Source organism: Bacteroidota bacterium (genome assembly GCA_020402865.1).
Lineage (GTDB): Bacteria > Bacteroidota > Bacteroidia > Palsa-965 > Palsa-965.
The window spans coordinates 1-57671 of sequence record JADBYT010000018.1; the positions used below are offsets into that span (position 1 = coordinate 1).

At 48.0% G+C, this 57671-nt stretch carries 43 protein-coding genes (1 of these 43 running past the window's edge); 27 read left to right on the plus strand and 16 right to left on the minus strand.

The window, feature by feature from the left end; genetic code table 11:
• Positions 1 to 56 precede the first annotated feature (56 nt).
• From IM638_13020 to IM638_13070, 11 genes are all read left to right on the plus strand, one after another.
• Positions 57 to 284 (plus strand): Fe-Mn family superoxide dismutase, encoded by a 228-nt coding sequence (locus IM638_13020; protein ID MCA6363954.1) that lies wholly within the window; start codon positions 57 to 59, stop codon positions 282 to 284.
• 14 nt (positions 285 to 298) lie between these two features.
• Positions 299 to 556 (plus strand): hypothetical protein, encoded by a 258-nt coding sequence (locus tag IM638_13025; GenBank protein MCA6363955.1) that lies wholly within the window; start codon positions 299 to 301, stop codon positions 554 to 556.
• A gap of 26 nt (positions 557 to 582) precedes the next feature.
• Positions 583 to 1101, plus strand: a complete 519-nt coding sequence (locus IM638_13030) for a hypothetical protein (protein MCA6363956.1) — start codon at positions 583 to 585, stop codon at positions 1099 to 1101.
• A gap of 8 nt (positions 1102 to 1109) precedes the next feature.
• On the plus strand, positions 1110 to 1682 hold the full coding sequence (locus tag IM638_13035; protein ID MCA6363957.1) for a pentapeptide repeat-containing protein: 573 nt from the start codon (positions 1110 to 1112) through the stop codon (positions 1680 to 1682).
• Positions 1683 to 1799: 117 nt separating this feature from the next.
• Positions 1800 to 1994 carry a twin-arginine translocase TatA/TatE family subunit gene (locus IM638_13040; protein MCA6363958.1) on the plus strand — a complete coding sequence of 65 codons (195 nt, stop codon included), beginning with the start codon at positions 1800 to 1802 and terminating at the stop codon, positions 1992 to 1994.
• A 68-nt stretch (positions 1995 to 2062) separates the two neighbouring features.
• The gene (gene gatA, locus IM638_13045; protein ID MCA6363959.1) at positions 2063 to 3487 is read left to right on the plus strand and encodes an Asp-tRNA(Asn)/Glu-tRNA(Gln) amidotransferase subunit GatA; all 1425 of its coding nucleotides are present in this window, start codon (positions 2063 to 2065) and stop codon (positions 3485 to 3487) included.
• Between the two features lie 359 nt (positions 3488 to 3846).
• Complete coding sequence (locus tag IM638_13050) at positions 3847 to 5115, plus strand: hypothetical protein (GenBank protein MCA6363960.1); 1269 nt, start codon at positions 3847 to 3849, stop codon at positions 5113 to 5115.
• A gap of 60 nt (positions 5116 to 5175) precedes the next feature.
• Entirely contained in the window at positions 5176 to 10140 is a 4965-nt protein-coding gene (locus tag IM638_13055; protein MCA6363961.1) for a hypothetical protein, read from the plus strand.
• Between the two features lie 103 nt (positions 10141 to 10243).
• Entirely contained in the window at positions 10244 to 11146 is a 903-nt protein-coding gene (locus tag IM638_13060; GenBank protein MCA6363962.1) for a Vps62-related protein, read from the plus strand.
• Positions 11147 to 11348: 202 nt separating this feature from the next.
• Positions 11349 to 12845 carry a LysM peptidoglycan-binding domain-containing protein gene (locus IM638_13065; protein ID MCA6363963.1) on the plus strand — a complete coding sequence of 499 codons (1497 nt, stop codon included), beginning with the start codon at positions 11349 to 11351 and terminating at the stop codon, positions 12843 to 12845.
• A gap of 26 nt (positions 12846 to 12871) precedes the next feature.
• Positions 12872 to 13288: a J domain-containing protein gene (locus tag IM638_13070; protein MCA6363964.1), complete on the plus strand. Its 417-nt coding sequence runs from the start codon at positions 12872 to 12874 to the stop codon at positions 13286 to 13288.
• 1 nt (position 13289) lies between these two features.
• Here IM638_13070 and IM638_13075 read toward each other — a convergent pair whose 3' ends face one another.
• Entirely contained in the window at positions 13290 to 14477 is a 1188-nt protein-coding gene (locus IM638_13075) for a CapA family protein (GenBank protein MCA6363965.1), read from the minus strand.
• A gap of 223 nt (positions 14478 to 14700) precedes the next feature.
• Between IM638_13075 and IM638_13080 the strand changes: the two genes are divergently transcribed.
• The 5 genes from IM638_13080 to IM638_13100 all read left to right on the plus strand — a co-directional run bounded on the left by IM638_13080 (position 14701) and on the right by IM638_13100 (position 20370).
• Positions 14701 to 15468, plus strand: a complete 768-nt coding sequence (locus IM638_13080; GenBank protein ID MCA6363966.1) for an Omp28-related outer membrane protein — start codon at positions 14701 to 14703, stop codon at positions 15466 to 15468.
• A 214-nt stretch (positions 15469 to 15682) separates the two neighbouring features.
• Positions 15683 to 16321 carry an outer membrane beta-barrel protein gene (locus IM638_13085; GenBank protein MCA6363967.1) on the plus strand — a complete coding sequence of 213 codons (639 nt, stop codon included), beginning with the start codon at positions 15683 to 15685 and terminating at the stop codon, positions 16319 to 16321.
• A gap of 642 nt (positions 16322 to 16963) precedes the next feature.
• On the plus strand, positions 16964 to 17746 hold the full coding sequence (locus IM638_13090; GenBank protein ID MCA6363968.1) for an Omp28-related outer membrane protein: 783 nt from the start codon (positions 16964 to 16966) through the stop codon (positions 17744 to 17746).
• 1123 nt (positions 17747 to 18869) lie between these two features.
• Complete coding sequence (locus IM638_13095; GenBank protein MCA6363969.1) at positions 18870 to 19652, plus strand: Omp28-related outer membrane protein; 783 nt, start codon at positions 18870 to 18872, stop codon at positions 19650 to 19652.
• Between the two features lie 73 nt (positions 19653 to 19725).
• Positions 19726 to 20370, plus strand: a complete 645-nt coding sequence (locus tag IM638_13100) for an outer membrane beta-barrel protein (protein MCA6363970.1) — start codon at positions 19726 to 19728, stop codon at positions 20368 to 20370.
• Between the two features lie 83 nt (positions 20371 to 20453).
• Here the strand turns inward: IM638_13100 and IM638_13105 are convergent, their stop codons facing one another.
• The 5 genes from IM638_13105 to IM638_13125 all read right to left on the minus strand — a co-directional run bounded on the left by IM638_13105 (position 20454) and on the right by IM638_13125 (position 27232).
• Positions 20454 to 23939: a hypothetical protein gene (locus tag IM638_13105; protein MCA6363971.1), complete on the minus strand. Its 3486-nt coding sequence runs from the start codon at positions 23937 to 23939 to the stop codon at positions 20454 to 20456.
• Positions 23940 to 23978: 39 nt separating this feature from the next.
• Entirely contained in the window at positions 23979 to 24680 is a 702-nt protein-coding gene (locus tag IM638_13110; protein MCA6363972.1) for a chromosome partition protein MukE, read from the minus strand.
• Positions 24647 to 26044 (minus strand): hypothetical protein, encoded by a 1398-nt coding sequence (locus IM638_13115; protein ID MCA6363973.1) that lies wholly within the window; start codon positions 26042 to 26044, stop codon positions 24647 to 24649. Before IM638_13115 ends, IM638_13110 begins: the two co-directional genes overlap by 34 nt.
• A gap of 189 nt (positions 26045 to 26233) precedes the next feature.
• Complete coding sequence (locus IM638_13120) at positions 26234 to 26668, minus strand: hypothetical protein (protein MCA6363974.1); 435 nt, start codon at positions 26666 to 26668, stop codon at positions 26234 to 26236.
• A gap of 165 nt (positions 26669 to 26833) precedes the next feature.
• On the minus strand, positions 26834 to 27232 hold the full coding sequence (locus IM638_13125; GenBank protein ID MCA6363975.1) for an STAS/SEC14 domain-containing protein: 399 nt from the start codon (positions 27230 to 27232) through the stop codon (positions 26834 to 26836).
• A 228-nt stretch (positions 27233 to 27460) separates the two neighbouring features.
• On the opposite strand from IM638_13125, the gene IM638_13130 reads away from it, so the two are divergent.
• The 4 genes from IM638_13130 to IM638_13145 all read left to right on the plus strand — a co-directional run bounded on the left by IM638_13130 (position 27461) and on the right by IM638_13145 (position 33114).
• A complete protein-coding gene (locus IM638_13130; protein ID MCA6363976.1) occupies positions 27461 to 29329 on the plus strand; it encodes a histidine kinase in 1869 nt (622 codons plus the stop codon).
• On the plus strand, positions 29319 to 31136 hold the full coding sequence (locus IM638_13135) for a histidine kinase (protein ID MCA6363977.1): 1818 nt from the start codon (positions 29319 to 29321) through the stop codon (positions 31134 to 31136). Before IM638_13130 ends, IM638_13135 begins: the two co-directional genes overlap by 11 nt.
• A 1-nt stretch (position 31137) precedes the next feature.
• Entirely contained in the window at positions 31138 to 31851 is a 714-nt protein-coding gene (locus IM638_13140; GenBank protein ID MCA6363978.1) for a response regulator transcription factor, read from the plus strand.
• 249 nt (positions 31852 to 32100) lie between these two features.
• A complete protein-coding gene (locus IM638_13145; protein ID MCA6363979.1) occupies positions 32101 to 33114 on the plus strand; it encodes a T9SS type A sorting domain-containing protein in 1014 nt (337 codons plus the stop codon).
• A 71-nt stretch (positions 33115 to 33185) separates the two neighbouring features.
• Here the strand turns inward: IM638_13145 and IM638_13150 are convergent, their stop codons facing one another.
• From IM638_13150 to IM638_13160, 3 genes are read right to left on the minus strand one after another with little or no spacing between them, the layout of a single operon-like run.
• Complete coding sequence (locus IM638_13150) at positions 33186 to 34133, minus strand: succinylglutamate desuccinylase/aspartoacylase family protein (GenBank protein ID MCA6363980.1); 948 nt, start codon at positions 34131 to 34133, stop codon at positions 33186 to 33188.
• On the minus strand, positions 34133 to 35023 hold the full coding sequence (gene rimK / locus IM638_13155) for a 30S ribosomal protein S6--L-glutamate ligase (protein MCA6363981.1): 891 nt from the start codon (positions 35021 to 35023) through the stop codon (positions 34133 to 34135). The genes IM638_13150 and rimK overlap by 1 nt, the downstream gene beginning before the upstream one ends.
• Before the next feature lie 49 nt (positions 35024 to 35072).
• The gene (locus tag IM638_13160; protein MCA6363982.1) at positions 35073 to 35624 is read right to left on the minus strand and encodes an ATP-dependent zinc protease; all 552 of its coding nucleotides are present in this window, start codon (positions 35622 to 35624) and stop codon (positions 35073 to 35075) included.
• 102 nt (positions 35625 to 35726) lie between these two features.
• Here IM638_13160 and IM638_13165 point away from each other — a divergent pair, with 102 nt between their 5' ends.
• Complete coding sequence (locus tag IM638_13165; GenBank protein ID MCA6363983.1) at positions 35727 to 36782, plus strand: FAD-binding oxidoreductase; 1056 nt, start codon at positions 35727 to 35729, stop codon at positions 36780 to 36782.
• 85 nt (positions 36783 to 36867) lie between these two features.
• Entirely contained in the window at positions 36868 to 43134 is a 6267-nt protein-coding gene (locus tag IM638_13170; protein MCA6363984.1) for a hypothetical protein, read from the plus strand.
• A 66-nt stretch (positions 43135 to 43200) separates the two neighbouring features.
• Here the strand turns inward: IM638_13170 and IM638_13175 are convergent, their stop codons facing one another.
• Genes IM638_13175 through IM638_13185 form a run of 3 tightly spaced genes read right to left on the minus strand, consistent with a single transcriptional unit; the run spans position 43201 to position 47182 of the window.
• Entirely contained in the window at positions 43201 to 45060 is a 1860-nt protein-coding gene (locus IM638_13175; GenBank protein MCA6363985.1) for a hypothetical protein, read from the minus strand.
• A gap of 20 nt (positions 45061 to 45080) precedes the next feature.
• The gene (locus IM638_13180; protein MCA6363986.1) at positions 45081 to 45758 is read right to left on the minus strand and encodes a hypothetical protein; all 678 of its coding nucleotides are present in this window, start codon (positions 45756 to 45758) and stop codon (positions 45081 to 45083) included.
• A gap of 41 nt (positions 45759 to 45799) precedes the next feature.
• The gene (locus IM638_13185; protein MCA6363987.1) at positions 45800 to 47182 is read right to left on the minus strand and encodes a sodium:solute symporter family protein; all 1383 of its coding nucleotides are present in this window, start codon (positions 47180 to 47182) and stop codon (positions 45800 to 45802) included.
• A 74-nt stretch (positions 47183 to 47256) separates the two neighbouring features.
• On the opposite strand from IM638_13185, the gene IM638_13190 reads away from it, so the two are divergent.
• The 3 genes from IM638_13190 to IM638_13200 all read left to right on the plus strand — a co-directional run bounded on the left by IM638_13190 (position 47257) and on the right by IM638_13200 (position 49756).
• Positions 47257 to 48474, plus strand: a complete 1218-nt coding sequence (locus tag IM638_13190) for a methyltransferase domain-containing protein (GenBank protein MCA6363988.1) — start codon at positions 47257 to 47259, stop codon at positions 48472 to 48474.
• A 295-nt stretch (positions 48475 to 48769) separates the two neighbouring features.
• Positions 48770 to 49024 carry a hypothetical protein gene (locus IM638_13195; protein MCA6363989.1) on the plus strand — a complete coding sequence of 85 codons (255 nt, stop codon included), beginning with the start codon at positions 48770 to 48772 and terminating at the stop codon, positions 49022 to 49024.
• A 195-nt stretch (positions 49025 to 49219) separates the two neighbouring features.
• Positions 49220 to 49756 (plus strand): hypothetical protein, encoded by a 537-nt coding sequence (locus tag IM638_13200; GenBank protein MCA6363990.1) that lies wholly within the window; start codon positions 49220 to 49222, stop codon positions 49754 to 49756.
• 73 nt (positions 49757 to 49829) lie between these two features.
• On the opposite strand, the gene typA is transcribed toward IM638_13200, so the two are convergent.
• Together typA and IM638_13210 are read right to left on the minus strand one after the other, a co-directional pair.
• On the minus strand, positions 49830 to 51644 hold the full coding sequence (gene typA, locus IM638_13205) for a translational GTPase TypA (protein ID MCA6363991.1): 1815 nt from the start codon (positions 51642 to 51644) through the stop codon (positions 49830 to 49832).
• An 87-nt stretch (positions 51645 to 51731) separates the two neighbouring features.
• A complete protein-coding gene (locus IM638_13210; GenBank protein ID MCA6363992.1) occupies positions 51732 to 52304 on the minus strand; it encodes a hypothetical protein in 573 nt (190 codons plus the stop codon).
• A 302-nt stretch (positions 52305 to 52606) separates the two neighbouring features.
• On the opposite strand from IM638_13210, the gene ygiD reads away from it, so the two are divergent.
• Complete coding sequence (gene ygiD / locus IM638_13215; protein ID MCA6363993.1) at positions 52607 to 53503, plus strand: 4,5-DOPA dioxygenase extradiol; 897 nt, start codon at positions 52607 to 52609, stop codon at positions 53501 to 53503.
• A 145-nt stretch (positions 53504 to 53648) separates the two neighbouring features.
• Here the strand turns inward: ygiD and IM638_13220 are convergent, their stop codons facing one another.
• Positions 53649 to 55259 (minus strand): hypothetical protein, encoded by a 1611-nt coding sequence (locus tag IM638_13220; GenBank protein MCA6363994.1) that lies wholly within the window; start codon positions 55257 to 55259, stop codon positions 53649 to 53651.
• Positions 55259 to 56374: an ABC transporter ATP-binding protein gene (locus IM638_13225; protein MCA6363995.1), complete on the minus strand. Its 1116-nt coding sequence runs from the start codon at positions 56372 to 56374 to the stop codon at positions 55259 to 55261. Before IM638_13225 ends, IM638_13220 begins: the two co-directional genes overlap by 1 nt.
• A 216-nt stretch (positions 56375 to 56590) precedes the next feature.
• Here IM638_13225 and IM638_13230 point away from each other — a divergent pair, with 216 nt between their 5' ends.
• Positions 56591 to 57671, plus strand: the beginning of a protein-coding gene (locus IM638_13230; protein MCA6363996.1) for a T9SS type A sorting domain-containing protein. Its footprint extends 1961 nt past the window's final position; the window shows 1081 of its 3042 coding nt (coding positions 1-1081); its start codon is at positions 56591 to 56593; its stop codon lies off the right edge, out of view.

The following is a 57671-nucleotide window of genomic DNA, read 5'->3' on the forward strand; positions in this document are numbered from 1 at the left end:
CCGGCGGGGCTTTCGCTTCCTGAAGGGGCCGATCTTCTGCCAATTGCTGATGGCCGATGAAATCAACCGCGCCTCGCCCCGCACGCAATCCGCCCTTTTGCAGGCCATGCAGGAACAGCGCACTCATGGACATCAGCGATTTTAAAGGCCGCCCGGTGCTGGCGCTCGATGTGTGGGAACATGCCTATTATCTCCACTACCAGAACCGCCGCCCCGATTATATCAATGCATTCTGGAATGTGGTAAACTGGGATAAGGCCGGTGAGTTGTTTGCCAATGGGTAAGTAAATTCTTTAACATGATACCCGCTCTCATTCTGCTTTTTCTGCACAGTGTACTTGCCGTATTCGCTATACGCGTATTGAACAAAAGCCATGTGTTTACTGAGCGTGTGCGAAAGACCCATCAGTGGCTTTGCCTGCTTGTGCCTTTTTTGTGGAGCCTTTTTACGCTGGCCGCTTCCAGGTCAAAAGCTCCTGAAGTAATGGCCAGCCATGTACGCAGACGAGTACGCTCCGATGAATCGCCGGAAATGACAGGTAATTACGTCGGCTGATTTGCAGCAGGAAAACGTTTATAAATATGACCATTGCTGATGTGTTGGCCGGCAAAGCCACCAAACCCAAACAAAAAACGGAATTGCTGAGCAGTATGCTGCTCAACAAACAAATTACACCCGCTCAGCTTACTGAGTTTGCAGCATCAGCAAAAGACCCGGCAAAAGCCACCTGCATTGAGGCACTTGAGTTTGCCACTATGCAGCAGCCTGAAATTGCAGATGAAGCGGCTTTTTCATTCGTAATTACCACACTGGCAGCCAAAGCGCCCCGCATTAAATGGGAATCGGCAAAAGTGATTGGTAATACGGCATCACTTTTCCCAAACAAACTCGACGAAGCCATTGCCGCATTGCTGGGCAATACTACACACACCGGCACCGTAGTGCGCTGGAGCGCGGCATTTGCCCTCAGCGAAATACTCAAACTCGGCACCCCACATCAGAAATCATTGCGCCCTGCGCTGGAACAGGTGTGCGAAAAGGAAGAAAAAAACAGCATCCGCAAAATTTACCTCGCTGCATTCAAAAAAGCGGGCAAATAACTTACCTCATGCCGCTCCTCACCGAAAACCAAACCATAACCCGCCAAACCTACACCGAAACCGGCTTCCCCAAAGGCGAATACATGGCCTGCACATTTGAGCACTGCGACTTTTCAAAAGCAAATCTTTCTGCGGTTGATTTTGTCGATTGCCGCTTCCTGCACTGCAACCTCTCGCTGGCCGATGTAAAAAACACAGCCTTCAAAAACTGCATATTCGAACACAGTAAAGTAACAGGCGTAAATTTCGGCGAATGCAATCCCTTTATGTTTTCGGTTGCCTTCCTGCACAGCATACTCGATTACTCGGTATTCTTCAAACAGAAAATGAAGAAAACCGTGTTCACCTCCTGCTCGCTCAAACAAACCGATTTCGAAGAAACCGACCTCACTGAGGCGGTGTTTGACAATTGCGATTTAACCGGGGCCAATTTTTACAAAACCATTCTCGATAAAGCCGACCTGCGCACCGCCTCCAGTTTTGACATTGACCCCGAACAAAACAAACTCAAAAAAGCCCGCTTCTCGCTCACTTCACTGCCGGGTTTGCTGGGGAAATACGACCTGAAAATTGAACCTTAATAAAGCCTTCCCCGGCATTTTTCACCAAAATTCCAGCGTGGCAGTGCCAAAACCGGCCCTCACGCCCACTCCCACACTGAAAAAAACCTTACCTTTGCTGTTCAATCTTCTACGATCATGACATCGTTAACCATCTTAGGTGCTTTCGGTTTGGGAACCGGAGAATTAGTAATCATCCTCGTTGTGGTACTGCTTCTTTTCGGCGGCACCAAAATTCCGCAGCTTATGCGCGGTCTGGGCCGGGGTGTAAAAGAGTTTAAAGACGCTTCAAAAGGCGTTGACAGCAACACGCCTGAACAGAAAAAAGATTAATTCAACAACCCGCGCCCGCAGGCCGGATTGATTCATGCACAGCGGGCTTACCACGTATGGCATCGCCTGTGAATTCCTATTCTTCTCTTGCCGCCGTTCGTGCGGATTTATTCAGCGGCCGTGTAACCTGCGCCGCATTGGTTGAGGCATATATCGAGCGCATTGCGGCCAATACGCACCTCAACATTTTCCTCGAAGTTTTTGCCGACACCGCCCGCGCGCAGGCCAAAGCGGTTGATGCCAAAGTAGCCGCCGGTACTGCCGGTGCGCTTGCAGGCATGGTGATCGGCCTCAAAGACAATATCTGCGTAAACGGGCACAAGGTCTCGGCCTCGTCAAAAATCCTCGAAGGCTTTGTTTCGCCCTACACATCTACCGTGGCGCAACGCCTGCTCGATGCCGATGCCATAATCATTGGCCGCACCAATTGCGACGAGTTTGCCATGGGCAGCTCCAACGAAAACTCGGCTTTTGGCACCGTAAAAAACCCGCACGACATTACCCGCGTACCCGGCGGCTCATCGGGCGGTTCGGCAGCAGCCGTGGCGGCCGATCTCTGTCTGGCCACACTCGGCACTGATACCGGAGGCTCAATCCGTCAGCCAGCCTCGTTTTGCGGCGTGGTTGGGCTTAAGCCTACTTACGGACGGGTATCGCGCTGGGGCATCATTGCCTACGCTTCGTCGTTCGATCAGGTGGGGCCCATTACTAAAAATGTGGACGATGCCGCTGCCATTCTCGAAGTCATTGCCGGTATGGATGAATACGACGGCACACTGTCGTCGCAGCCGGTTGAGACTTACACGCAAAAGCTCGATGCGCCCAAAGCCTTACGCATTGCTGTGCTCGACGAAGGCCTGAACAGCGAAGGGCTCGACACCGAAATACGCGCCACCATGCACAAGCGTATTGAGCAGCTGCGCGCGCTCGGCCACACGGTAGAAACGGTGAAGTTTCCCTATCTCGATTACCTCGTGCCTGCGTACTACGTGCTCACCACTGCCGAGGCATCAAGCAACCTCGCCCGTTTCGACGGCATCCGCTACGGCTACCGCAGCCCCAATGCCACCGACCTCGAATCAACCTACAAAAAATCGCGCAGCGAAGGCTTCGGGCCTGAGGTAAAACGCCGCATCATGCTGGGCACTTTTGTACTCAGCGCCGGCTTCTACGATGCTTATTACTCCAAAGGCCAGAAAGTACGCCGCCTGCTGCGCGACAAAACCAACGAAATTCTGGCGCAGTACGATGCCATTTTGCTGCCCAGCACGCCCGGAGCAGCATTCCAGTTCGGCGCCAACTCCGCCGATCCCATCAAAATGTACCTCGAAGACATTTTCACCGTGCAAGCTAACCTCACGGGCATTCCGGCCATTTCAGTTCCCGCCGGTAAAACCGCTGCCGGTTTGCCTTTCGGGGTACAGCTGATGAGTGCCAATTTTACCGAGAGCAAATTGCTGGCACTGGCTAAGGTGGTGGAAGCGTTGGGGTAAAGAATTGTAAGTAAGAAATCACGAAAACAACCCGAAAAGCATAATTCAATCATAGAACCAGCAGCAGGCAAAACCGGCTGCTGGTTTTTTATTTGTGTTTTCTGTATTAGCAAGCTGTTTTTCAGGCTGCACGCGGCGTAATCTTTAATACAGGTGTTAAGAAGTGGATGTAGTACAAAAAAGCTTATTTTGTACTTGAAAACAAGTAGGCTTTGTTTTCTGTCAACCTCAACCAGAAATAACTTAACACGAAGAAAAATCTGCGTTACATGTTTACGTAAACGATTTGACTTCATCTATAAAACTCCTTTGTGCGGGTATTGCCAGCACAACTACTGTATTACGTAATCAAAAAAGGTATGAACGAATTAAAATGTATGTTTTGGAATGTGCGGAATCTTACGCTTCAAATGAGCCGGAAAGGAAAACAAGGAGGACTCATTAAGCCTAATCAAAGGATTAATGCTATTTGCAAATTAATGGTGAGCTACGACCTTAATTTTTTGCTTGAAACTGGAGATAAAAGAATTGATTATCAAATTAAACAATATATAAAATATCAAATAGGGGCTAAATATCAATTATTAACTATAGACACTTTCGGGGAATCGTATTTTATCATTTATGACGAAAAAAAATGCTGTTTTGATCAAAACGGTCTTTTTGGTTTGACAACGATTAAATCAACGAAAATTCGGCAGGGCTTTTGGGTTAAACTAAAACAGACCAACTTGGTTTTTGCCGTATTACACGCCCCATCTCCTTCTATGCGAGTAGAAGATAGAGCACAAGTTATACAGGCCGCAAAACAGCAACTTTTAACGGCACGTCAACAAAAATATAATGTAATATTTTTTGGCGACTTAAATTTCAAACGAACAGAGTATGGTAAAATTCGGGAGAGCTTAAACCCTGATTTTACGCATAGAGGCCCTTTTGAACTTGACAACACCACACCATTAAAAACAAGCTTAAAAACATTTCGGACAATAATTAAAAGTGGTGACGAAGAAAGTCAGCCTTATGATCAGGTTTGGCTCAGCAAAGCAAACGTTGGCGAACCACAAATAAACCTTAAAAATGTTAAGAAACCAGAAAACGTGTATTCAATATTAACATTTCCGGTGACTATAGAATTTATTGAAAATGGGCTGTTAAAAGATTTAGAAGATGATGTCAAAAACTATTGTAGTTATTTATATTTAAAAACAAAAAGACATCAATATAACGGGTCGTTTGTGTCCCTGAGTCATGAACTCGGTTATTTGCAAACATCAATACAAGACTATAAGAAATTATATACATCAAAAACATACTTACTAAGTGCAACAATAAAAAAAACGTGGCAAGAAATAGATGAATTGTTGATCTATTTTTCAAATAAAAGAATAATAAAATATCGAAATGAAGGTAGTCTTGATTTTTCAATTTCTGAATTAAAAAAAGCTAAATTATCACGTTATCAATATGAAACAGTAGTCAAAGATATTATTAGTACAAGAAAAAAGATCGATATAATATCCGCCTATTTGGAGGATAAGGATGATAAAGTAAAGGATCTTAATGCAGCCTGCTTTGAATACGGCATGAGCGACCACTTTCCTATTGAATTTACTGTTCAGTATTGATTAAGCCTCATAAGTCATTGTTGCAGCATCATTCTCATTTAATCTTCAACACGCATTCAGATGGTATTTAGCGAAATAGAAGCGAAGGTAAAAAACCAATTAGCAGGCAGCACGTTTTTCATTACGCAGAACGATTTGCCGGGCATTGCCACAGAAAAGATGTTTCGTGATTTTTTCCCGACACTTCGGCTCGACCTTACACTTGTTAACGCAGCGTATTCTGAATCGGAAATAGTGGTAAGCGGAACCTTGCAGCAGGAGTTTTTGGGCGTTTCGAATTTACGGGCGCAATTATTTTTCAGTGTAAAGGATGATTCTCCCCGACTTCGCATACGGTTCAGCAATTTTCCCGAAGACTGGCACATAGCAAAAAGCATCCCTTTGCTTGCAGATACAGCCGTAGCCGAGCCGCCTTATTTTCAGCCGGTATTTGAGCTTGATTCCGCAAATGAAAATCCGTTACCGGAAGATTTTCAGCTTCCTTGGGGGTATAAACCCGACCCGATTATTGCTGAAACCAGTATTAAGCGAGGTCTCACATTCGAGGCAAAAGTTGCGCTAAGAAATTTACCCCCGTCGTTTTCATGGCTGGCGCTTTCAAGTACAGTTGAGCATATAACTATAGGCGGGCCAATTGAAATAAGAGACGGATTCCCGAAACTTTGGTTCAGCAGCAGTAGTTGGGATTTTGGCATAAATGATATGACACTGCCGCTGGTTTTGCAAGTGGTGGCATTGCTGCCCGATGGTAATGCCTTTCGGGGCAATGATGTTCCTGTTGACTTTGGCCGGCTTGAAACATACATCAACAGAACGCTTAACGGGCAGTTGTTCCGTATTCCGCTTGCGGCTTCTTTTGGCGCAATGCAAACGCTGTTTCTAAACCTCGAAAGCGATTTCGGGATAAATACTCAGCCATTATTACTGAGTGACCTTGCCGCGTTAATCGGGCTTCCTGAGGCTGATTCGCTTTTCCCGGAATTTTTTCCGCAGCCGGAAAATCTTTCACTTCAAAAAATCGGGTTCGATCTTCTTACAGATCCTCCCGGCTTGCAAAGTGCGTATGCCGAAATAGCAACCTCGTCGGTAATCCGGCTTTTTACCAACCGGCTTGTGCTTTCCGGAATGAGCGCCAAATTTATTCTGAGTGCCGATGAAGATGGGTTGCCCTCAGGCAGCGCAGTGCTCTTTATGAAAGCAGCATTTCTGGGCAACGAAATGGAGGGTTACCTTACACTTCCTCAGGGCGATTTGGGCTGCTACATTGCCGAAGGTCAAACGGTTGATCTCAAGCCACTGGTTCAGAACATACTGGGTGTTGAACTTGACGAAATGCCTGACGCGGTTTGTACCGACTTCAATTTCGGAGCAAGTGTAACCGAGCAAACGTTTTCCCTGTCGGGAGAAATACAGCAGAACTGGAATATTAATCTTGGTGGTGAAGTTGCTGTATTTAAAAAGCTACAGTTTGAAATACAACGTGATCGAGAAGAACTTCCTGCAGAAACAGAAGAAGCGCCGATTGTTTACACTTACCCGGTTTCCGGCCGTATATACGGAGAGCTTCAAATTGACGAAATTCTGTTTTATGCCAGTGCCTATCTAAATTCTGCAGCAGAGGGCTGGGTGTTTGAATGCGGAAATTACGAAGGCGATTTACCGGTAACTAAACTTGTAAATAGTGTAGGCAACGCATTTGGAGCAACAGCCGAGTTTCCGATACCCGATGTGTCGGTGTATAACTTGAAGCTAAGGTTTGAAAAAAACACAAAGCACTTTAGCATTAAAGCGTATGTAAAAACCAACGAACCAATAAGTATCGGGCCTGCTGTTTTTAATGTGATTACGTTTATTGACCTGAACAGTAAAAAAAATCCGGCCACTGGAAAAACGTCAATTGCCGGTAATATCGAATGCCGGATTGCTATCGGCGAAGCCTTGTTCACCGTCTCGTACGTCATCGGGAACAACAAATTACTTTCAGGCGCGTGGCAAACGACTGATGGAGAAACAATATCGCTTGCAGATTTTGTAGCATTATTTGGAATTGATGCCTTACCGGAGTTGCCGGTTGATTTTCACTTTTCAAAGGCATCGTTTTCGTATAGAAGCGATAAAAAAGAATTTACATTAGCCGCAGTTTCCGATGAATTTGGAGATGCCTCACTTCGCGCATTTCAGGACACGAATAAAAAATGGTGTTTTGAATTTGCTATGAAATTGGGCAGTATCACCAAACTACCGGTTATTGGCGAACAGCTTAAAGAACTGGGTGATATTGTAAAAGAGGTAAGTCTTCAGATCAATTCGCCGGCAGGTACAAAACCATATCATGTTGCTCTTGGCGTAGGAGTCGGGTTGCCTGAAGAGTTGAACATGCTGTTTGGCGCCGATAAAAACGGAGCACCAAAATACCGCATTTTCAAAACATACGATTCACAAAATCCGGGCTATACAATTATTGATACACGTTTCACCCGAAACGAAACCGGAACCCGGCTTCAGTTGCTTGACAGTCCGTTGCAAAGTGTAGATGCCGTTGTGCAAAACGGTAAAACCTGGCTGCCATTTGATTTTGGTGATTGTGGCGCTGGCCGCATCGAAATGCCGACGTTTAGCTATAACGAGGCCGCCCGAAGTTTTTCTGCCTCAGGAGGATTTGAAATTACACGCACACTTGCCATTCCTCTCAGACTACTAAAAAGCCTTTTACAGAATTGTGGCCTGGATGTTTTGAATAAAGCATTGCCTGATACGATTCCGCTGCGCGATATACGACTTGTGGATGCAAGCGGGAATTTCCGCTTTTCCGAATTGAATGTGCCGCCGGCCGTTGCAGACGTGCTTAAAATAATTAACAGCAGAACCGATAAGCTGCCAGATCGTTTCAAGGCATACTTCAATATCGCTATACCCAAAGCGCTTTCGTTTGAAATAGCCTATGGGCAAGGCCTCAGCAACCTTATGCTGAAGCTGGCTGTACCAGATGAAAATGAACCGGTGCGAATTTTATTGTTTGCTTCCGGCGCATTTATCGGCCTTGAGTTAAAGAGCATTTTAGTTGGAGAAGCCGTAAGGGGCAAAATGATGGTGCTTGAAGTGGATGCCAAGATTGATTTTTTTGATATTCCCACACTCCTCGCGGCTGCGCTTATTCCCTCCGGATTTGAGCAGATATTACCCCCAACAGCCAGCCTGCATAAAACGATTGTATTAAAAAAACTGCTTTCTGTTATTGCCATTGGCGCCGCTAATCCAATGCCTGTGCCGGTGTTTTATGATGAACTGAGTTTGAATTATTCTGGTTTCGAAGGATTTCAGATACGGTCAGAATTTCGTTTTCCCAAACCATCGGGCGGAGCTCAAGGGCTTGCCGGTGTGTTGCAACAGATGACTGATTTTCTTCTCAAACCCGGCTTTCTGCTCGATCCGAATAAATCGCCATTTATCACGCCGGTTAATTTTACCCTAGGGCCACAATATGTGAAACTACCGAACTATCTCGGACAGGTTACACTGGGTGAAACGAGCAATTTAATTTCAGTGGCGGTATATGAAAACATTGCACATGGCTTAAACTGGCTAAAAACATTCAGAATAGAGGAGCTCATACGAAGTATTCCCATTGATAAGCGGGTGGGTAGTTTGAGCTTTTCTTTTGCATTCTTTTCGTTTAATGCAGCATGGCTGGTGACCACCGGGAAAGAACTAAAAGACGGAGCATATCAGAAAATTAATCTTTCAACAACCGATATAGAAAGTGTTGTACGTCCGCTATCAATATCGCCCTCTGCACAAGACAAGTCTCTTGCAGTGTTTCTGAAAGGACAGGCAAATCTCGGATTCGTTAAACTCGATGCCGTTTACGGGTTGCTCGGATCGCCATTGAGCAACTTCGCAAGTGCATTTCGATACACTGGCACATTCATCGATTTTCTGGCCGCATCATTTGCCGGTTATGTTACAATTGACCCTGGGGCAAAAGCAAACCAATGGTTTATCATGGGCGGAGCCGCCGATTTGAAAATCGGACAGACATCAGTAATTAAAGGAACGTTCTCTGTAAGCCCTGCCGCATTTAATGTGCAGGCACAACTTGATCTATTCCCGGATAATCCATTGGTGCGTATTACCGGCGAGGTGAGCGGCGCACTTTCCAAAACAAAGTTTGAGCTAGCCGGAAAAACGGCTGTTAAGATTGGCGGGGTTAATCTGATGGATGGTACAGTAAGCATAACAGCAACCGGATTTATTATTTCCGGGAAGTGGCTTACAATGCAGCAACAGTTCAGGATTGTTGAAAGAGCCGGGTTCCCGGAATTATCAGGCACTACTTCTTTTAATGTAGAACTTGATCTTGATCTTTTGGAGCTTGACAGCGTCCTGGGCCTGATTCCCGGCTTATCCGGACGGGTAAATATGTCGAGAATTAAAACTGCAGTAACAATGAACACCACAATTACCAAAAAGGGATTTCATTCCTCAGTAAGCGGCAAGTTTGATTTTGCGGGCAAGTCTTTAAGCTTTGCTTCCTTTACACTTACCGTTGCACCCTCTTCAATTGAGGAAGTGGCCGAAAAAGTAGCACGAGAGGTAGCTGCAATTATTGAAAACATGGCTGTAGATTTTGCAGCAATTATTAATATGGCTGCTGGTCAAATTGTTAATGCTGCGGAAGAAACTGCAGCGTTTACAGTTAACGCGGCAAATGCCGCTTACCGTGAAGGAGAGAAGCTTGTGAATAATGCAGAGATTGCAGGCCGCCTTACTATAGATGCAGCAGGCGTTGCTGCAAACGCAGTGAGCAATACCGCGCAGGATGTAGCCAAAGAAATAGCTCAGATCGGACAGGAAATAAGTAATGTAAAGGGTCTGGCAACGAGTATCAGTAATGCGGCTGTAAATACGTTGAGCTCAGGCATAGGAAGTATTAAATCAGGATTCACAAGCATCGGCGGTTTTGCCACAAGCATTGGCAAAACGGCAATATCAGCAATAGGAGATTTTTTCGATGATCTTTTTTGAGGTTGCCAGGCAAGGCTAGCTACCATCAAGCATACACAGAATTGTTCTCCGCGAAGCGGGAATCAAAAAACAGAATTGAAAAACAGTAACAAAAAGACAGTTTATGACCACAATAATCATCAAACAGAAAATCAGCTCTCCAAAGGTAAAGGCAGAGGTAAAGAATGTGGTAGATGCAGCTAAATTGCGAATTGATAAAGCAGAAAAAATAACACGAGAAACACAAAAGCCAGAGGCTATTATTGAACAGGCTAAACAAAAAGCCAGCGAAATAGAAGCAAAGGCGCTTCTGCAGGCCACAAAGGTGAAAGCTGACGCTGAGAAAATTCTTATAGAAAATGAGGCCTTACTGGCGTCCAAGAAAAACGAACTTAAAGCGGCAGAAACAGAACTTTTGAAAGCGAAAGAAAAGCAGGAAAGAACATCTCAGATTAACGGACTGCTGCAACTTACCAACGATCTTACGCGCGTATGGTGGGATAAAGGAAGTGGGGCAAAAGGCAGTATTTCATTGTATATACCTGATCCTGAAAAGGGCTATGCAATTCTCGGCCACACCGGTTATCCGAGCTATAAAGCGCCTAAAAGCAGTTTTGGCGTAATTACATTTAACACTAAAAACAGTTTTATTAAATGGAAACATCCGGTTGACTATGAAAGGGTTTGGAAAGATTCCGGCTCAGGTGCTGATCAGGATGGTGCAATATGGCGCCCAATCCCGCCATCAGGCTATGTGGCCATGGGCATGATGGCTTCGCGCGGACACAGCAACAAACCGTCTGAAAAAGCCATGGTATGTATCGAAAAAAAATTCACGAAAGCGATCAAAGCGGATAAGTCGTGTTTACTCTGGAACGACAAAGGCTCTGGTGCCGACAGAAATGTATCCCTTTGGTTTAATTCGCAACTGGGCACCTTCTGGGCACACGCCAGCCATCGTGTGCCATCAGGCGAAGTTATTCATGTGTTTGATATGGAAATGATTGAAAAGACATTATCGCAATAGCGTACTGCTCCCCAAACAGATCAGCGTATTAATCATTACCCGGTATAGCAATGTGCATGAAATCTCTTAACACTCTTTAACCCAAAACATTCGACGAACGCCCCTTGCACATCTCCCTCAAAATGCGATATTTGTAAAACAAGGCATACCACAACGGTATGCTTTTTCGTTGAATACAAGGAATTTAACCCAGAAACGGCCAATGACATTACGCTTCCTGCCACTGCTTGCCGCACTGCTGCTTGCCTGCTCCGTTCAGGCGCAACAACCCGATCCGCCGCGCTTTCCCGACGATCAGGTGGCTGCAATGCTGGATAGTCTGGCGCGTAAATCATACCTGGCGCGTTTGCCCCGGCAGCCGCAACGGCAGGGCAATAAGTTTCACTATGCGGCTGATTCCGTGCCCCGCCCCGATGCCGTGGTGATGGAAGCCCGCCTGGGCCGACTCAACAGCCAGTCGCCATTTGATCTTGTGTATAACAACGATGTGCAGGCCTACATTAATCTCTATACCCTGCGCAAACGGGCTTCGGTGGAGAAAATGCTGGCGCTTTCGCAGTTGTACTATCCCATGTTCGAGCAGCAGCTCGACAAATACAATCTCCCGCTCGAACTTAAACACCTTGCCGTTATCGAATCGGCGCTCAACCCTTCGGCTACATCCAAAGCCGGTGCACGCGGCCTCTGGCAGTTTATGTACACCACCGGCAAAATGTACGGCCTTGAGGTGACTTCCTATGTGGATGAGCGTTGTGATCCGTACAAATCCACCCAGGCCGCCTGCGAATACCTCAAAGCTCTTTACGGCATGTTTGGCGACTGGCAAATGGTACTTGCGGCTTATAACAGCGGGCCGGGAACAGTTAACCGAGCCATCCGTCGCGCAGGTGGCGGCAAAAAAACATATTGGGAAATTCGCCCTTTTCTTCCACTTGAAACGCAAGGCTATGTGCCCGCATTCATCGCTGCCAATTACGTAATGAATTACCATGCAGAGCACAACCTCTTTGCCTCCGTGCCCCGCAAAACATTTATTGAAGTAGATACGGTAGCTGTGAAGCAGCAACTTACTTTCGGACAAATAGAAGCCGTGCTGGGTGTGCCGGTTGATGAGCTGCAGTTCCTCAACCCCATGTATAAACTGGGTGTGATTCCGCTATCGCTCAACGAGCCTTATACGCTGGTGCTGCCGGCCTCTAAAGTGGGCAACTTCGTAGCCAACGAAGAAGCCATTTATAATTACATCAAAAAAGACAGCACCCTTGCCGCCGATACATACGTGCAGGTGAAAAAAGTACACACAGTGAAAAAGGGCGAACAAATAAGCACCATTGCCCGACGCTATAAATGCACCGTGGCCGACATACGCGCATGGAATAACTTAAAGAGCAACACGCTGCGTCCCGGACAAAAACTCACCATTTATACGCCCGTAAAAAGTCCCGCCACTGCAGCCCCCGAAACCACCACGCAGACACCGGCGGCTACCACGCAGCCAACACAAACAACTTCGCAGCCCCCGGCTACTGTAAAACCAGCTACCGGATCCTTTACATACTACACCGTAAAAAACGGCGATAACCTCTGGAAAATAGCCCAGAAATACGGCACCACGGTTGACGAAATCAAAAAGCTGAACGGATTCGGAGCGAACTATAAACTCTATGCCGGGCAGAAAATTAAAGTGAAGAAAAACTAAGCAGCGTTTACGTCTGTTTACCCTGCATGCGTGCCGATGATCTGAAATTGCTGGGACTGCCCGCCAACTGCAGCGAAGAGGCTATTCGGAAAGCCTACCGTAAACGCGCGTTTCAGCTTCACCCCGATACATCTGCCGATCCTGCATCAAAAGACAAGTTCAATGCGCTGGTGGAAGCCTACGAGCGTCTGCTCGCCAACAACTATCCGCCTGATCCGCTTAAACCGGTTGCCGCCCGCCGTAAATCGGCCACGTATCATGCTATTTACCGCAAAAAGCAGGAGTCACTTACTCGGCGACAAAAATTCTGGCGCAAAACGGGTGCAGTGATCTACCGCATTTTTACACCGGTACTGTTTCTGCTGCTGTTTCTGCTTACGCCGCTCTGGCTTATGCTCATTCCGGTTATTCCGTGGATGCAGGAAAGGTGGAGGAGGAGATAACTCACCGCACCGGCAGCATCATCTTCCGCGTATCCGCATCCGCCTCACAAAGTCGTCGTTTTGATTCAGCATCTATCCAGGCCGGAAGCGAATCACGGCTGCACCAAAGACCAGGAATAATAACATGGTTTTTTAATGCGGGATGATAGGCGCGATAAACCCATGTGGGCACAATTTCGGCCGATTTCAATGCAATTTTCCCGGTGGTGAAATTTTTTTCAAGAGTGAGGGTGAGAATTACACCCGCATCGGTGTAGCGCCAGTATTGGTTGGAGATGAAATTGCCCAGCGACCAGGCTACAAGGCCGGTGTCGAGTGTGGCACCGTTTTGAGTTTTGAATTTTTGCATGGGCCCAACCACGTGCGGATGAGCGCCGATAATGAGGTCGGCTCCGGCTGCTGCGGTATAGCGGAACATACTGTCTTGTTTTGCTGTTGGCTCGCCACGATTTTCGATGCCCCAGTGAAAAAAGACAAGGACTAATTCAGCGCCGTTTTTACGCGCGCGTGCAATGTCTGTTTTCACAAGTGTGCTGTCTTCTACATTGAGCATCCACTTATGTGCCGCGCTCGGATAAGCACCGTTTGTGCCGTAGGTGTAGTTTAAAACGGCCATACGCGTGCCTTTAATTTCCGCAATGCGAATGGAGTCGCGGTCGGCAGCAGAGGTGTGTGTGCCGGTGTAGCCGAGGCCGTTTTTACTAATCTGTTCAATGGTGCGGAGCAGGCCGTTTTCGCCGGTGTCCATGCTGTGGTTGTTGGCGGTAACCAGAAAATCAAAACCGGCCGCTTTCAGCGCACTGATATACGCATCAGGCGAATTGAAGGCCGGATAGCCGGCGTAAGGCATGCGGGTACCAGCCGTAGTGGTTTCCAGATTGCCAATTGTAAAATCGGCCGCCGCCAGCGCGGGTTGAATTTCGGCAAAGCTGCCGGTGAAATCATATTGACCATCGGCCCGCAACGCATTTTTGGTTTGCGGCAAATGGCACATCAGGTCGCCAGTCAGGTTGATGGTAAATGTAACCACCGAATCGGGCATTGCTGCCAAAGATGAAGCGTGAGGTGCCCGCGAAGACACATTTATCGCAGTGTCTTCAGCCAGCAAGATGCCGCCCACAACAAACACAATTTGAGATACACAAAGGTATTGTACTAGGTTTTGGCGGATATTTAATAATGCAATCATGGTGCAGTTTCTTGGGGTAAAAATAAGGCCAAGCCTCCATCTTTACGTTGAATTTCAGGAATAAACCGGACAAAACATGTATTTACATGAAAATATCGGGCCCGATCTTGCATTTCCCGATTTTTTAATTCAACTTAGTGTTTCATAAAAAACCCAACCACAAGTAATTACGTTTATATAAACGTACTTTTTTTCTAAGAACTCAACGCAAAACAATACAAATATGAAAAAGTCACTCCTCCTGATTCCCGCCGCAGCACTGGTTTTCGGCCTCGGAAGCTGTAAAAAAGAAGAAGCCGCTTCAGGCGATATTCAGTCGGTATCATCGGTTTATAAAGCCGTTGTATTTGAATACTCAGCCACCTGGTGCGGCCCTTGCGGTCAGTATGGCTACCCGGCTATGCACGACCTCATGGCAGAATATAAGTACAAAACAGTAGGTGTATTCATGCACCCCAGCGATGATATCGTAAGTCAGGAGCCTACCGGTATGGATGACATTATCGACTTCTTCGGCTTCTCTGGTACACCGGCATCGGCTGTAAACACTGGCGAAGATACCTATCCGACCTACCTTGAGCCCAAAGTAACACAGGCGCTTGCTGCCAACCCGACCGCTAAAGCAGGTATCGGCATCAGCAAAAGCATTTCGGGCAACGTAGTTACCGTAAACACCAAAACCGTATTCTTTGAAGACGTAACCGGCACCTACAACCTGGCCGTGTATGTAACCGAAGATAAGATTATGGAACAGCAGAATGGTCAAACCGCTGCTGAAGTAGAGCACAACGATATTCTCCGTGCTATTGCCGACGGAAAAGCATTTGGAACACTCTGCGCTACCAATCCTACCAAAGGCAGCAAAGTTGATGGTACATACACCATTACCGTTCCCCAGTCGCGCAACAAAGACAATCTGCATGTAGTGGCTATTCTCTACAAAATGGAAAACAACCAGCCCACAGCCGTTCTTAACGCCAACAAGTTTTAAGTAAAGGCCGCTGCGGTAAACACAACCTTTAAAAAAGCCGCCCCGACAATCGGGGCGGCTTTTTTTGCCCTTTTTCGTGCGTAAAAAGTTGTTTCTTAGGCAAATTCTGAAAGTCTGACCATTGTCAAAGCGGAAAATATGAACTGACACAAAGAACTTTGTTATATTTGATTTGCTCAACAAACACGTATTCATTAATTAAATCACTCCCCGGATGAAAATCAAATCCTTTCTGCTTCTTCTGCTGTGCGCACTCATTTTTGTGCCCGATCTGAATGCAGAAGAAATGAAAAAGAAAAAGCGCCGCAAGAAAAAGAAAAAGAAAAAGGAACTTGCCTTTATGCAGGGTCAGATTGGAGGTCAGGTAGCTGCCGGTTTCCTCATGCGTCCGAACTATAACAAAGCTGATTATGCCATTTACGGCACCAATACAGTTGATGCCGGTTTTCCGTTTGGCGTGCGTGCCGAGTTTGGCGTGGCACCCGTGTTTGGGATTGGCGCCGGCTTTGGTATGTATAAAGACAAGGTAACGATTGGTGATGTAACTGTGCCCGAAAACGTATATGGGTACGAGCATAAATACACCATGCTTTTCCTGCGTCCGGCCTTTCATGCACCGTTAAACAACAGTAAGCTTGATGTGTATGCCGCATTGCCGATAGGCTTTACGGCCATTAAAGCCACACCATTTGGGAACAACAATTTCGTGCAGCAACCACTCAAAGGCGGATTTGCCTGGGCGGTAATGGCTGGCACCAATTTCTACTTCACCAAAAATATCGGTGTGTTTGCCGAAGGCGGCTATGGGCAGAATCTTCCCATTATTAATGCCGGGCTCTCGGTGAAATTTTAATTTTAGCCGCACTCATTCAAACCGGAATCAGCTAATGGTTCCGGTTTTTTTGTGATTAGGCCGAAGCAATAGTGCTGAAACGATACCCGCAGAAACGATTTATTATAAATAATTCAAACAAATAAATACAAAACAAAACCCGAGATCAGACATTTATGTTAAATATACGCAACCCCTATATTAAATCTCTTGCACGGTTAACTTGTTAAACTTAAGGCTAATATCATTTAGAACATTTCAGATTTGCATTGTTGGGCACATCCGGTTTCCTGTAAATTTACCGCAAAACGAACCACGGAATCAGTCAGAGCAGTTACTTCCGTAAAAGTCCAATTGTCAAGTCCTTGCTTAGAATAAACAATGAACCAGCCAATGGAGAGCAGCCACTAAGCATATCAAACACCGGTGGAAATAGGATATGTTTGGGATTAATGTTGAATTTGCAAAAGCAAGATAGCGGGCTTATTAACTGATTTGAAATTCCGAAAAGAGCACAGAATGGGCAGTTGTAAGCGTCTGCTTCTTGAAAGTACTCGTTGTGTAGCAACATTTATTCGTAGTTTAGTATTTCGTATTGAGCCTGAAAATGGCATAACACGTTATTGATTTCCTAATGACTTAATAATCGCTAAGTATTAACTCATGAAAAAAGCGCCGCTTTTCATTTTATCTGTTGCACTTACACTCTTTGTGAACAGCTGTAAAAAGGAAGAACTGGAACAGAAAATCAACAACGTTTCTTCAACGTACAAGCCCTTAGTGATTAAGTTTGCTGCAACCTGGTGCTATGCTTGTGGTTCCCAAGGCTATCCGCATTTTCAAGAAATTATGAATCAGCATGGGAGCACAATTACCGTGCTTAACATAAATGCTGATGACGCGATCAATTCCGGGACTCCTCCGGGGTCAAGTGAACTAAGGACGTTCTATAACGTTCCTTATGTACCTTATTGCGCTGTAAACACAAGTGCCGGCTTCAGCCCGTGGCCGATTCAAATTAACGACACCATCGAATTTGCAAGAGCTCAGCATCCAAAAGCTAAAGCCGGTATTGGTTTTTCAATGAAAATAGAAGGTAATAACGCAGTTATCACCACCAAAACGGTTGCTTTCGAAGCACTCACAGGTCGCTACAGCCTTGCTGTTTATCTCACAGAAGACAATATTGTTCAAGAGCAGAACGGTCTTTTAGACGGCCCCGGTCATTTTGATCACATTTTCCGAGCAGCAGAAAGCGGACAGCCTTGGGGCGATCCCATCATCACAAGCTCTTGTGAGGCAGGTGCAGTATTCGATAAAACACATACCATTGCTATTTCGGCCGACGTTCGTGATCGCAACAACCTGCACCCGGTTGTAGTATTGTACAAAATCAACCCGGCTACCTCATTGCCGGTTGATGTGATTAACTCAAACCATAACTAAGAAAATTTTATTTCATTCTATTATAACTCCGAAGCCGTAGTGGTTTCGGAGTTTTTTATTCCTTTAGGGTTGAGTAAAATCTTGTTTTTATTAATGCTTGTAATGTGTTTTGCTGCAGCATTTACAAAAGCATTGGGCGACTTTAGCCCAATATCACCACTTAATACAGAATGAATAAAACGATATAATAGTAAAAAATGGTTGGCAAATCCATTCAAACGGCAATAGAATCAATAGTTTCAGAGACGTTAATTGAAACCGGGTTCAATAAACGTCTTTTGATTTATGAAAAAAGTCAAAAAAAGCGGTGTTGGGTGTATTCGGCAACCCGGCTGATAATATGGGGGAAAACGAAATGGTAAACAGCGTTATCGTTGTCAGGATTGTGGGGCGCTTTCAACAGGATGAAACAAGGCAGACAGCAAGAAAAAGAAAAAAGAGCTTGCCTTTATGCAGGGCCAGATTGCGGGTCAGGCAGCAGCAGGTTTTCTTATGCGGCTATGGGCAGAATCTTCCCATTGTTAATGCCGGGCTTTCAGTGAAGTTTTAATTCTCATCACATAGATTTACAAGCCGGAATCAGCAATGGTTCCGGTTTTTTGCGTCAATAAATACGCTTGATAGAAACGGGCCAAGCCGTTGCCCGTTGAATTTCGGTAAAGTGTCGGGTAAAGTCAGATTTCAGATTCGTCTGCGGGACGTTTGGGTTTCAGACAGAATGAGCCTCAGGATGCCGCTTACATCCCGCTTAAATGTATCCGTCGAATACAGGCCGTTGGTTTCTCCGTCAGTTGTTTCCTGCCGTATTTACCGCACACAGCGGCTCACCGGCAAAAAAGAATACTGATAAAAGCACAGCCATCACGATTAAACAGCAACACTTGAAACCCGGCCGCATGAATCTTGCCGCAGGGTTTCAAATACCTATGTTGCCAGTCCTGCTGGTTCTTTGAACCCCCGGCCCTACACCTAGAAAATATGGAAAATCATTGAATTTTCAACCCCAAGTATGTTCGGGAGAGATAATTTTTTGTACATTAGATTTAGTTAAATAACCTAAAGACACAACGTTACGTTATCGGCTACGTAAAAAAGTTAGCTCAACACCAATAAATACAGCATTATGAAAAAAGCTCTTCTTGTACTACCTCTTGCAGCTCTTCTCTTTACAGTTAGCAGCTGTAAAAAAGAAGTCCCCGCTCAGGACATCAACAACATTTCCACCACCTACAAACCGCTTGTGGTTAAGTTTTCAGCCACTTGGTGCGGTGCCTGCGGTTCTGTTGGCTATCCGGTTTTTAAAGACATTGCCAGCCAGCACGGCAGCAAAATCACATTGCTCAATGTAAACACAGATGATGATATCAACAGCGGAACACCTCCGGGTGCTGGCGGGCTGCTCAATTATTTCGACGTAAGCGGCATTCCTTCCTGCGGTGTTAACCTGAGTGAGGGCTTCTATCCCGATGTAGCTGATATCAACGACAGCATCACCGCGGTAAGAGCTGTGCACACAAAAGCAAAAGCCGGTATTGGTTTTTCTTTGAAAGTTGAAGGCAACAACGCCGTTATCACTACCAAAACCGTAGCTTTTGAAGCACTCACAGGTCGTTACAGCCTGGCGGTTTATCTTACCGAAGACAACATTGAGGAAGAACAATCAGGTCTTTCAAGCGGTACCGGTAAGTTTGACCACATTTTCCGTGGCGCAGCGGATGGCCAGTCTTGGGGAGCTCCCATCATCACCACCTCATGCGAAGCAGGTGCCGTGTTTGATAAGAAAGTATCTATTCCGATTCCTGCTGATGTGCGTAACCGCAACAACCTTCATGCAGTAGTGGTGTTGTATAAAATCGATCCGACATCATATATGCCGGTTGATGTAATCAATACAAACCACAACTAACCGAAACAGTTATTTATTTTATTCTAACTCCGAAACTGTAGTGGTTTCGGAGTTCTTTTATCCCCCCGATTGTATGAATAAAAGAATCATCTTACTCTTTATCCTCGCGTTCTGCTTTGTAGCGGCCGATCTTTCTGCGGAAGAAGCTAAAAAGAGAAAAAAGAAGCGCCGTAAAAAAAGAGGGAAAAAGGAACTTGCATTTATGCAGGGACAGAAAACAATTCAGCCGGCCACCGGTTTTCTTGCCCGTTCTGATTACGACAGTACGTCTTACGGTTATTTCGGCAACACAAAGGTTGATCCTGGTTTTCCTATTGCTTTTCGTGGTGATTATCACGTAACGGATTTTCTTTCTGCCGGTGCGTTTTTCAATATCTACAGCGAGAAAGTGACGATTACCGATGTGACCGACGAATCAGTGAGCTTCGGCTTCAAACACAATACTTCTACATTTGGCATTCGTTCGGCTTTTCACAAGCCCTTTGGTGCAAAGATCGACGTTTACGGGGGCATTGGTTTGGGATTTACTGCTGTTAAGGTAAAACCCTTCGGCGAAGTCAATCCGATAACACCCAATGAAAAACTCGGAGGTTTTTTCTACAATGTGTATGGCGGATTGGGTTACTACATTATCAAACCGCTTGGTGTTTTTGTAGAAGTGGGTTATGCCACGCCTTGGTATCCGATGATACAAACCGGAATCAGTCTGAAATTCTAATTCAAGATAAATTCTGATAACACACAAGCGGCGGTCTCTGCATGAGACCGCCGCTTGTGCTTTAGAACGCCTGTAATGCCGGTTTAGTTCTGTACCTGCAGCGAGTGAATGTAGTCTTCCAGACGCTCCACAATACGGTCGTAGCTGAACTGCGCCAACGGTGTGGGGTTTACGTTGTGGAATTCCGGATTGTTGTTTTTGCGCAGGGTGTAGATGTTTTGCTTGCCCTCTTCAAAACGGCCAATCGGGTCGATGGTCATGGTGAGAATCTGGTAATCGTAATTCTTCGCCAGTTCATACAGCATGTCGAAGTTTTCGCCCAGACCGGCCACCTCGTCGATGGTCATAAAGCGGATGCCTTTTTTGATCTTGCGGTCCTTGCGGCTCAAACGGTCGGTGTCGATGATTGACAGACGGGCAATGCACAGCAGTGCCAGCATGGTGTAGTTCTGTCCGTTTGATCCGGGCGCATCTTCGCCTTTGGGCGTTTTGAGGCTGATGGAAAGATCGAAATACGATTTCGGGTTGGTGAGTTTGCGGATATCCGGCTTCACGTTTTTGCCATCGCTGTGTTCGAGGAAGGCTTTGAGAATGATGGCATCAGCGCCTTCATTTTCCACCTCAAACATTTTGAACAGGCCCACGTTCTGCGCTTTGGCCGCAATTTGTTTGTTCAGGTTGCGAATCCAGCTGATGGGATATGATTTCGACGGATCGAAGTTGATTTCCACGTAGTGGCCGCCGGAGATTTTGTTCTGGCGGAAGAACTCACGCATATCATCAATACGGTCGCGGTATTCGCTATATACTTCTTCGATTTTGGAGAAGATGCCGTTGATGATTTTGAGCTTGTGGTCGTTAATCTCGTTCATCTTCTGGTTGATGATGCGGAGATGTTCTTCCACGTCGTTCTGGAGATCTTCTTCCACGTTGCTGCCGTCTTTAATAATCTTGGGCAGCATTACTTCGGCCAGTGTCTGGAAATCGAAGCGGTGATTGCCTTTGAGGCGTTCGTCTTCGATCTGGAATTTCTCTTCGCGCAGAATGCCTTCGTAGTTTGTTTCGTAGGCTTTTTGCGTGGTAATAACCGTTACCTGCGCTTTTTTCACGAGGTTTTCTTCAATTTCCTCAGCGGCTTCGGCCGGGTCAAACTCACCAATTTCTTCGGTGTAGCGGGCCAGTGCTTCGCGGTAGCGGTTTTCGAGTGCGGGCATTTTCTCCATCAGGCCAATGAGGCGCTGCTCAAGGCTGCCCTGCTTGCGCGAAATTTCCTGCAGGCGCTGGGTAAACGCGTTGTACATCATCTTCGTGCTGGAATTGTGTTCTTTTTCCAGCGCGCGTATTTCGGCGTTTACTTTTACCTGGCTTTGCTCGCCTTCAGACGGACGCAAGTACGTTGCCACGTCTTTCAGCCAGTCGTTATAGCGTTCATCAAGTGCTTTGCGTTCCTGCTTAAACTCTTTCAGTTCACGCTCTTTGTCGGGCAGCTGTGTAAGTTCGAGCTGACGGATCTGGCCTTCGATGCCCAGAATGTTGCCCTGCGAGTTGTTGATGATTTCATCGGCCTCACGGAGTTTCTGCAATGCGTCTTCCCAGCTCTTCTTCGCTTCTTCATATTGCAGGCGAAGGTTGTTTTTCGGGTTGGTGTAAAGGTCAATGGTAAACTCAAACTCATCGCGCGTAAGCAGCAGCGTATCATCGGGCGAGTAGCGGTTCAGTTCGTCGCGTCGCACCCAAATTTCCGATACCTGCTGGTTAAAGCCGAATTCGGTCAGCAGCTCGCGCAGGCGGCGGTTGCTGTCGCGCTCGGCGGTAAGTTTTTCGAGTTCCTTTTCAATGGTATCGCCGTACTTCTTCAGCTCTTTTTCAATCGTATCCGGATTGTTGAAGAGTTGTTTCTGCACGTAAGGCACATACTCCAGCACACCGCCGAGGTTCACCCAGAAACCGCCCGCATCCTTATCGGCCGGCTTGATGTTTTTATATACTTTATCCGGCTCCGGAATAAAGCGCGTTCCGTCCCGCTTGTCGGTGGGGCGCTGTGTGCTCAGTGCTTTAAAATGCATCAGCACCGATTCTTCCTCTTTGGTGAGCTTACCCGCATTGCGGATGGCCCACTGCGCTACCGAATCCTGATTGGTAGTATCGAAAAGCGGCAACAGCTGTTCAAGGCGGTGAATTTCATTTTCGAGCTGATCCATCAGGCCGTCGTACTCGGCCTGCGCAAGGCGGTAGTCTTTGCTCCAGGTCGAGTCGATAAATGCGCTTTCAATGCGGCGGTCGGCAAGGAAGGTTTCAAAATCGTGGAGTTTGTCGCGGTCGCGTGCCACTTTGTCCTGTTGCGCAAACTGTTCGCGTACGGCCTCAATGGTTTTGTAAATACGCAGCCAGCCTTCCACGCGTTTTACTTTGGTCCAGCGTTCGCTGGCTTCGTCGTATTCGTCCTGCGCAATCTTGTAGGCATTTTCGTACGAAGCGCGGTTTTTATCGGCAAACTCGCGTTGCTTTTTGCGGCTTTCGAGCTCCTGCTCCAGTCTTTCGCGTTCGGCCGTAATGGTGTCGAGTTCGCGTTCCACAGCTTCCATGTTCAGCTCATTCACGCGCTTTTCGAGCAAAATCTGCTGCAGGTTTACATAAGCCGTTTCCTTCTGTGTGCGCACCAGATCGCGGCCTACCACATCTTTTTGCTGGAATGTCCAGCCGGTTTCCAGAAACAATGCACGGTGGTTGGCCTTGTCGCGTTTCTTTTTGTCTTCAAGCAGGGCAAGCAGGCGGTCTTTTTTCAGCTTCACCATTTCATACACGCGTGCGCGGCGCTTGTACTCTTCGTGGGCTTCTTCAATTTCCTTCTTGCGTTTTTCGTATTCCTTGCCCTGATCGTCGTCGTTGGCAAAGAGGAAGTTTTTCAGGTCTTCCGATTTTGCGCCAATGCCTTTACCGCGCGAGAACGACTGGATAATCTGCGCAAAGGTTTTGAGCTTGCGCTCATCCTGGCTCAGATCAATGCTCAGAATCTGGTTGTTGAAAAGCACACGGTGAAACTCGGCCGTGCGGTTGTTGAAATGTTTCAGGTTCATGCCCCGCTTTTCGAGATGCTCTTTCAGCTTGTCGATAGGCAGAATCTGGTTGCCCTGCAGGAAATCGCGGTAAAGCAGAAACTGGTTGTTCGGCTCCAGATTGAATTCCGTTTCCGAAGAAAAATCGAACCCTTTCTGAATAATAAACGGATAAATGGAGCGGGCCGTGGTTTGCACGTGCGTGCCCACAATAATGTATTTACCCTCTTCAATTTCCACGTTCACAAAGGCATAACCGAGGTTGGCGCCGTCGTTTTGTTTGAGAACAATGCCTTCCACAGTACGTTTTTCGGTGGTCATTACATCGGTGCCCGATTCCCAGTATTCTTTCTTGGCCACAAAAATAAGCTGGAGCAGGTCGGCAATAACCGATTTGCCCGAACCCGAACCACCGGTAAAATCGGTGCGGAGCGGGTGCAGCAGGTAGTCGCAGTTGTTGTGATAAATCACCCCAACGGTTGACAGTGAGAAAATGCGCGGATATTGTTTCATGTTCGGATTGTCCGGATGCGTGTGTGTTTATGAGGTCAGTTATTCGGAAGCTTCACCTTCTTCAACCGGGTAAAGCCCGCCGGTGCGCTCTTCAATCGAGTTTGTTTCGTCGATGAGGCGGTCGATGTTGTGAATTTCGTAGGAGTACATGGTAAACAGGCGCTCAATGGAAGGCATAATTTCAAAGAGTTCCTTGTTTCGCGGATCGTAATGTATCCACCCCAGGCGTTCAAACTCTTTCAGCGCATTGCGCACCCATTCGTCAATGGTGTTTTCATCAATATCGGTAGCCTCTTTTTCGCGGCGTTTGGCGAAGAGGTTGTAGATATAATTTTTGTACTCCTCATTGCCTTTAATGAGCTGAATGAGGTCGGGCACATAAATATCGTTGATGAAAAACTTGTCGATGCGGTGAATTTTCAGCAGCAGAATGCCGAGCAGCGTGTATTCGGGCGAAAGCTTTTTGGCGCGTGTTTTTACAATACCGCGGCTTTCGTCGTCGAGTTCGAGGTAGAAATAGCGGGTATAGTCAGAACCTTTGGCGGCAAGGTTTACGCGAAACAGGTTGCGGTAAAACAAACGGATTTCATCTTCATATTTTTCGAGAAAATTGAAGAGTTCCGTCTGGTGCGGGAAGTTCTGAATGTGTTGTCCGCTCTTCAGGGCAAAGTCGAGATCAGCGAACAGGCTTTCGGCTTCATCAGACTCTAAGAAGCCGTACTTTTTAATTGCAGTTTCCATATTCCGATATTGGGTTGTTTGGCATCGAGCACAAATTCTTCGCGCACGGTAACCTCCACATTTTCCATTTTGGTGAATTCCTTGAGTACGAGGGTTGCTGTTTTAATGGCAGCCTCAAGGTCATTGTCTTTGAAGAGAATTTTGTAGTAGTAATCGGCAAAATTCACCTTCTTCTTTTTCTCAAGTTCGGCTGTAATGTCGCCAATCCATTTTTCAATACGGATTTCGCGGTCAATCTGCTGCTGGCGCAGCATGGCCTGGCGTTTCAGGTCTTCCTCGTCCCAGCTCAGATCCTGCACCAGCACCGGCGGCGGATCAAGCAGCTGGTAGTAGTCGATGCTGGTAAGACGCGAGCGGTCGCTGTACAAATCTTTAGTGGTAATGTTTTTGGGCAGAAATACTTCCACCTCGTGCACTGTGCGGTCTTTGAGTTTTTTTGTACGACCATGTTTACTGCTCGAATTTTTGAGCAGGTAAATCAGAAACGCTTCAATCTTGCGGTCAAACTCACGCTTCTCGAAATCGTTGTACAGCTTATTGATTTTTGGTTTAATGCGGTCAATGGTATGGCTCACATTAATCAAACGCTGCTCGATGTCTTTGAAGAAGCTTCGTACTTCGCGTTTGGTTTCGCGGAAGTCAGCTTCATCACTCAGGCTGGCGTCGTCGAGAATCTGCTTGATATCGTCTTTCGAGGAGAAAGCACTTGAGAGTTTGTCGGCCTGTTCTTTGATACGGTCGAGCAGTGCTTCGCAGCCAATGAGCATTTCGCGGAAATTGTCGAACTCGTTTTTCACGAGGTCGTTGAGCTGCTCAACCGTATCTTCAATTTGCGACTGCAGTGCGCGGAGCTGTGCGCTGATGTCGTTTTTGTGTTTGAAGAACTGGGTGTGATACCAGTGGCGGAAATCGTCGATAGACTCGAGCTTTCGTTCGAGCAGGAGCACCAGATCGGAGAATGTTTTCTGGATCTGCGAGGGGTTTATCGCTGTGTGTACCTCGCGTTCCAGCATATCGCAGAAGTTCTCTGCGTAGGTGCTGAGCTGGTATGATTTTTCTTCGAGGTTTTTATCGAGGAAATGGCGCAGCAGGCGGTGCAGTGCCTCGTCGTATTTCTGCGTTTCTTCTCCGCGTGCCGAGGTCATGCCCAGCTCGGTGTACACCTGTTTGATGGTGTCCACGATAATCCGCTCAGGGAAGGTACGGTCTATGGTTCCTGCACGCACTTTCTGAAAGAGTGCAAGCACCACCAGTCCGTCTTCCTGCCGCGGCACGAGCAGGTTGTACCGCTCGCGGAGAATTTTCGGGAAATGCATGGGCCGCGATGTGCGCAAGGCCGGCGGCATGATAGAAAGTTGTTCCATACGTACACAAATTTACCCGCCGCAAGCGTTTATTTGTGCCGTGTTGAAATCTTGTGGAAACAAACCGCGAATGCCTGAAAACACTGCGTTTTTGTTAACATCTTTACCCTACAGAAATTTGGCTTTCCCGGTTTTTTTAAGTAGTACAAAAAAACACCGGGAAAGCCGTAGCAGGCTCCGCAGGTCTGTTTACTGAATGGTGCCGTCGTGAAGCAGGCTGAGCAGCCAGAGCCGCCCGTGTTCCAGTGTGCTGAACACCCTTACTGGAACATCCGGTTTGTGCACACTGATGTAGTGATGCGCCAACTGACGCGCCTCAAGATGGTCGGCCACCAGTGCAAGTGCACCAATCCGCTCAATAAATTTGGGAGAAACGGTAAGATCCAACGCCTCTTTTGCAATGCGGTGCACAAAACGCAGATCAGTTAATAACGCCAGCTTCCGGTCGGTTACCGCACTTCCTCCGGCACCCTGCAGAAAAATCTGCATCATGTCGGTGTAGGATATGTCGGTTTCCGGTAAATACCTGACGTACGAAATCCCGTCGGCGTCCGACCAGGTTTCGGCTTTGTCAGCAATAAATTGCTGATTGAGTTTGTTGTTTTTTAGCGCAGGGGTTGCCATATTTTTAAATAATTCAATAATAGTACGTGAATCGGCCCGTCTTTGTTTAGAATTATCCGCTTGAAAACGGGTAGGAAAAACCACGCTCGACTAAAACCGAGTTACAACACATAAATCCCCGGTTTTCAGGGACAAAAAAAACGCTCAAGAAGTCTGGAAAACCAGTTATCGGGTTGCCAGCAGCCAGGCTCTGGCGGTTTCGGTATCACTAAATATCCGTGTAGGTATTCTGGGCCGGTTAAACTTCATGTAAAAGTTAGCCAGAATACGGGTTGCAGGCGAATCAACCACGATAGCCATAGCCTTCAGCATCGAACTGAAAGAGTTATTGACACCATAATTCCGGGCTTCGTTTGACATGCCTGTGATCTGCCGCGCATCTAGGATCAGCAGAAAGGGTTGTTCGGGTTTATAGGTTTGCCGCGCCAGCTCAGTAAGCTGTATGGCGTCTTCCACCTCAATCAACGCATTCTCAGCCAATACCGCCCAGGATATTCCGTCTTCATCAGACCACATATATCCTTTCCCGGGAATTCCTCGGTAATTAATGCGTGATTCGTTCATTTTTGTGGCTTATACGCTCAATCAAAGGTAAGTTCGCCTACAGTTTTCCTCTTACCAGACATTACATGAAAATCAGATTTAATAATAGGGGTTATTATTAGTTTTGAAATTAAGACGCACTGTCGTTTATTCATGTTTGCAATGATACAGTGTGAGCGCGGGATGTGTATATTATTTTAAAAACAAGCAGATTTCACAGAATTAGTCACAATAAATAAGGATCAGCGCATGCGTATCGTTTCATACATAGTTATCATTTTATTACTGAATACATGTAGTGAGGGATTTGACGGAGAGCCCGAAAGCAAGGAAACAGAAAGCCGAATTACCGGCAATACGTCCGTTTTTGCAGCTAAAGATCGCGCTGCTGCGCAGATAAAATGCAACCTGCTGTTTGAACAGGCCGAAGCTTATTCGCGCCAGGGCCGCGTAAAAGAGTCGATAATGGCCGACAGTACCGCGCTTCGGATTGCTGAAAAAGCCTTGCTTGTTCCTGAAATGATTTCGATAATCAAACGGCTCGAAAGGAAGTATGCGATTCAGCTTCAGCGCACGCAATCGTATCAATTAATAAACAAGGGACTAAAGCTTGCCCGTGAGATTGGAGATAAAAAAGCGGAGATTGATTTCATTGCTGCCCGTGGTATGTGGTATTTCTATGGCGGCGAATTTGATAAGGCCCTTCCCATTTCAGAAGAATGCCTTGCAAAAAGCCGGGCTATTAATTACAGCTTTGGCATATCAAGTGCACTTGCTGATATCGGCAGTATTTACATGAACTTAAAAAACGAAAAAAAAGGCGTTGAATATTTTATGGCCTGCAAACCGTTTGCCGACAGTCTGAAAGGAACCACCTATGAATCGCAAATTTACCAGCTTTTGGCAAGTGCATATTTGGAGAGCAACCAGCATGATTCGGCACAGGTGTATATAAATAAAGCGATACGCACGGCTGAGCTACAGCAGGATAAAAAAGTGTATGCCGCCTGTCAGGCCTCGCTGGCCAATATCTTGATTTATGAAGGCCGATACAATGAAGCAATTGAAGTGGCCCGCCGTTCCATTGCACTTTGCAGGGAAATAAACTTCAAAGCTCAGATCATTAACAACTATGTAATTCTGCGAAATATTGCCCTAAAACAGGGCGACCATAAATTGGCGTTAACGTATTTTGAAGCATACGCCGGATTGAAAGATACGCTGCGGAATGACCAGACACTTTTAAAAGAACAGGAAAAGGAATATGTGTACACGCTTGAAAAAAAAGAGCGTGAAAATCAGTTGCTGCTGCAGAAAAATCAAATTCAGGAATTTCAGATCAGTAAGACGAGATATGTGATTTTCGGATTTATTTTTCTTCTTCTGTTGTTGCTGATGATCGGTACACTGCTTTTCAGACAAGCCCGACTAAAAACGGAAAATTGGAAAATGTCGGCCGAACAAAAGTTGCTTCGCGCACAAATGAATCCGCATTTTATCTTTAATTCGCTCAACTCCATCCGTTATTTTATTCTCAGCAAGCAAAATGCCCAAGCCGAAAATTATCTCGCTACGTTTTCACGTCTCATCCGCAATTCGCTTGAGTCTTCAATTGATGATACTGTATCCGTTGATCGGGAGGTGGAAATGCTGAAAGACTATCTCGGTATTGAGGCGCTGCGGTTTAACGGGGTTTTTGAGTATGAAATACATATTGATGATGCACTTAAAGTTAATACCGTGCGGATTCCGCAATTAATGATTCAGCCCTTTGTGGAGAATGCAATCTGGCACGGGCTGCTTCCCAAAAAGAATAACAGAAAACTCCTTATTCAGCTTTTACCCGGGGCTGATTCGGGGAAAATCAGGTGTGTGATAGACGATAATGGCGTGGGGCGCACTGCTGCAGCACAAAATAAATCATTGCAAAAAGAAAAACACCTGGCAATTGAATTTGTGCAGCAGCGCCTGCTGTTGTATAAAAAAGCATACCACAGCGATTGCAGGCTAACGTTAACCGATAAATTCGATGAAAACGGGGATGCAGATGGATTATGCGTTGTACTTGAGCTGCCCAATTTATATCAGTATAAACTGCCTGTGCGAAATGAAGTATAGCTGCCTGTTTCTGTGGTTGATTATTTGCTCCTGTGCCGGCCCGGCAAGTGATAATTCAACTGAATGCCAAACGCAGGTCGAAGCCTATAATGCTTCCACCCGCAAACACAGTTATAAACATTATCGCGATTTAAGGCTCGCGGCGTGGCAGCTCGGCAATTCCGGCAAGCTGCATGAATCAATTGCGGCCGATAGTGCGGCTCTTATCATTGCCACTCAATTGGGAAACGATACCGCCTGCCTGAGTACGATAAAAGCACTTCAGGCAAAATACTATCAGTTGCTGAACCGGATGCAGGTGCTGGAGCTTTGCAACCGGGGAGTGGCCATTGCAAAGAAAACGGGTAATTATAAAGACATGGCCGATTTGTACTCGGCAATAGGTCTTTGCTATTTTTTCTTTGAAGACATAGATAAAGCACTGGCCGCGCACCGGAAAAGCCTTGAAATAAGCCGGAAAGCGGGATATGAGTTTGGTATTTCCAGTGCATTGGTTGATATCGGGAGCGATTATATTGCACTGAACCGTACTGCCGAAGCCGTTCCTTATTACCTGGAAGTGGAGAAATATGCGCCGCTGTGTAAAGGAACCATATACGAAGCATATATCTACAACTCTGTGGCGGCGGCTTACTGGCTTACGCAGCGTTACGACTCGGCATTTATGTATTCCGAAAAAGCCTTCGCCATTGCCCGCACGCTAGGAAACAGCCGGGGAATTATCAGCATCACAGCTACAATGGCCCGTATCGAGTTGCTGAGAAACAATACGGCAAAGGCCAAACTTTTGGCCGAACAGGCATTGCAGCAAGGCCTCGAAACCCGTTTTGCCATTCAGCTTCCCGCCCTGTACCTGCTGCTGAGCGAAATTCACGAAAAAGAAAAAAACTTCGAGACTGCACACTATTACTTTCGCAAACACATACATCTGAAAGACAGCATTGCCGATGAAAAAACGCTGAAAATTATCCGCAGCAACGAACTCGAAGCCACCATCAGGCAAAAGGAAAACGAAAAAGAACTGTTGCAGCAAAGCAACCAGATCAGTGAACTTAAAGTGCAGCAAACCGGAATTCTGGCCCTTTCGCTGCTGCTGGTTATTCTGCTGCTTGTAATTATTGGTATTGCCCGGCAGCGCCAGGCGGCATTAAAAGCAAACCACCAGTTGGCCATAGCCGGTCAACAGCTTTTGCGCGCACAGATGACCCCGCATTTTATTTTCAATTCTCTCAACTCCATTCAGGCGCTGATTATGCAGAATCAGAATCTGAAGGCAGAAAACTACCTCGGCAGGTTTTCAATACTGCTGCGCAATATTCTCGAAACCGGAAGCCAGCAAAGCGTAACACTGATGCAGGAAATACAAATGCTCAACGATTACCTGCATATCGAGTCGGTAAGGTTCGACGGCCGATTTACTTATTCTATCCAGGCCGACGAAGAGCTTAACCGGCTCAATCCGCGTATTCCGCACATGATGATTCAGCCTTTTGCCGAAAATGCGGTATGGCATGGCTTACTGCCAAAGAAGGGCGATTGCGGGCTTTCTGTGTTATTCAGGTACGAAAACCAAAGTAAACTAACCTGTATCATCGACGATAATGGAGTGGGCCGCGAAGAAAGTGCCGGTTACAAAAACCCCGATTCAAAAAAGCAACAGGCAATATCCTTCACACAAAGTCGACTGGCCATGTTTAATGACCGATACAAAACCCAATGCATATTTGATATTGAAGATAAATACGACCAACACGGGAAAGCACTGGGAACAAAAATTACCATTCAGTTACCGATAATAAAAAAGTAAAATGTACCGAGCGATTATTATTGATGATGAAAAAGCCGGAATAGAATCGCTGATGATTCTGGCCGCCCGATATGCCCGGGATATAAAAATTGTAGCCACCACACGCTATCCCGAAGAAGCGGCGGGGCTTATTGAAGATTATGATCCGGATATCGTTTTTCTGGATGTTCGGATGCCAAAAATGTCGGGGTTTGATTTGCTTAGCCAATTGCCTTCCCGTGACTTCAAACTTGTGTTTACCACAGCTTACAGCGAATATGCCATAAAGGCCATCCGTAATCAGGCATTCGATTATCTGCTCAAACCCATAAGCGATGATATGTTCTGCGAATTTATTGCTTCGCTGGGTGAGAAACAGGATAAGCCCCATAGCGCAGAAGACCACCGACGCAAGTCGATTGAAATTGCCATGAAAGACGGCATTCAGTTTTTGCCTCAGTCTGATATCATCAGGCTTGAGGCCTCGCGAAGTTACACCGAGATATTTATGGATAACGGTGTGCGCCACATCGCCTCGCGCCCGCTCAAAGATTTTGAAAACCGGCTTGATACATCATTATTCTTCAGGTGCCATAAATCGCATATTGTGAACCTTCGCAAAGTGAAGAAATTTGTAACCCAGGATGGTTTTTTTCTGCTCATGACCGACGGTTCGCTCCCCGAAGTTTCGCGTGTAATAAAGGATGACCTGCTGGCGCGTATTCGCGAAAAATAAATTCAGGCAAGAGAACATTCTGCTCTTCCAGGCATTGGCTGCCGGAATCCATATTCCGGCAGCATGAAATCCTATGAATTAAAACGCACTGTTTATGGCTTATAAAAGAGGGGTCAGGGAAACTTATACGGCCATTTGGGAAATCGGCTGTCGGTTTAAGGCAACTGCTGCTGAAATTCATTTTCATAGAGTATAGTTTTGACTTGTTGATATCAGCGATCGATAATTATTCATTTAAAACCAATTCTTATGAAAAAAGCAATTCAACTTCTGGTTCTGGCTTCGGCCGTCTTTACTATTCAGGCAAAAGCACAAACCGGTACACTTACCGGTTGGGGTATGGCAGTATGCAACCAATACAGTTTTTCAATATGTCCGGGTGAAGTTATCACCCCGAACAATTATGGATCACAAAATTTTGTGTGTACAGGCCGCCCGCACGAAGACGTTTCTTTCATCAACCAGGGTCCGCTCTGGCGTGTGGAGTCGCGGACATGGTCATTTACACCTACGCTTTCCGGCGCATTGGTAACCGGTGTTGACCAGAATAACAATCCGGTGAGTATTACACTTCTCGCCAACGATCTGCTTCAGCCGGCGATCTATTCTCCTGTCGCAAATCCGCAGTATGTGGAGTTTTCGGTGAATAATGTCAACACCGGAATTTTGTTTGACAGAAATTCATATCAGATTTCGCTTACGGCCACCCTTTCTGCCTCGTTTTCGCTAAGCCTGAGCAATGGCCTGCTGTCGGGCACGAGCAATGTAGCGGGAAACAGCACATGGAACATTTACAGTACACCCAATGGAATTGGCGGCCCATATACGTTTGTGGCTTCGTTTAACACACCGTCTTTTTCGCTTAATGTGGGCCCGGGTTGTTACTATGTTACGCATACGGTTAATTATTCGCCCTGCGGTACTGCCTGTGAAGCCATGACTGTGTGCAACGCTTCGTGCGATAAAAAACTGCCTGAGGGAAAAATAGGTGTCAATACTGATTTGCCGGTGCTTTTGCAACTTTTCCCGAACCCGGCATCAAATCAGGTAACACTGGAAATTCCATCTACTGATGATACTGAATTTCAGGTGCGCATTTACGACATGAGCGGAAAACTGGTAACAGATATGCGCAAACAGGCTGCAGCCGGAGCCACCACACAGGTAATGCTTGATCTGGGGGCTTACGGTGCAGGCACTTATCTTGTAAAAGTATCGGGCAATAAACTTGGCGAACAACACCGCACGTTGATTGTGGAATAGATCTGCGGCAAACAATTCAGGCAGACATCGGCTCACAGGCTGGTGTCTGCTTTTTTATGCGTAAAGAAGGGTTACCTGTAAGAACCGATATGCATTAACGCATCGCCCTGATTCACTACTGGCTGGTTATTCAGCCCCACCACATACCCGTCGTGCGGTGCGGTTACGGTATGTTCCACTTCGCCGTAAGGATCGCAGATGATGCCCAGCTTTTCGCTTTTTCGCACAGGGGCACCATAGTCAATTGTGGTATGAAAAAGCCCGGAGCTTTTAGCGCGCACCCAGCCCGAATGATTGAGCAGCACGGGTGTGCCCTGCGGCACTTCGGTGTCAATCATGCCGTGGTGATGCAGCAGGCGCAGGCAGCCGTGCAGGCCCTGCTCAATGCTGAAATAATCCATCCGTCGTGATTCGCCACCTTCATACACCAGTATAGGTTTGTTTTGCCTTGCGGCTTCTTTGCGCAGCGTGTTTTCGCGGAAGGGCGAATTGATGATGAGCGGTGCAGCAAACATTTTACCCAGCTCAATATTGCGCGGGTCGTTAAACACGCAGCGTATTTGCGGATAGTTGGTGATTTTGGCGCCGCCGGTGTGAAAGTCCACACCAAAATCAATTTGCGGAATTATGGTTGATGAAAGATCGTGCGCAATGCGGCTGCCCAGCGATCCGTTGCGGCTGCCGGGAAAGCAGCGGTTCAGGTCGCGTCCGTCGGGCAGATCGCGCGAGCCGGCGAGAAATGAAATGATGTTGATTACCGGAATAGCCACCACGCAGCCGCGTTTGGGTTTCATCACATCGGGCCGCTGGATAAGGCGGCGCACTACTTCAATGCCGTTTATTTCATCGCCATGCATACCCGCCAGAAAAAGTACGGTAGGGCCGTCTTCTTTAGCGTTGAAAATAAACACCGGAATTTCAATAAGCGTGTGCGTGGGCAGCTTGTAAATATTCAGCACAACCTGCGCGTGCTGCCCGGCCTGTATGGTCTGGCCCTGAATCTGAAACGGTTTTCCCATCAGTGCAAATGACTGTGAAACTCATTCCGCTCCACGTATTCAATAATTTTTCCGGCAATATCCACACCTGTGGCACCTTCAATGCCTTCGAGTCCGGGCGATGAGTTTACTTCCATTACCAGCGGGCCACGCTTGCTTTGCAGCATATCCACACCGGCAATGGCCAGCCCCAGTTTCTTTACCGCTTTCATGGCGGTGGCTTTTTCTTCGGGCGAAAGCTGGATGAGTTGTGCCTTGCCGCCGCGATGCAGGTTGGAGCGGAAATCGCCCTCGGCACCCTGCCTGCGCATGGCGCCCACAATCTGCCCGTCCACAATAAATGCACGCACATCAGCTCCTTTGGCTTCGGCAATAAATTCCTGCACCAGAATATTTACCTCCACATCCAGAAACGCTTCAATTACTGATTTGGCCGAGTTGTGCGTTTCGGCCAGAATTACGCCGATGCCCTGCGTACCTTCAAGCAGCTTAATCACTACCGGCGCACCGCCAACCTGTTTGATCACATCATCAATATCACGTGCGCTGGCGGCAAATGCGGTTTTGGGCATGCCCAGTCCGGCTTTGGCCAGCAGCTGCAGGCTGCGCAGCTTATCGCGCGAGCGTACCAGCGCCTGCGATTCAACAGTAGAAAATACTTTCATCTGCTCGAACTGCCGCACCACGGCCGCGCCGTAAAACGTAACGCTGGCGCCAATACGCGGAATAACGGCATCAATGCCTTCGAGCGGATGGCCTTTATAAATAATCTGCGGACGGCTTTGCTCAATCACCAGCACACATTTCTGGTGATCGACCACCATAATATCGTGGCCGCGCTCTTTGCCGGCTTCCACCAAACGCTGGGTGGAGTAGAGGTTAGGGTTTCTTGAAAGGATTGCGATGCGCATAAACGAGGCTGATAATAATGGTGTAAGATAGGAAAGTGTATGAATGAAATCAATGTTCCAGTGCATTTTCGAGCGATACATCCACCACAAACCGCCCATGCAGCAAACGGCGGCCGATGAGCACCGGATAGCGCATGTTACCACGGTCGGTGAGTGATACAATGCTGCGGATTATGCGGCTGCCCATACGTATGCGGGTACGCACAATGTAGCGGAGCTCTTCTTCACCAAACGAATTGCGTACCTGCTTGCGGTCGAATTGGGTAAAGCGGTGTTCGCGGTCCTGATATTCGGGATGTGTTTCATCGAGCAAACGGAACACAAGCACACCATTTTCAATACGTACATGGTGACAATGCAACGCAGTGGTGTAGGCGCCGGTATCAAGCTTGGCGGTGAGGCCAAACAGGCCGAGGTCTGGAAAGTCAACCCGCTCACGCCGACCGGCAGTTTGTTTGGGCCGTTGTTTTTTCTTTTTACGCGGTTTCCCGGCAAACTGGTCGGGTGTTTTACTCCACATATACACACGTGTGAGAAACGAAGATAAGCCGGGCGCGGTAAGCAAACAACATTCGGAGCGGTTAATTTTTTGACGCAGCACATTTCCGTTTTATGTCTGTAGTTATCCGGTTTATGTGTGAGAAATTCAGTCATGATGTGTATCAGTATCAACTTCGGTAAATGCCCTCTACCTTTGCGGGGTATGCAAAGAGCCGATTACTTAATTGTGGGTCAAAGCCTTTCGGGCAGCATTCTTGCGCTTACGCTGCTTGAAGCAGGCAAAACCGTGCATGTAATTGATATGCCCGGGCTTTCGATGAGCTCGCGTGTGGCTGCGGGTGTTTACAATCCGTTCAATTTCCGGCGCATGGTCAATACGTGGGAAGCCGAAACGGTGGCACCTTTTGCCACGGCTTTTTACACGCAGGCTGAAAAGCTTTTGGGTGCGGCATTTCACCAGCGCCGCCCGGTATGGAAAATACTGGCCGATGCAGGCGAGCGTGTACTCTGGGAAAAAGCCTGTGCCGAACGCCCGGGACTTTTTGCCCGCGCCGGAATTCTCGAAAATCAGCTGCCCGGTATGTTGCATGCACCGCATGGCATTGGTGAGGTAAGCGGTTCGGGAAGTATAAACACCGTTGCCTTTATTGAGGCGGTAAGGCAACTGCTGCGTGAAAAAAATGCGCTTACCGAAGCGGTATTCGATGAAAGCCGGCTTGTGCTGCACGGCGGCGGTGTGGAGTATAACGGGCAAATTGCCGCGCGGGTGTGTGTAAACTGTCAGGGCCACCTGGCGGCGCAAACCACGTTGTTTGCTTTCCTGCCGCTGCGGCCCATGAAAGGCGAAGTGCTGCACCTGCACATTCCGGGCCTGGCAACAGATGCCGTGCTTAACCGCGGCGCTTATCTGCTGCCGCTGGGCGGCGATACATTTGTGTGCGGCGCCACCTACGAAGCCGGCCAAACTACCGAAACCACCAGCGAGACAGCCCGCACCGAACTGCTGGGCAAGCTGAGCAAATTTGTGACCGCACCGATTACCGTGCAGGCGCAGTATGCCGGTGTGCGTCCGGCTGTAAAAGACCGCCGCCCGTTGCTGGGCCGTCATCCGCAGCATCCGCAGCTGGCCGTGTTCAACGGCATGGGCAGCAAAGCAGTAATGCTGGCGCCGTGGCTGGCAAAGCAGCTCATTACACACCTCGAAACGGATGTTTCTTTACCGGCCGAGGTAAATCTGAATCGCTTTACCCGCAGCTGATGTTTTTTCACGCAATTAGCTGTGGAAATTGCCCTAACATTGCATCATCTGTTCAAATCATTCTTCCGATTAGTCGGTAAAACCTATGGATACATTATCGAACGTGCCGGATTCCGGTATTCCTGTTTCTCCTGCTTTGCGATCGGCCCGCGTGGTGCGCTGGCTGGTGGCTTTTATTGTATTGGTAGCCGGGGCAGCCTGGTTTTTCATTTCAAACACTGCTAATGCCGAACCTATGCTGAATTTCAAGCCCGGCAAAAATTATGAATCCGACTGGGCCCGGGTTGATTCGCTTACCGAACAGGGGCTTTACAAATCGGCGCTGGAACTGAGCAATGCTATTTTCGATAAAGCCCAAAAGGAAGACAATTCAGCGCAGCAGGTAAAGGCGCTCATGTATCGTTTCAGGCTTTCGCAAAACTTCGAAGAATACAGCGAGCAGAAAGCCATCAACGACCTGCGTGCCGAAATTGCCGTGGCAAAGTTTCCGGTTAAGCCTGTGCTGCACAGCGTGCTGGCTAATTTATACTGGCAATACTACGAACAACACCGCTGGGAATTTTCACAACGCTCAACCCTTGCGGGCAACAAGGATGACGATATTGCTACCTGGGATTTGAAAACCTTAGTGCAGCATACCATAAAAGAATACGAAGCCTCGCTGCAAAATGCCGACAGCCTGCAGCGCACCACGCGCGAAGTGTTTTTGCCGGTGCTTGAGCAAGGCGATAAAATTTCGGCCTCGCTGCGCCCTACGTTGTATGATTTTCTCGTGCACCGCGCCATCGACTTTTACAGCAACGAAGAAGCCGGTGTAACCCGCCCGGCCGAACGCTTTCTGCTCGATCAGGACTCCTACTTCGGCCGCGCCGGGGAGTTTGTGAAACTCACCCCGGCCAACCCTGATTCGCTGGCCATGAAGTATTACGCTTTCCGCCATTATCAGCAGCTGCTTAGTTTTCGCCTTGCTGATAAAAACAATGTGGATGCGTATGTGGACGCCGACCTGAAACGCATCAACTTTGTACACGCCAACAGCATAAGCGATTTGCGCGATGAAACGTACCGCACGGCGCTTTCACAACTGGCGGCGTCTTATCCTTCATCGCCCGTTTCAACCGATGTGCTTTTTGCGCTTGCGCAGCATTATCAGTCGAAAGCCGAAGCTTCTGAAGATCCGGCCGCTCCCGAACGCAGCTACATGAAGAAAGCGGTAGAAATTTGCCGCGAAGCCATTCAGCGTGCCCCCGGTTCGGAAGGCGCAAAAAACTGCGCAGCACTTGAAGAACAGATCAAACACAAATCATTCACCTTCACCGGCGAAATGACTGTGCTGCCCGATCAGGTTTCACGCATCCGTATGGAGTGGCGCAATGCCGATAAACTTTACTTCCGCGTGGTGCCCGATAAAGTGGATATAAACAATCCCGAGCGGTTTGATAACGAGCGCGACCGTATTGCCGATTATGTGAAACGTAAGCCGGTGGCAATCTGGGAAATGGGAATGCCCAACGACGGCGACTATCTCACACACAGTGCCGATATTAAAGTACCCGCACTGCCCGCCGGCGATTATATCCTACTCGCGTCAATCAAATCGTCGTTTGAAATAGACACCAACCTCATTGCCGAGAAAAACCTGAACGTATCGGAAATCAGCAATGTAAGCCGTCGCCTCGAAAACGGCTACGAAGAAGTGCTGGTGCTTAACCGCCGCACCGGCGCGCCCATGGCGGGTGTTACCGCGCACATCTGGCAGCAGGAATACAGCTACATCTCCCGCCGGTATGTGTATAAAAAAGTAGAAACCCTAAAAAGCACAGATGCCGGGTTTGTGGTTATTGCACCCCGCTCCGACAACGGTTCGTCACATGTAGTGGAATTAATTAGCGGTAAAAACCGCACGCTTTCCGAAAACTTTTACCTCTATAAAAGCTATCGTGCACCTAAGCGCATGACTCCGCAAACGGTGTTCTTTACGGATCGCTCCATTTATCGTCCCGGTCAAACGGTTTACTTTAAAGCCATCTATCTCGAATCTGACGGTGAAACCAGCAACCTGCTTACCAACCGTGATATCACGGTTTCGCTTATGGATGCCAATTATCAGAATGCCGGCAGCCTGCAGCTGGTAACCAACAAATTTGGCTCGGTAAGCGGTTCGTTTGTGCTGCCCATGTCGGGCGTTACCGGGCAATACAGAATTCAGGCCGATTATGGTGCGCAGTATTTCTCAGTGGAAGAATACAAACGCCCCAAGTTTGAAGTAACCTCGCTGCCCGTGAAAGGCAGTTACCGCCTCAACGATAAAGTGGAAATTACCGGCAAGGCAAAAACCTATTCGGGTGCCGTGGTGGATAATGCCGAAGTGCAGTACCGCATTGTGCGCAACGTGAGTTTCCCGTGGTGGTGGTATGCGTGGTATGGCTGGGGGCGTGGTTATAACCGTGGCAACGAAGCCGAAATTGCTTCGGGCAAAGTGATGACGAACGATACAGGTGGTTTTGTAATTCCATTTACCGCACTGCCCGACCGCACCATTGCACGCAAAAGCAGTCCGACATTTAATTACACCATATATATTGATGTAACTGACCAGAGCGGCGAAACTCAAAGCACTACTGCCTATGTAAATGTGGGCTACAAGGCGCTTAATGTAAATATAGGGGTGGGCGAACAATACAGCATGCAGGATACTTCGGGCATTTCGGTGTCGGTAGCTAACCTCATGGGGACGCCTGAAAAGGCCGATGTGAAAGTAAGCGTTACACAACTCGAAGCGCCAAAACGCCAATACCGCAGCCGTTTGGAACAACCTTGCGACAAACAGCTTTACACCGAAGCCGAGTGGTTTGCCATGTTCCCCAACGATCCGTATAAAGACGAGCATCTGATCCGTAACTGGAAACAGGGCGCAGTACTCTTTACCAAAACAATTAATTCGGATAAAGAGAAACGGGTGAAGCTGGCCGGTAAAGAAAAGTGGAAGCCCGGTGCATATAAAATAGAAGCAGTTACTACCGACAAGTATGGCGAAGAAGTAAAGGAAACCCGCTACTTCACACTTTTCAGCGAAACGGGTAAAGATGCACCCGAATCGGAAAAACCGTTCTGGTTTGAAGCATTGAAAACCGATTGCAAGCCTGGCGACAAAGCGGCGTTTCTGCTTGGCACTACTGCAAAAGATATGCAGGTGCTTTACGAAATTGAGCACAAAAACCAAACGGTAAGCCGGCAGTGGCTCAAAATGAATAACGAGCAGCGTCGCATTGAAATTCCGGTAGAAGAAAAACACCGCGGCAACTTTGCCGTGCATGTACTGATGATGGTAAACGGCCGTGTATATCACCACGACCAGACAATTTATGTAGGTTGGGAAAGCAAGGCGCTTGATATTCAGCTGGCCACATTCCGCGATAAAATGAAACCCGGTGCACCCGAAGAATGGAAGCTCACCGTGAAAGGCCTGAATGGCGAAAAGATGCTTGCCGAAATGGTGGCCTCCATGTACGATGCATCGCTTGATGCGTTTCGCGGCCACGGCTGGGGCTTCAATATCTGGCGCAGTTCATACAGCACACATTACTGGAATACGAGCCACGCAGCTACTATTCAAAACGCTACAGGCTGGGTGGGGAATAATTTTTATCTGAACTCCGGATATTATTTCCGTGAGTATGATGTGCTCAATACGTTCGGGTTTTATATGGGGAATAATTACGGGTATGGGTATTTCCGGGAAGGATTGGGAGCAGGTTCGTACGATATTGTGGTAGAAGATTCAAATGGGAATTCATTGGAAGAGCAGGAAAGTCTGCCGCCACAAAAAAGCCTGTCGGCAAAACCCGGTGCTCCCAAGCCCAAGCTGGCCGCTACCCGGAGTGAGAGTGCGGTTGCGGCAAACAGTTCGATCGGTGTTGATGATGGTGATTTTAAGCAAGACAAGAAAGAAGACTATCGCGGTGCATCGGGCGAAGCGACCGCAGGGTTGCAGCAGATAAAAGCGCGCACCAATTTGGGCGAAACCGCATTCTTCTTCCCGCAGCTTGAAACCGATGCAGAAGGCAATGTGGTGCTCAAATTTACCGCGCCCGAAGCCTTGACACGCTGGCGTTTCATGGCGTTTGCGCACACGCAGGATTTGCATTACGCACAAATCTCGCGCGAGGTAGTGACGCAGAAAGAACTGATGGTAATGCCCAACGTACCGCGTTTCCTGCGCGAGAATGACAAGATTACCATTACCACAAAAATTGCCAACCTTGCTGATAAAGACCTCAGCGGCACCGCACAGCTCATGTTGTTTGATGCACTGAGCATGAAACCGGTAGATGTGCAGATGGGCAACAATGCGGCAGTGGTGAATTTCAGTGTGAAGAAAGGCCAAAGCACGTCGGCCAGCTGGAACCTCAGCATTCCCGAAGGCTTGGGCGCCGTGCAATACCGCATTGTGGCGGCAGCCGGCAATTTCAGCGACGGGGAAGAAGCCTCGCTGCCGGTGCTTACCAACCGCATGCTGGTCACCGAAACATTGCCCCTGCCCATAAACGGCGGGCAAAGCAAAGAGTTCCGTTTCGAAAAACTGCTTGCTTCGGGCAAAGGCTCTTCAACCTTGCGCAGCCACCGCCTCACGCTTGAGTTTACGTCAAACCCGGCCTGGTACGGCATTCAGGCGCTGCCTTATCTTATTGAATATCCTTATGAGTGCGCCGAGCAAACCTTCAGCCGCTTCTACGCCAACAGCATTGCCACGCATGTGGCTAACTCATCGCCCAAAATACGCGCGGTGTTTGATGCGTGGAAGAATCAAAGCCCTGATGCATTTCTGAGTAACCTTGAAAAGAATCAGGAGTTAAAAGCGCTGGTGCTTGAAGAAACGCCGTGGGTGCTGCAGGCCAAAGACGAATCGGAACGCAAACGCCGCGTGGGTATGCTGTTTGAAGTAAACCGCATGGCCGCCGAGCAGCAGCGCGCATTGCGCCAGCTCAGCAAAATGCAGGTAAGCAACGGTGGCTGGCCGTGGTTTGAAGGTATGCCCGACGACCGCTACATTACCCAGCACATCATTACCGGCATGGGTCATCTCGATCACCTGAAAGTACAATCCGTGCGCAACGAACGCTTTGCCTGGAACATGACCACCGACGGCATACGCTACCTCGATGCCCGCATTGCGGAAGACCTGCGCGATATCCGCAAATACGACAAGGATTATCTCAAGAATAATCACCTCGGCTATTTGCAGGTGCAGTACCTCTACGCCCGCAGCTACTTTAAGGATGTGGAGATGGACAACAAAACCAAAGAGGCGTTTGATTACTTCTTTGGTCAGGCGCAGAAATACTGGCTCCAGCAGCCGCGCTACATGCAGGGCATGCTGGCCTTGTGTCTGCATCGCTACGACGATAAGAAAACTTCGGCTGCCATTATGAAATCGCTCAAGGAAACCGCGCTCACCAGCGAAGAAATGGGCATGTACTGGAAAGACAATACCGGCGCAGGCTGGTACTGGTATCAGGCACCCATTGAAGCGCATGCAGTAATGATTGAAGCGTTTGACGAAGTGAGCAACGACCAGAAATCGGTTGATGCGCTGCGTGTGTGGCTGCTCAAGAACAAGCAAACCAACGACTGGCGCACCACCAAAGCCACGTCTGAAGCCTGTTACGCCCTGTTGCTGCGCGGTACCGATTTGCTCGCCACCGAATCAGACGTGAGCATTGTAATCGGCAACATGCCGGTGGATCCGAAAAAGCTGGATACACCTGTGGAGGCCGGCACCGGCTATTTCAAAACAAGCTGGAGCGGCACAGAAATCAAGCCCGAAATGGGCAATATCAAAGTAAGCAAAGCCGGCCCGGGCGTTTCGTGGGGAGCTGTGTACTGGCAGTATTTTGAGCAGCTCGACAAGATTACGCCAGCACAAACGCCGTTGCAACTGAAAAAGCAATTGTACCGTGTGCGCAACACACCGTCGGGCCCGGTGCTTGATGCCATTACCGAAAGCACCGTACTCAAACCCGGCGATAAAATCCGCGTGCGCATCGAACTCCGCAACGACCGCGATATGGAATATGTACACCTGAAAGACATGCGCGCCTCGGGCTTTGAGCCGGTAAACGTGCTTTCGCAGTACAAGTATCAGGATGGTTTCGGCTACTACGAAAGCACGCGCGATGCGGCTACCAACTTCTTCATAAGCTGGCTGCCCAAAGGTGTACACGTGTTTGAATATCCGCTTGTAGTGGCTCACGCCGGCGATTTCTCAAACGGCATCACGTCTGCGCAGTGCATGTATGCCCCCGAGTTTGCCGCACACAGTGCAGGCATACGGGTGAGTGTGCAACGCTAACGCTTAAAATGAAGGAGCCGCTGTTTCAAGGCAATTGAAACAGCGGCTCTTGCTTTATTCCCGCGTTTATTTTGCAGGGATAAACACATCCACTTTCAGATTATCAACCAACACTTTTGTACCACCTGCGTTCAAGATTCCGGCAGTAAGTGTATCGGAAGCATGCAGAATAACCGGTGTAATATAATCGCCTTGTATTCGGGTCCACTTGCCATACTTTACGGAAGCAGAATCAAAGCCAACACCTGAATATCCGTAATCCTGCCGGCCGCGCATTTGGCCAACCAGTACAAGATTGGGCGCCGCAGACTTTTCCAGACTCAATACATCCGCACTTATGCGCACGCGCACGTGATCTTTATCTGTAATGTCTGTCAATGCCCTGATCAGATAAGGCGAATAAATGTTTTCATTATTCAGCTCCATACTTTTTTTACCTGCGCCCGAAGAAAGCGTATCACACAAGTAGCTCAGATTACTTTTACTAAGCTGTTCAAAATCTTCGTTCATCAGCGTTGTGCGTTTATACTTGTGCATGACCTCATCAAGCGGCGGGGCATTCCAGCGGTCAATTTCGAGCAAATCCTCAGCCCCCGGCGGAATGTGGGTACGACCAAATACAGCGAAGTAATACTCTTTTGTCATACGGTCGCTGCTTATTATGCCGGCTCTGTACTGCCAGGCTTGAAACACGCACAGCAAAAATGTAAAACCTGCACAGCCATACAACACGCTTTTCAGGAGGCGGGATTTTGAAACGGCAAGCAATAAGAACCCAAGCGGAATGGCCATTATTCCGGTTGACTGTATCATGGGCCGCTGGCTCCACGAATTGGCATACCACCAGCACTCCCAACTGCTCACCACCCAAAGGTTGATGAGAAAAAAGCTGAATAAGGGCAAAAATAATTTACGGTTCAGCTTCCATAATGCCAGAAAACCGAGTGTGGCAATGGCCATAAGCGGTGTATAAACAAACCAGCCCTTTTTGAAGCTGAACAGAAATTTGAGCGTGAACGGATGCAGAAAATCAAACCCTTCGGTGTGATGATAGGTTGTCCATTTGCCGCTCGTATATTTCCAGTAGGCCAGCTGAATAAAACCGATTGCTACAACTCCGATGCCCATAGCCACCACATCAGCCTTGCGTTGCCAGAGTAGTTTCGCTTTTTCTTTAACATCATTTATACTTCCAATTCCCCAAAACAACGGAATAAGTGCAAGCACAAGTTCCGACGGGCGGGTAATGGTGAGCCAGCCAAGTGTAATACCTGTACACAACGCCAGTTTTACCGAAGGGCGCTCATGCCATTTTATAGTTAGCAGCAGCAGCAACGCATTGCCCGCAAACAAATAGTTGTGCGGTATTGTGGTGTCGAAACTGGCGTAGTAAAACTGATTGGTGCCAATGGAAATGAGCAAAAGCAACAAAGCCGTCATCCTGTCGCTGAACCAGCGAAGCAGGATGCTGCGCAGCAAAAACAACCCCAGTATGCTGTAAAACAATCCCGATAAAATAGCCGCATACTGATAAGGCGGTGAAAATCCGTCGGCAGGTGCCCCGCTCAGTGTTGCCGCCGCGTGGCCGAGCATAAAAAACGGAAGCATGGCAATGGATTGGCCTGCAGGATACACATTCACAAGCCTGTTTTTTTCCGTAGGGTAAAACTGATAGGCGGGCCTGTCGGCCTGATACTTTTTATCAAGCGAATCTTTCCACTGCCGGTTTTCAATGCCCGCATCATTATAAATAAGCGTAGCGGGCAAATACATATAATAGCCGTAAATATCCCAGCTTAATGCATTTGAACCTGTAATGTATGTAGGGAACGAACGGATTACATTGGCCTGAAAACCGATAAACAGCAAGCCAAGCAGGCAAACGGCCCGGAATGAAAAACGATTGACAAGCGGGCGAATCAGCATTTTACATAAATACAAAAAAATCAGCCCTGTGCAGACAACTTGCTTTCTTCATTCAGCAAAAGCACACCTTTTGCCATCATCCATACACTTATTATTACAAGTATGTGTGCAATATCGTTGTAATTAAACCACAGCGAAAGCGAAATTTTAAATCCGTGAACGGCCCCCGTAATAACCGATACCAGTACACCACCGGCAATCCAGATTCCGCTTTTTTTGTTTCTCGTGAACTGATAGATATGCCATGCCATAACCGGTAAAATACCCAGTGCGAGGTGATACTTAACAATTGTATAGGATTGAAAGCTGATGAGTACAATAGTGGTAATCACCAATTGTGCAATAATGAAACCCTGAAGCAGGCGAAGTTTGCCCGGCCAGTATTGTTCAACGGTTGCCAGCTGTGCGCCCGACACACCGGCCGATTGCACCAGACCCATGGTAAGCCAGATGGAGAGGTGTACGTTTTCCGGTGTGTAGTATGAAAAACCGTGAACCACCACACCAATGAGCGAGGCAATACTGATACCGGCAAAAAACCAGCGCCAGATGCGCGCAGCACGCAGGCTAATATCGTCTCTGATAAGTCTGCGCCACGCAATGAGCCCGGCAATAAACATCATGATGTTGGTGACCGCTGTTACCGGATCACGTATCACAAAACCGCCGGAGGCAATTTCGGTGGAATAATGCAGCATTCGGGGAAACGGTCAAGTGTGTTGAGGAGCAAATGTAAGCATTACTGCTGACTCATACTTTTCATACGCTGAATGAAAACAACCGCCAGCCATCCGGAAGCACTGGCGGCAATGCCCCAGATCATTGCCGGACAGATGTTCGGGAAAAGCGTAAATACAAACCACACGCCCATGCCGGCCAGCATGGATGTAATAGCGGCAGTGCTGTTTGTACTGCGCAGGAAAAGTCCGGAGCAAAGCGGCACAAACAAACCTACAAGGCTTATGGCCGATGCTTCGCTTACGAGTTCGGCAATATCGCGGCGGAAAATGGCCATGCCCACAGCCACCAGCGCAAGTGCCGCTACACAAAGCCGTGTGCGCAAAAGCCGGATACGGTCTGAATGCTGCGGGAAAAGCGGCTGCAGAATATTTTCGCTGAGAATTACAGCCGGTGCCAGCAACGCTCCGCTGGCGGTACTCATTACTGCTGAAAGCAATGCGCCAAAGAAAAAAATCTGTAACACGGGGCCTGTTTGCTGCATAATAAGTGTGGGTAGTGTAAGCTGCACATCGGCTGGTGCGGTAATGAGAAGTTTGGCGGCAAGCACCATTACAATTGGTAAAAACGCAATGGTGAGATACATGCCCGCTGCAAGAAAAGATGATTGTACAGCCACCTTCTCACTTTTTGAGGCCATCACACGTTGAAAAACGTCTTGCTGCGGAATGGAACCGAGACCAATACTTATCCATGCCGCCACAAACTCAAGCACGCCGGTAAAGCTTTTATCGGGCAGCAGATTGAAACTGTTTTCCGGCGCCGCGTGCAGCACGGCTTCCATGCCGCCGGCCTGACTGACCACCACCAGGGTAGCCGCAATTAATCCGGCCACAATAAAAATGGTTTGCACAAAATCCGTCAGCGATACACTCCACATGCCGCCGCTCATGGTATAACCTACCACCACAGCAGTAGAAAGCAGTATGCCGGCGGTTACCGAAATTTCGGGCACTACGGTGTGCAACACCAATCCCATAGCCACCATTTGCGCCGATACCCAGCCTACATAAGAAATCACCAGCACGGCGCCCGCAATGAGTTCGGCCGTTTTTCCGAAACGTATGCGGTAAAAATCGCCAAAGGTGTTCAGATTCATCCGGTAGAGCGGCCGCGCAAAGAAAAAGCCTACCAGCACCAGACAAAGTGCCGCACCGAGCGGATCTTCCACCAGTCCGCTTCCGCCTTCTTCGGCAAAACGCGATGATGCGCCAAGCACAGTTTCTGATCCGAACCAGGTGGCAAACACAGTAGCTGCTGCCAACGGCAACGACAAGCGGCGCCCGGCCAGAATAAAATCCTGATCGGTTTTTACACGGCGTGCGGCATAAATGCCAATGAGCACATTGAGCAAAAGATAGCCGGTGATGAAAAGTGCAACCACGAAAGCAAAGATGCTTTTTTCGGCGCAAACAACATAAATCAGTAAACGGCACAGCGAAAGGAATACCTTTGCGCATGCAACAAAAGCAAACGTACAACGGGCCTGCAATGAATGTGCTGATGGCCGAGGCACTTGAACTCTTTCTCGAAAAAGGTATGCCTGCCGATCGTGTAATCGGCGAGTTGTTTAAACGACACCGTATCAAACAGGAAGCCCGCCGTGCCGATGTGGCGGCCATGTTCACGTTGCTTGTACGTTTCTGGCGGCCACTTTCAACCGCCGTGCAGTTTTCTGATTATCGCAGTAATGCACAAGTGCTGCAACTGCTTAAAGCCGCCAGTTTGTGGAAACGTATTTATGCCGACAAACCTGCCGAGAGCGATGATGCCGCACTGCTTGACCGGCTGAAGAAATACCTCCGTGTGCGCAAACTCCGCGAGTCGGTGGCCGACTGGATGGATGAACAGGGAGTAAAAGAGCTTGGCGAAACACGTTGGGAAGACATGCTCAAAGCACTCAACCGCAATGCCACGGTGTATTTGCGCACCAACACACTTCGCACCACACCCGGCAAACTGCAGAAGCAGCTGGCTGATGAAGGAATTGAAACCACTTCAGAAAACGATTTGCCCGGCGCATTGCGTTTAGCCCGTTATCAAAATGTATTTGGAACGAAAGCCTATGAAATGGGCTGGTTTGAAGTGCAGGATCTCTCCTCGCAGCGTGTAGCCGTGTTTGCACAAGCTGAACCCGGCATGCGTGTGGCCGATGTGTGTGCAGGCAACGGAGGTAAAACACTTCATCTGGCCGCATTGCTTGGCAACAAAGGAAAATTAATGGCGTTTGACGTGTCGGCAGCAAAACTCGAAACGCTGCGCAAACGTGTGGCGCGAGCCGGTGCCGATACAGTAGAAATAAAACAAATTGCCGCCGGCCAACCCATCAAACGTCAGGAACCAGCGTTTGATCGTGTGCTGCTTGATGTGCCCTGCTCAGGTACCGGTGTGTTGCGACGAAATCCTGATATACGCTGGAACCTGCACCACGACGACCTTTCACGATTGCAGCATACGCAACAGCAACTGCTCGAAAACGGAAGCAAACTACTCAAAGCGGGTGGTAAACTCATTTACGCCACATGCAGTATATGGCCTTCGGAAGGAGAAGAACAGGTGCGCACATTTCTTGCAAAAAACACCGGCTGGATACTCGAAGATGAATACCGGACAGACCCGGTTCAGGAAAACAGCGATGGTTTTTACATGGCCCGGTTATTTTTTTCGGGGGAATGACGACTGAAAACTGTTTGATTGTCTGAAACCGAATTGTAAGAAAAAGATTATAACTAAATTTCAAGCAAATTGTGTGATATATACAAAAATCAATAATTCGCAAACATTTATTTTTTATAACAATTCAAATATAAAATACAAAAAATTGCTATTTCACTCATTTTCTTCGCATTGCGGGAGCATCGTAACAGCCTTATTAACAGAATTGTGTTGAAAAAATAGACGCTACGTATTTTTTTCAAGCGGCTATTTTTTTTTACTTCGTCGAAACAATTCTTCAAAACCAAAAAAAACCATGGCAAAGAAAGCAACCAAGAAAGCAGCTCCGAAGAAAGCTGCTGCTAAGAAGCCGGCCGCTAAGAAAGCTGCCAAGAAAGCTGCTCCGAAAAAAGCTGCTAAAAAAGCTGCTAAGAAAGCTGCTCCTAAAAAAGCAACTAAGAAAGCTGCTGCTAAGAAAGCTGCTCCGAAAAAAGCTGCTAAGAAAGCTGCTCCTAAGAAAGCTGCTAAGAAAGCTGCTCCTAAGAAAGCTGCTCCGGCTCCTGCAAAGTAATTCAAGAATTACTGCAACAAAGGTCCTGCCCATCCGGCAGGACTTTTTGTTTGCATTCAATTCAACATGCCGCATTCATAACAAGCACCTTTCCCTGAATGATGCACAGCGGTAAAGAAGCCTGCACTTTTCTCCCTGCGCTACATTATATAAGCGAAATCTTATCTTTGAAGAACCGAAATCAACTAACGCGACATGAAAAAACTGCTTTTTGCTGTGGTTGCCGTTGCTTTTTTGCAAAGCTGCTCTGGCGATACCAAAACAACAACCGAAGATGTAGTACCTGCCGGACAAACGGCTTTGGATCTTACGCCGCAGGGCTTTCCGCTTAAACTGAATATTCCTGATTCGACCTTTGGCGTGGCTGAGGTAATGGAAAATGCAGGCGGTATTGAAATAAAAATAGGCAGCAAGTTTGATCTTGTGCTAAACACTGCGGCACCCGAAGATCTTGATATGAAGCAGCAGAAAGCACTTGCACAGGCTGCAATGGATGGAGCTACTGTTAGTTTTCTTACCGACAGCGATTCGCTGCTGGTGTGGGAAACAAAATTCTTCGACCTGAAGCCTTCGCGTCATTTTTACCTCATCAAAAAAATAGGCAACGACAGCTACATTATCCGCGACAACATTCAGAACGCCGAGAACCAGTTTGAAGCAGCCGAAATTACCCGCATGCAGGATGCTGCCAAAACGCTGCGTGCAAAACCTGCTGCCGCACCGAAAGCTTAGTCCGACATACTTAATTGAAAAACGGGAGCAGATTGAACATCTGCTCCCGTTTCGTTTTTATTCAACCAGCCGATCAGCTTTCGGCGGCCATTTTCTTCTTCATACGATCACGTTCGTTGGGGTCGAGGTAAATCTTACGGATGCGGATGGATTGCGGCGTGATTTCCACGTACTCGTCGCCCTGGATGTATTCCATTGCTTCTTCAAGCGAGTGCTTGATGGCGGGCGCAATGCTCACTTTATCATCGCTGCCTGAGGCGCGCATGTTGGTGAGTTTTTTCTCGGTTACCAGATTCACCACCAGATCATCCGGACGAATATGCTCGCCAATTACCTGCCCGCCGTAAATTTCTTCGCCGGGCGATACAAAGAACGCACCACGATCCTGCAGCTTGTCGATTGAATAAGCCACAGCCGCGCCTTTATCTTTCGCAATCAGTACACCGGCAATGCGTCCGGGAATGGGGCCTTTCCACGGCTCAAATGCTTTGAAGCGGTGTGCCATTATGGCTTCGCCGGCGGTTGCGGTGAGTACGTTGTTGCGCAAACCCATCAGCCCGCGTGAAGGGATTTCGAATTCCATGTGAATAAGATCGCCCTTGGGTTCCATTACCAGCATTTCGCCTTTGCGCTGGCTCACGAGCTCAATTACTTTGCCCGATGTTTCTTCGGGTACGTCAACCGTAAGTGTTTCTACAGGCTCATGTTTTACACCGTCAATTTCGCGGATGATCACCTGCGGCTGGCCCACCTGCAATTCATAACCTTCGCGGCGCATGGTTTCGATAAGGATAGACAGGTGCAGAATGCCACGGCCGAACACAAGGTAAGAATCGGGCGAATCAGTTTCCTGAATGCGCATGGCAAGGTTCTTTTCAAGTTCCTTGTACAAACGGTCGCGAAGGTGGCGCGAAGTCACAAACTTGCCTTCTTTACCGAAGAACGGTGAGTTGTTGATGGTAAACAACATGCTCATGGTAGGCTCGTCGATGGAAATTGCGGGAAGTCCTTCGGGATTTTCGAAATCAGCAATCGTATCGCCAATTTCAAAACCATCAATACCGGTAACAGCTACAATATCGCCTGCTTTTACAATATCGGTTTTCTTTTTGCCGAGACCGTCAAACACAAACACTTCCTTAATGCGTGTTTTTACCAGCGTTCCGTCGCGTTTAACGAGCGTAACCGGCGTATTCTCGCGCACTTCGCCACGGAATACACGGCCTACTGCAATACGTCCGATAAACGTAGAGAAGTCGAGCGAAGTGATTTGCAGCTGCAGTGTTCCTTCGTGCTGCGGTGCATTGGGGAAATAATCGAGAATGGTATCGAGCAGCGGACTGATGTCTTCGCCCGGTGTTTTCCAGTCGTGTCCCATCCAGCCGTGCTTTGAAGAACCATAAATGGTGCGGAACTCAAGCTGTTCTTCGGTAGCGTTGAGGTTAAAGAACAGATCGAAAACCTGATCGTGCACTTCATCCGGGCGGCAGTTGGGCTTGTCAACTTTATTGATTACCAGAATTGCTTTTTTGCCCATTTGCAGGGCTTTCTGAAGCACGAAACGGGTTTGCGGCATTGCACCTTCAAACGCATCTACCAGAAGCAGCACGCCGTCGGCCATGTTGAGCACGCGCTCTACTTCACCGCCAAAGTCGGCGTGGCCAGGGGTGTCAATGATGTTGATCTTCACACCTTTGTAAACCACCGATACGTTTTTGGCGAGAATGGTAATTCCGCGCTCGCGTTCGAGGTCGTTGTTGTCAAGAATAAGTTCGCCTGAGTCCTGATTCTCACGGAAGAGTTTTCCCTGAAGAAGCATTTTGTCAACCAGCGTGGTTTTGCCATGGTCAACGTGAGCGATGATGGCGATGTTGCGGATTTGCTGCATGATCTGTTTTCAAAAAGAGGTGCAAAGGTACGGCTTTTTGGGCAGGCAGCGTTAATTGGCTGTTAAGCAATATGCAAAAGGCCGTATTTACTCGCTTACACGCCATCTTACACCCGGCATCACCACAAAAACCACCGGAATTCCGGGCAGCACATTGGTAGAAATATCCATGTGGCTGTTTATCGGATAATTATGTTCCAACTCGCCGCCATGCCACACAAACTTGGTTTGCCAGCGCTTGTTTGCCGATTCTTTAAAGATACCCTGCTCCACATAACCATCCATGTTTTTCCAGGTGCGGCGGTAATAGAAAAACGGGCCCATGCCAATGGTTCCCTCTCCCAGCTTGCCCAGCGGCATTTGTGTGCGTAGCGTGAGAATGCTGGCTCCGGCAAACTTTCCGCCGCAGTCCGACAAAACAGCTTGCCCAAACTTTACCGCTATATAAGGATGAAAACGATACTCGCACGTAAGTGCAATGCCGTAATTCATTACGAAATGCCCCTTTTTGTCGATACGTCCTTTATATAATTGCGGGTGCGGCGATTTTTTGGGGTGAATGGAAAGACCGATCAGTTTAACGCCTACATACCACTGTGCCGAAAGTGCCGGAGTGAAGAGAATTCCGATAAGTAAGGAAAAGCACCGGCATTTTTTCATTGCGCATCAAATTTAGAGTAATCATTCTGTTCTTCCGTCATTCATTTCATGCAGCCAAACGCGCGATTGGCTATGTGTGGGAGGATTTTTTCAAATAACGGCATTTTTAGTATTTAAAAAACTGCTAATCAAGCTATAACTATAATTATCGCAATAAAATAATTAATCATTTCAGCGCATTATTGTTGATCAAAGCAAGCAATAATTGGCCAGATGCTTCTACAAAAAAGTAAGCAATTTGCTTTTCTGGATCCAATAGCTGAAATTTGCATGTAGCTACATATAATTAATTCGCCGGCATCATGCACCGCAAACATTTTTTACGTTTAATGGGAATGCTGCCCTTAACAGGAGCCGCCATGCAGTTACAGGATTTACGTCGGTTTTCCGACACACTTTCGGCCACCGACCCGATGCCGGTGTTGTTTGTAGGGCACGGCAGCCCGATGAACGCGATTGATGACAATGTGTTTTCGCGCGAGATGAAAGCAATGGGGCAGAAAGTGCCCCGGCCGAAAGCCATATTAATGGTATCGGCGCATTGGGAAACCAAAGGCACGTTTGTAACTGCGCAGGCCATGCCGCCTACCATTCACGATTTTGGCGGTTTTCCCCAGGCCTTGTTTGATGTGCAGTATCCGGCCCCAGGCAGCAAGTGGCTGGTTGATGAAACCAAAGCCGCAGTGAAAAAAACAACCGTGGCTGATAGTCATGAATGGGGCTTTGATCATGGCTGCTGGAGTGTAACGCGCAACATGTTTCCGGGTGCCGATATTCCGATCATACAAATCAGCCTCGATTACAGCCAGCCGCCGCAGTATCATTACGACTTAGCTAAAGAGCTGGCCGTGCTGCGGCGAAAAGGCGTGCTCATTGTAAGCAGCGGCAACATGGTGCATAACCTCGGCCGACTGGTAATTCCGGCTAACGGCGATTTAAATGCGCCCTACGGCCTCGACTGGGCGCTTGAGGCACGAAGCCTTTTCAAAAAACACATCGAAAGCGGCAATCATCAGGCACTTATTGGTTATAAATCGCTTGGACAGGCAGTACAACTTTCGGTGCCTACGCCGGAACATTACCTGCCGCTGCTTTACACACTTGCACTGCAGGAAAAAACCGATCAGCTTTCGTTCTTCAACGATGTGGCTGTGGCCGGGTCACTTACTATGACTTCGGTGCTTATTGGTAAAGTGTAGCTTCTGCAATCCGGTGACTGAGTTGTGATGTTTGCAGAACTTGTCTCGGTGGCTGAGCTTGTCTCGGTGGCTGAGCTTGTCGCGGTGGCTGAGCTTGTCGCGGTGGCTGAGCTTGTCGAAGCCACCGCAAACAAATGTCTCCGCATTACTCCTCCGGCTGCGCATACCATTTTCTCATCATCCGTCCGTACAACAACAGCAACAAGCCCAGCAGCAATGCAAGTCCGCCACATTGCGCCAGCGCGTAGTGGAAACTTTCGTTTTTAAACAATACATCGTGCGGCGAGTTGAAATTGTCGGGATAGTTATTGTGCAAGTACCGGTAATACAACCCCACACCAATAAGCGGAATAAAGAACACACTGTACACACTCAGCTGTAGCGTAATGCCATGCCACAACGAGCGTTTGCGCGCGCCAAACAGCCCAAGCGAAAACACATGAAAAGCAACAATATAAACCAGTATCGTAATCAGCACACTTTCTGTGCGTGCATTGAATAATGCAAGCCCAACGCCTGTGGTAACCGCCAGCACAGTGCCCGCCAGAAATGTGGCCGCAAATGTTTTGAGCGAACTGTGGCGGAACATGAGAAGAATAAGTGACAAAGCCAGCGAGACGTAAGCAAGTACAAGGCAATTTGTAAAAAGAAAATTGCTCCGCTCGTACCGATACATCCGACGCTCAATGTTTTCGATGGCGTTGTCGATAGCGGAAAGATTGTAGCGGTAATCGAAAAGGTAGCTGTCAAAAATATCTTCCTGATATTCGTTAAGCGGGGGAACATATAGTGAATCAGTACGTTTTCTGTAGTTGCTTTCCGGCCCGTAGTCGTTTCTAATGGGTATGCCGGCAAATTTCAGGCTTAGCTTATTCAGCGTACTCAATGCTTCGGTTTCGCTCACTGTTTTCTTCTTGTAAATGAGGTGGTATAACTGATAGGCAGTAAGCGGACGAACTGAGGAGTAATCGGGCGACTGGTTTTCGGATACATACATAATATTGAACCACCTGTAGTGAACCAGTCCGCTATCGCCGAGTAATACAAGCGTATCTTCGCGTTGAAGCCATCCGTCTTTATTGTCAACTGGTTCCCATGTTACATTTGTTCGGTAGCGCGACTGCACATCAATGACAGTATCATTTAGCGTATCCCCCACAAGCATATTGTTGTTGCGGTAATGTTCATTTTGAATCACTTTTTTTCTTGCCTCAGTTTCGGAAGCAACAAAAATTACGGTATCGCGTCCCAGTTGAACCGGGTTGTATTTATGCTCTGCCACATTCACGCAATAATTAATCTGGTTCACCGCATCGGTCAGTTCGTCGGGTGTGTATTCGCTGCGGGCGCTTTGCGTTTCTACAAATGCGGGGAGCAGGATGCTGAAACCGGCCATAAAGAATACGGCCCAGAACAGCAGCAGTTGCAGTGCGGGTGCAAGTGTGTGTGGCTGCCCGAAACGCTTGAATGTATTAAAACGCAGCAGGTAAATAAGCCAGAGAATAATGCCCAGTGCAGCCAGCAGGCCCACTACAACCTGATGTTCTGCGAGTGAAGATCGTGTGCGCGGATCGTCGGGTAAAATCCAGAAGGTGCCGTAAATTACCGCATAGCCGATGAGTGCGTACCAGAGGAAAAGATGCACGCGTGTGGCCCAGAGTGTGGGGTAATTAAGCAGCAGCCATTTGTCGAGCCGGTTGATGAACGCGGGAGCAAGCGGGCGGCGGCCGTTGGCGGTGGAGAAGAGGCGATTCATCAGAAAAGGCGTTTGGTGGAGTTGGAAATATCGCGGCAGTAGGTAATGGTAATGTTTTGCTGCACGAGATGGCTGAGCAGTTCCTGCGCGGTGTGTGTGTGCGATACGAGCGTGAAGAAGCCGCCGTTGAACTGCAGCTCCGCATCAAGTCCCTGCATGGCCAGTGTAACGGTATCGCGCGGCGAAGTGGTTTCGAGTTCGAGCGCATAACCGAGTGTGTGCGCCGAAGGTTGATCGCTTGTGAAAATACACTCGCCCTTGCGGATGAGCAGCACGCGGTCGGCCACTTTTTCCACTTCATGCAATTGCTGCGAGGTAAGCAATACAGCGAGTGGCCGGACCGAGGAAAGCGCGAGGAAGCGCAAATCGGTAAGCAGCGTTTGCTGGGCGTTGATGTCAAGATTAGCCAGCGGTTCGTCAAGAATCATTACCTGCGGCCGCATCAGCAGTACGCGTGCAATTTCAAAACGTGTGCGGTAGCCGCTGCTGATCTGGTTCCACGTAAGTTCGGCATACTCACTCAGGCCCAAACGCTCAAGCATAAAGTCAACCAGCAGCTCGTTTTCGCTGCCGGTAATGCCGGAGAGTGATGCCGAGAAGTGAAGATTATCGCGCAGCCGGCCAAACCAGCGCGGAATACGCTGCGGAATAAACGCCACTGCTGATTTTACGGCATAGTGGTTTTGCGCATTCAGCCCCGCATACTCAAGCGTGCCGCCGTTTATGGCCAGCTGTCCGGCAATGCAGCGCAGCAATGTGGTTTTGCCGTTGCCGTTTTCGCCTACTACGCCGGTAATTTCGCCCGCATTCAGTTGCAGGCTCACCGGCCTTAGGCTGAAGTTGCCACGGCTGTATGTTTTTGATACCTCGCGCACATTCACCAGCACAGGCTTTTCAGCCGCAGGTAAATGCTTTGGCAAGCGCGAAAAGAATTCGAGCGCAGCCGCTTTAAACGCTTCTCCGTGGCTGGAAAGCGTAGCCCGGTAGTTCCGGCTAATCGCAATTGCCTCGCGTATCAATTCCTGATTATTACTCTCAAGCGACATGTCGAGCAGCCTGCGCAATGCAAGCTCATAATCGCCATGCTGTAAGTAATGTTCGGCCGTATGTGCCATAAAGAAGCGGGTTAATCTGTTGCGCAGTACTATCGGGCGCAATAAAGGGTGAAACCTGTAGGATTATACCCCGTTATCAAACCGGGTGGGATTATTTACTAAACGAATTTACATCTTCCGCCGCCGAATATCAGCCGGCAACCCACGAATATTTATCTCGGCTGACTTTGGCTATTTGCGGCAATACATTTGAAAAGTACTTCAAAATAAAAAACGATGCATAATCTCAGATCACAAAAAAACAAAAAACAACCGCGCCTGAAAAGGATTGCAACGGCACTCATGCTGCTGGCGCTTCCGGCGCTTGCGCATGCCCAGCAATACAATCAGTGGGCATTTGGTATGAATGCCAGTTACAATTTTACCACACAGGCTCCCGTAACTCCCGCGCCAACAATTTCGACAATAGAAACCGCCGCCTCATGGTGTAACAATGCCGGGAATCTGTGGATTTATACCAACGGTAAAAACATTTATAATGCACAGTCGGGGTTAACCTGTGGTGGTTGTTTGAATGGCAACCCGAACTCCGCCACCAACAGTGCAATACAAGGCGTATTGATTTTGCCCAAAATCGGCGGGCCGGCAGATCAGTTCTACATATTTACAGTTTCTGATCGCGGTATATTATCAGGAAACATTAACTACGGGCTTACTTATGATGTATATAACGCAAGCAGCAATAGTATTAATGGCGAAACGTCTATGGGCTTTGCAATGAACACTTACGGTTCATTTACTACTGAAGCGCTTACGGCCATTCCGCACGCCAATGGTACTGACTATTGGGTAATTGTTAAATCGGTTGTTATTCCTCCCGGCACTCCAGGTGCTACCATTGGCTCTACTCCTCCTCCCAACCAGCCTGCTGGCGGTAACAACAACAGTTTGTATGCCTATCTCGTTACCGCAGCCGGTGTTACTCCGCAGCCAGTTGTTAGCAATGCCGGATTTGCATCTGATTATATGGGTGGTTTCAATTTGATACAAGAAATCAGATGCTCGCCCGACCGTCAGTTTGTGGCTGTAACAAACCGGACGGCAAGCAATGCGGGTTCTGTTTTTCTTTATCGGTTTAACGACGCCACCGGCGAGTTTGGCTACCTGCAAACGCTGCCCATGCCTGCCACTTATTGCCCGTGGAGTATTTCATTCAGCCCCAATTCGCGTGTACTTTATGCTACCGGTAATCATCCGGCCACATCGGCAACAGACCCTGCGGCTGAAACCCTTCGCCAGTTTGATCTAAGTACAGTGCCTTGTAGTCCTTCAGTAACACCAGCTTATTGCGATTATA

Excerpts from the sequence above, each read along its gene's own strand:
- IM638_13020 (MCA6363954.1), top strand. The coding sequence starts at position 57 with ATGAAATCAACCGCGCCTCGCCCCGCACGCAATCCGCCCTTTTGCAGG.
- IM638_13025 (MCA6363955.1), top strand. The coding sequence starts at position 299 with ATGATACCCGCTCTCATTCTGCTTTTTCTGCACAGTGTACTTGCCGTA.
- IM638_13030 (MCA6363956.1), top strand. The coding sequence starts at position 583 with ATGACCATTGCTGATGTGTTGGCCGGCAAAGCCACCAAACCCAAACAA.
- IM638_13035 (MCA6363957.1), top strand. The coding sequence starts at position 1,110 with ATGCCGCTCCTCACCGAAAACCAAACCATAACCCGCCAAACCTACACC.
- IM638_13040 (MCA6363958.1), top strand. The coding sequence starts at position 1,800 with ATGACATCGTTAACCATCTTAGGTGCTTTCGGTTTGGGAACCGGAGAA.
- IM638_13050 (MCA6363960.1), top strand. The coding sequence starts at position 3,847 with ATGAACGAATTAAAATGTATGTTTTGGAATGTGCGGAATCTTACGCTT.
- IM638_13055 (MCA6363961.1), top strand. The coding sequence starts at position 5,176 with ATGGTATTTAGCGAAATAGAAGCGAAGGTAAAAAACCAATTAGCAGGC.
- IM638_13060 (MCA6363962.1), top strand. The coding sequence starts at position 10,244 with ATGACCACAATAATCATCAAACAGAAAATCAGCTCTCCAAAGGTAAAG.
- IM638_13065 (MCA6363963.1), top strand. The coding sequence starts at position 11,349 with ATGACATTACGCTTCCTGCCACTGCTTGCCGCACTGCTGCTTGCCTGC.
- IM638_13070 (MCA6363964.1), top strand. The coding sequence starts at position 12,872 with ATGCGTGCCGATGATCTGAAATTGCTGGGACTGCCCGCCAACTGCAGC.
- IM638_13075 (MCA6363965.1), bottom strand. The coding sequence starts at position 14,477 with ATGATTGCATTATTAAATATCCGCCAAAACCTAGTACAATACCTTTGT.
- IM638_13080 (MCA6363966.1), top strand. The coding sequence starts at position 14,701 with ATGAAAAAGTCACTCCTCCTGATTCCCGCCGCAGCACTGGTTTTCGGC.
- IM638_13085 (MCA6363967.1), top strand. The coding sequence starts at position 15,683 with ATGAAAATCAAATCCTTTCTGCTTCTTCTGCTGTGCGCACTCATTTTT.
- IM638_13090 (MCA6363968.1), top strand. The coding sequence starts at position 16,964 with ATGAAAAAAGCGCCGCTTTTCATTTTATCTGTTGCACTTACACTCTTT.
- IM638_13095 (MCA6363969.1), top strand. The coding sequence starts at position 18,870 with ATGAAAAAAGCTCTTCTTGTACTACCTCTTGCAGCTCTTCTCTTTACA.
- IM638_13100 (MCA6363970.1), top strand. The coding sequence starts at position 19,726 with ATGAATAAAAGAATCATCTTACTCTTTATCCTCGCGTTCTGCTTTGTA.
- IM638_13105 (MCA6363971.1), bottom strand. The coding sequence starts at position 23,939 with ATGAAACAATATCCGCGCATTTTCTCACTGTCAACCGTTGGGGTGATT.
- IM638_13110 (MCA6363972.1), bottom strand. The coding sequence starts at position 24,680 with ATGGAAACTGCAATTAAAAAGTACGGCTTCTTAGAGTCTGATGAAGCC.
- IM638_13115 (MCA6363973.1), bottom strand. The coding sequence starts at position 26,044 with ATGGAACAACTTTCTATCATGCCGCCGGCCTTGCGCACATCGCGGCCC.
- IM638_13120 (MCA6363974.1), bottom strand. The coding sequence starts at position 26,668 with ATGGCAACCCCTGCGCTAAAAAACAACAAACTCAATCAGCAATTTATT.
- IM638_13125 (MCA6363975.1), bottom strand. The coding sequence starts at position 27,232 with ATGAACGAATCACGCATTAATTACCGAGGAATTCCCGGGAAAGGATAT.
- IM638_13130 (MCA6363976.1), top strand. The coding sequence starts at position 27,461 with ATGCGTATCGTTTCATACATAGTTATCATTTTATTACTGAATACATGT.
- IM638_13135 (MCA6363977.1), top strand. The coding sequence starts at position 29,319 with ATGAAGTATAGCTGCCTGTTTCTGTGGTTGATTATTTGCTCCTGTGCC.
- IM638_13140 (MCA6363978.1), top strand. The coding sequence starts at position 31,138 with ATGTACCGAGCGATTATTATTGATGATGAAAAAGCCGGAATAGAATCG.
- IM638_13145 (MCA6363979.1), top strand. The coding sequence starts at position 32,101 with ATGAAAAAAGCAATTCAACTTCTGGTTCTGGCTTCGGCCGTCTTTACT.
- IM638_13150 (MCA6363980.1), bottom strand. The coding sequence starts at position 34,133 with ATGGGAAAACCGTTTCAGATTCAGGGCCAGACCATACAGGCCGGGCAG.
- rimK (MCA6363981.1), bottom strand. The coding sequence starts at position 35,023 with ATGCGCATCGCAATCCTTTCAAGAAACCCTAACCTCTACTCCACCCAG.
- IM638_13165 (MCA6363983.1), top strand. The coding sequence starts at position 35,727 with ATGCAAAGAGCCGATTACTTAATTGTGGGTCAAAGCCTTTCGGGCAGC.
- IM638_13170 (MCA6363984.1), top strand. The coding sequence starts at position 36,868 with ATGGATACATTATCGAACGTGCCGGATTCCGGTATTCCTGTTTCTCCT.
- IM638_13175 (MCA6363985.1), bottom strand. The coding sequence starts at position 45,060 with ATGCTGATTCGCCCGCTTGTCAATCGTTTTTCATTCCGGGCCGTTTGC.
- IM638_13180 (MCA6363986.1), bottom strand. The coding sequence starts at position 45,758 with ATGCTGCATTATTCCACCGAAATTGCCTCCGGCGGTTTTGTGATACGT.
- IM638_13190 (MCA6363988.1), top strand. The coding sequence starts at position 47,257 with ATGCAACAAAAGCAAACGTACAACGGGCCTGCAATGAATGTGCTGATG.
- IM638_13195 (MCA6363989.1), top strand. The coding sequence starts at position 48,770 with ATGGCAAAGAAAGCAACCAAGAAAGCAGCTCCGAAGAAAGCTGCTGCT.
- IM638_13200 (MCA6363990.1), top strand. The coding sequence starts at position 49,220 with ATGAAAAAACTGCTTTTTGCTGTGGTTGCCGTTGCTTTTTTGCAAAGC.
- typA (MCA6363991.1), bottom strand. The coding sequence starts at position 51,644 with ATGCAGCAAATCCGCAACATCGCCATCATCGCTCACGTTGACCATGGC.
- IM638_13210 (MCA6363992.1), bottom strand. The coding sequence starts at position 52,304 with ATGAAAAAATGCCGGTGCTTTTCCTTACTTATCGGAATTCTCTTCACT.
- ygiD (MCA6363993.1), top strand. The coding sequence starts at position 52,607 with ATGCACCGCAAACATTTTTTACGTTTAATGGGAATGCTGCCCTTAACA.
- IM638_13220 (MCA6363994.1), bottom strand. The coding sequence starts at position 55,259 with ATGAATCGCCTCTTCTCCACCGCCAACGGCCGCCGCCCGCTTGCTCCC.
- IM638_13225 (MCA6363995.1), bottom strand. The coding sequence starts at position 56,374 with ATGGCACATACGGCCGAACATTACTTACAGCATGGCGATTATGAGCTT.